Raw genomic sequence first — 57,671 nt, 5'->3', positions numbered from 1 at the left:
TCGCTGCTGGCGTTGCGACTGCCAACGCGGTTGCCGCTGTTGACCCTGCTATCCCGAGCTACACCAAGACCACTGGTGTGTCGGGCAACCTGTCCAGCGTCGGCTCCGATACCCTGGCCAACCTCATGACCCTGTGGGCTGAGAACTACAAAAAAGAATACCCGAACGTAAACATCCAGATTCAGGCTGCCGGTTCGTCGACCGCGCCACCTGCGCTGACTGAAGGCACCGCTAACCTGGGCCCGATGAGCCGCAAGATGAAGGACAACGAGCTGCAGGCCTTCGAAACCAAATATGGCTACAAGCCAACCGCTATCCCGGTTGCCGTGGATGCCCTGGCTGTGTTCGTGCACAAAGACAACCCGATCCAGCACATGACCATGGAGCAAGTCGACGCGATCTTCTCGTCCACTCGTCTGTGCGGCGCTAAAACCGACGTGAAAACCTGGGGTGACCTGGGTGTGACCGGCGACCTGGCGAACAAGCCGGTTCAACTGTTCGGTCGTAACTCGGTATCGGGCACCTATGGCTACTTCAAAGAAGAAGCCTTGTGCAAAGGCGACTACAAGCCAAACGTCAACGAACAACCAGGTTCGGCTTCGGTCGTACAGTCGATCAGTTCTTCGCTGAACGGCGTAGGTTACTCGGGCATCGGCTACAAAACCGCTAGCGTGAAGACGGTAGCTCTGGCCAAGAAAGGCAGCACCGAGTTCGTCGAAGACACCGAAGAAAACGCCCTGAACGGCAAGTACCCGCTGTCGCGTTTCCTCTACGTTTACGTCAACAAAGCCCCGAACAAGCCTCTGGCCCCGTTGGAAGCCGAGTTCGTGAAGCTGATTCTGTCCAAACAGGGTCAGGAAGTTGTAGTGAAAGACGGCTACATCCCACTGCCGGCCAAGGTTGCTGCAAAAGCACTGGCTGACCTGGGTCTGCAAGAAGGCGGCAACGTCGTAAAGAAGTAACACCTTGAGTCCGGGATGATTTCCGGGCTCCAGTGGGAGCGGGTACGCCCGCTCCTACACCCCCAAATTTTTGATCCACTGCCAGTTCCCTCTGGCGGCGGATTTGTTGCGTCACTGCACTGTCATCTTTCTGTCATACAGGATCGCTAGGGTGTGCGCATGAATGATCTGGCCAATTCCACCATGACTACTAATCCTCCCAAGCGAATTGATTTCAATACGCCTGAGCTGCAACGCAAGCGCCGCATCCGCGCGCTCAAAGATCGCCTGACCCGCTGGTACGTCCTCGTGGGCGGCCTTGCCGTTCTCGGCGCGATCACGCTGATCTTCTTCTTCCTCGCCTACATCGTCTTCCCTCTGTTCCAGGGTGCCGACCTGACGACCAAGGACGCCATCACGCCGGCCTGGATGCAAGACGCCGGCAAGCCGTTGATGATCTCACTGGAAGAGCAGAATCAGGTCGTCATGCGGGTTTCCGACAAAGGGCAGGCGCTGTTCTTCGACATCGACAGTGGCGCCGAACTCAAGCGCGTCGATCTGCCGGTTCCGGCGGGTGCCAGCGTCACTTCCATCGGTGAAGACCAGCCCGGTCATCCGCTGGTAGCGATGGGTTTCTCCAACGGCCAGGCCTTGGTGTTCCGTCACACCTATAAAGTCAGCTACCCGGATGGCAAGAAGACGATCACGCCAGCCATCGAGTACCCGTACGGCGAAACCCCGATAGCGCTGAACGAGGCGGGCGGTGCGCTGGAGCATGTCAGCCTCAACGCCACCGACACCACGCTGATGCTTGTCGGCTCGACCGGTGCGCAACTCAATGTTCTATCGCTGACCAGCGAAGAAAACATGATGACCGGCGAAATCACCAACGAGCAGAAGCGCATCGATCTGCCGCAGATGACCGAGCCGGTGAAGAACATCTTCGTCGACCCGCGCCAGCAATGGCTGTACGTGATTAACGGTCGCGCCCAGGCCGACGTATTCAGCCTGCGTGACAAGAGCCTCAACGGTCGTTACAAGCTGCTCGAAAATGGCGATGCCGAGATTACCGCCAGTACTCAATTGGTCGGCGGTATCTCGCTGATCCTGGGTGATTCGAAGGGCGGTCTGGCCCAGTGGTTCATGGCCCGCGACCCGGATGGCGAGCAGCGTCTGAAGCAGATTCGCACCTTCCAGATGGGCACTACGCCAATCATTGAAATCACCGCCGAAGAACGTCGCAAAGGCTTTGTTGCTCTTGACGCTGCAGGCAAGCTCGGCGTGTTCCACAGCACCGCTCACCGCACCTTGCTGGTGGATCAAGTGGTCGATGGCCAAGGCCTTTTCGGTCTGTCGCCACGGGCCAACCGCATCATTGTGGAGCAGGGCGGCAAGCTGCAACCGCTGCTTCTCGACAACCCGCACCCGGAGGTTTCCTGGAGCGCGTTATGGAGCAAGGTCTGGTACGAGAACTACGACGAGCCTAAATACGTCTGGCAATCGACCGCCGCCAACACCGACTTCGAACCCAAGCTGAGTCTGTCGCCGCTGACGTTCGGCACCCTGAAAGCCGCGTTCTACGCCATGCTGCTGGCCGCGCCACTGGCCGTTGCCGCTGCGATCTACACTGCGTATTTCATGGCCCCGGGCATGCGTCGCAAGGTCAAACCGGTGATCGAGCTGATGGAAGCGATGCCGACGGTGATCCTCGGTTTCTTCGCCGGCCTGTTCCTCGCTCCGTATGTGGAAGGACATTTGCCGGGCATCTTCAGCCTGCTGATGCTTCTGCCGATCGGCATTCTGGTGGCCGGTTTCGTCTTCAGCCGCCTGCCTGAGTCCATCCGCCTGAAAGTGCCGGACGGCTGGGAAAGCGCGATTCTGATTCCGGTGATCCTGTTCGTGGGCTGGCTGTCGCTGTACATGAGCCCGTACATGGAAACCTGGTTCTTCGGTGGCGACATGCGCATGTGGATCTCCCACGACCTGGGCATCACCTACGACCAGCGCAACGCTCTGGTGGTCGGTCTGGCCATGGGGTTCGCGGTGATCCCGAACATCTACTCCATCGCCGAAGACGCCGTGTTCAGCGTGCCTCGCGGATTGACCCTCGGTTCTCTGGCCCTCGGTGCCACGCCGTGGCAGACGATGACGCGGGTGGTGATCCTCACCGCCAGCCCGGGCATCTTCTCGGCACTGATGATCGGCATGGGCCGTGCGGTCGGTGAAACCATGATCGTGCTGATGGCCACCGGTAACACGCCGGTCATGGAAATGAACCTGTTCGAAGGTCTGCGAACGCTGGCCGCCAACGTCGCGGTGGAAATGCCCGAATCGGAAGTCGGCGGCAGCCACTACCGCGTGCTATTCCTCTCGGCGCTGGTGCTGCTGTTGTTCACCTTCGTCATGAACACCCTCGCGGAACTGATTCGTCAGCGTCTGCGCAAGAAATACTCGTCGCTTTAAGAAAGGTAGAAGTCTGTGAAACAGAACTCCCTGAACGGATGGTTCAAGAGCGGCGCCCCAGGCGTCTGGATCAGCGGTGGCGCGGTGTCCATCGCGGTCATCATGACGATTGGCCTGCTCGCGGTGATTGCCGTGCGCGGTCTGGGTCATTTTTGGCCGGCGGACTTGATTCACGCCAGCTACGACGTGCCGGGCCAGGCCAATCACCTGGTCATCGGCGAGATCGTGCAGAAAGAAGAAGTGCCGCGCGAGCGCCTGAAAAGCGCTGGCCTGCCAGTGCCCGATCAGGGCCCGGAGTTCATGACCCGCGAGCTGATCAAGGTCGGCAACCGTGACTTGAACGGCAACGACTTCACCTGGATCGTCGGCGAGTGGCTGACCAACCAGAAGACGCCGCCGGAGCTGATGGCCATCGAGCGCCGCGAGTGGGGCAATTTCTACGGCTACCTGGTCAACGTCAAACAGGAAGGCAAGGTTATTGCTGAAGGCGAAGCCGCGTGGCCTGAGTTGCAGGCTCGTGTTGACCGCGTCAACGAGCTCGCCGCACAGCTCAAGACCCTTGAAAAAGTAGACATCGGCGCGATCAACGCCGGCCTCGAACGCATCCGCCTGCACGGTCGCAAGCTGGAACTGGCCGGCACCCTCGACGCCGCCGCACAAGCGGACATGGAATCCGAGCGCGCCGAGCTGAACGCACGTTATCAGGACATCGAAGCACGTCTTGCCGATCTGCACGCCCAGTTCAACCGCGACAGCCTGACGGCCCGCGATGCCAACGGCAAAGAAGTCGTCATCGACATCGGCAAAGTGGTTCATGCCTACCAGCCGAACGCGATGGGCACCTTCACCAAGATCGGTTTCTACTTCAGCAAGATGTGGGAATTCCTCAGCGACGACCCGCGTGAAGCGAACACCGAAGGCGGGATCTTCCCGGCGATTTTCGGCACTGTGATGATGACCCTGATCATGGCGATGGTCGTGACGCCGTTCGGCGTGCTGGCGGCGGTCTACCTGCGTGAGTATGCGAAACAGAACACCATGACTCGTCTGATCCGCATCGCGGTGAACAACCTGGCGGGCGTTCCGGCTATCGTCTACGGCGTGTTCGGTCTGGGCTTCTTCGTCTACGTACTCGGCGGCTCGGTCGACCGGCTGTTCTTCCCTGAAGCACTGCCGGCACCGACCTTCGGTACGCCGGGCCTGCTCTGGGCCTCCCTGACCCTGGCGCTGCTGGCGGTGCCGGTGGTGATCGTGGCCACCGAAGAAGGCCTGGCGCGGATTCCTCGCACCGTGCGTGAAGGCTCGTTGGCCCTCGGCGCGACCAAGGCTGAAACCTTGTGGAAGATCGTGCTGCCAATGGCCAGCCCGGCGATGATGACCGGCATGATCCTCGCCGTGGCTCGCGCCGCCGGTGAAGTGGCGCCGCTGATGCTAGTGGGTGTGGTGAAACTGGCACCGTCGCTGCCACTGGACGGTAACTACCCGTACCTTCACCTTGACCAGAAGATCATGCACTTGGGCTTCCACATTTATGACGTCGGCTTCCAGAGCCCGAACGTCGAAGCTGCGCGGCCGTTGGTGTACGCCACGGCGCTGCTGCTGGTGCTGGTGATCGCCACGCTCAACTTGTCGGCCGTCTATATCCGTAACCACCTGCGCGAGAAGTACAAAGCGCTGGATAGTTAATACCGCCGCTCCCTGTAGGAGCCAGGCTTGCCGGCGAAGGCGATTTCAAGGACGCCTTCGCCGGCAAGCCTGGCTCCTACAGAACGGCAACACCGCTGGCCCATTTTGTGAGGCCAGCGGACAACCGAACCGAATTTGTTAGCACAGGGAGCCTCCCATGCAGCACGAAGCACATACCCACGGCATCAACATGTCGGCCTTGGGCCGCGATAAACAGAGCTTGAGCCTCGAGCAGGAAACCGTCGCCATCGAAGTGCCAGGCCTGAGCCTGTTCTACGGCGACAAACAAGCGCTGTTCGACGTCAGCTTGAACATCCCGAAACAGCGCGTGACCGCCTTCATCGGCCCGTCCGGCTGCGGTAAGTCCACGCTGCTGCGTACGTTCAACCGCATGAACGACCTGGTGGATGACTGCCGTGTCGAAGGCGCGATCAACCTCTACGGCAACAACATCTACCGTAAGGGCGAAGACGTGGCCGAGCTGCGTCGTCGTGTTGGCATGGTGTTCCAGAAGCCCAACCCGTTCCCGAAAACCATCTACGAAAACGTGGTTTACGGCCTGCGCATTCAAGGCATCAACAAGAAGCGCATCCTCGACGAAGCCGTCGAGTGGGCGTTGAAAGGCGCTGCGCTGTGGGACGAAGTCAAAGACCGTCTGCATGAATCGGCACTCGGCCTGTCCGGTGGTCAGCAACAACGTCTGGTGATCGCTCGCACCATCGCCGTGGAGCCAGAAGTGCTGCTGCTCGACGAACCGTGCTCGGCACTCGACCCGATCTCCACGCTGAAAGTCGAAGAGCTGATCTACGAATTGAAATCGAAGTTCACCATCGTCATCGTGACCCACAACATGCAACAGGCCGCACGGGTTTCCGACTACACGGCGTTCATGTACATGGGCAAACTGGTGGAATTCGGCGACACCGACACCCTGTTCACCAATCCGGCTAAGAAGCAGACCGAGGACTACATCACCGGTCGTTACGGCTAGGAAGCTGTTGTTGCTCACTGAACTGACGCTGCGGTCCACCGCACCTTACCGGACGCTCCAAGGACGCCAACATGATTAGTAAAGAAGGCCTTACCCATCACATCTCCGCGCAGTTCAACGCTGAGCTGGAGGAAGTTCGCAGCCACCTCCTGGCCATGGGCGGTCTGGTGGAAAAGCAGGTTAATGACGCGGTGACCGCGCTGATCGAGGCCGACTCCGGCCTGGCCCAGCAGGTTCGTGAGATCGACGACCAGATCAACCAGATGGAACGCAACATCGACGAAGAATGCCTGCGCATTCTGGCCCGCCGTCAGCCGGCTGCATCTGACTTGCGTCTGATCATCAGCATCTCCAAATCGGTGATCGACCTGGAGCGCATCGGTGACGAAGCGACCAAGATCGCCCGCCGCGCCATTCAGTTGTGCGAAGAAGGCGAGGCGCCGCGTGGTTACGTCGAGGTTCGCCACATCGGTGACCAGGTGCGCAACATGGTGCGTGACGCACTGGACGCGTTTGCCCGCTTCGACGCCGACCTGGCGTTGTCGGTGGCCCAGTACGACAAGATCATCGACCGCGAATACAAGACCGCGCTGCGCGAGCTCGCGACCTACATGATGGAAGACCCGCGCTCTATCTCGCGGGTCTTGAGCATCATCTGGGTGCTGCGTTCGCTGGAACGGATCGGCGACCATGCGCGCAATATCTCGGAATTGGTGATTTACCTGGTGCGCGGCACCGACGTGCGTCACCTGGGCCTCAAGCGCATGAAGGAAGAAGTTGAAGGCACAAGTGCCGAAACCGCTAATGTTCCGGGCAAAGCTGACGATAAGTAAGACTGCCCAAGAAAAACGCCCGGTCCTTTGGCCGGGCGTTTTTTTGTGTGGTTTTCGACTTCAAAAGCAGCACCCGCGAACGAAAAGTCCCGGCGTGACTGAAGGTTTTTGGCAATGTGCCATCAGCAAAACGGTATGCTTGCCGGGATTTTTTCGAGGGGTGATGGATGAGCAAGATCAGTGTGTTGGTGGTGGACGATGCGGCGTTCATTCGTGACCTGGTAAAGAAGTGCCTGCGTAACTACTTCCCGGGTATCCGGACAGAAGATGCCATCAACGGCAAAAAGGCTCAGGCCATGCTGGCCAAGGAAGCTTTTGACCTGGTGCTGTGCGACTGGGAAATGCCGGAAATGTCTGGCCTGGAATTGCTGACCTGGTGCCGCGAGCAGGACAACCTCAAGACCATGCCCTTCGTGATGGTGACCAGCCGTGGCGACAAAGAGAACGTGGTCCAGGCGATTCAGGCCGGCGTTTCCGGCTACGTCAGCAAGCCGTTCACCAACGAACAACTGCTGACCAAGGTCAAACAAGCGCTGAACAAGGTCGGTAAGCTCGACGCCTTGATGAACGGTGCACCGACCAAAATGAACTCGGCCTTCGGCAACGATTCCCTGAGCGCATTGACCGGCGGCAAGGCTGCCGTGGTCGCGGCTCCGGCACCGGCGGCTGCACCTTCACGCGGCTTGCTCAGTAGCCCGCCGGTCAAGGCACCGGTCGCTGCTTCCGCACCGGCCAGCGGTCGTGGCCAAGGCCAGTTGCGTTTGCCAAGCGGCATTCAGCAATGCGTGATCAAAGCCTTGAGCATCAAGGAAGCACTGCTGGTGGTGAAACGCACCGACACGCTGCCACAAGTCCTCGACAGCGCCGTGCTCGATCTGGAGCAGGGCGACAACGCTGAAGTCGCGCGCCTCAATGGCTACTTGCACGCCATCGTCGCGTTTGAACCGAAACCCGACAGCGACTGGCTGCAACTGACCTTCCGCTTTGTGGATCAGGATGCGCAGAAGCTCGACTACATCTCCCGCCTGATTGCTCGTGGTACGGCGCAGAAGCATTTCGTACCCGGCGCGTAACGTGTACCGCTGATCGTTCCCACGCTCTGCGTGGGAATGCCTCCCCGGACGCTCCGCGTCCGCTTCGGTGGGACGCAGAGCGTCCCTTGCTGCATTCCCACGCAGAGCGTGGGAACGATCATTTGAAACATCTGCCGACTACCCGGGTCCATTGCAGCTGCTAGGCTCCTCCCCAGGCCTTACTCGACAGAATCTTGCCAATGCTCGCGCGCCTGTTGTTTTTCTGTGGTCTTTTCATGGCCTCCACCTCGGCTGTGGCCATGACTATCTACAAGTCCAAAGACGCCAACGGCGTGGTCTCCTATAGCGACCGCCCCACCAAAGGCTCCCAGGTGTTCGTTTTTCGTGATCGCATGGTTGAGCACCTTGAGCGCCAGGTGTACCTCGAGATCAAGAAGCAGAAGGGCGTGGACAACGTGTACGTGCGCAACGACCTGTATGCGCCGGTCGAGATCGAGCTGAGTTTTGCCGGGCTGAACAATGTCAGTGGCGCGCCGAGCCGACCGATCCGCCGGGTGATGCCGGCGCGCAGCAACATCCGTCTGGCGCTGCTCACGGCGACGAAACCCGGAAAGCCGCTGGCGTACACCCCAAGGTTCGAATATTCCCTGGGCGACCCTTCAGGGACCGCCTTGGCCTATCGGTATCCGCTGCCCTGGCGTGGCGGGCCGTTTCGTTTGAGTCAGGGCGCCAACGGCCAGTACAGCCACTTCGGCGCCAAGAACCGCTACGCCATGGACATCGCCATGCCCGAAGGCACGCCGATCATCGCGGCGCGAGGCGGGGTGGTGGTGAAAACCGAAAATGCTCAGACCGGACGCGGCACCGATCCGTCGGGCAATTTCGTGCGGGTGCTGCACGATGACGGAACCATGGGTGTGTACCTGCACCTCAAGCAAGGTTCAGTCAGCGTTCGCGAGGGGCAACGGGTCGCGGTGGGGAGTGCGCTGGCACTGTCGGGCAATACCGGCAACAGCAGCGGGCCACACTTGCACTTCGTGGTGCAGCGCAATACGGGGTTGGGGCTGGTGTCGATTCCGTATCAGTTCAATCAACCGGTGGGGAGTCTGCCGAACTTTGCGCTCGGCAAACAGTGAAGGTGATGGAGATTAATTGTGGCGAGGGGATTTATCCCCGTTGGACGGCGAAGCCGTCCCAATTCCTCTAAATACGACGGGGTCGCTTCGCGACCCAACGGGGATAAATCCCCTCACCACAAAAGCCCGCCAGCTCCTGATCAATCGAGCATCAACACCTTGGCCAGAATAATCTTCGGCCCTTTCATCTTCTTGATGATGATCCGCAAGCCTTCGACTTCCAGCACTTCTTCCTCTTCCGGCACCCGTTTCAGGGTTTCGTAGACCAGCCCGGCGAGGGTTTCGGCTTCGATGTGGTCCAAGTCGATGCCCAGCAGTCGTTCGACCTTGAACAGCGGCGTATCACCCCGTACCAGCAACTTGCCCGGTTGGTACGCGAGGATGCCGCGCTCAGCCTTGCGGTGTTCGTCCTGAATGTCGCCCACCAGCACCTCAAGTACGTCTTCCATGGTCAGGTAGCCGATGATGTTGCCATCGGCCTCTTCAACCAGGGCGAAGTGCGAGCCGCCCTTGCGGAACTGCTCCAGCAACTGAGACAGCGGCATGTGCCGCGACACACGCTCCAGCGGCCGGGTCAGTTCGGCGAGGTTGAACGACTCGGGGATGTGGTCCAGGGCCGCCAATTCGAGCAGCAGATCCTTGATGTGCAGCAGGCCGACGAACTCCTGGCTTTCGCTGTCGTACACCGGATAACGGCTGAACTTGTGGCGACGGAACATCGCCAGGATTTCCTTGAGCGGCGCGTTGAACTCCAGCGTCACCAGGTCTTCACGGGAGTTCGCCCAGTCGACCACTTCCAGCTCGCCCATTTCCACGGCGGAAGCCAAAACACGCATGCCCTGGTCGCTTGGGTCCTGGCCACGGCTGGAGTGCAGGATCAGTTTCAGTTCTTCACGGCTGTAATGATGCTCGTGATGCGGGCCGGGTTCACCCTGACCGGCGATCCGCAGGATCGTGTTGGCGCTGGCGTTGAGCAGGTAAATCGCCGGGTACATGGCCCAGTAAAACAGGTACAGCGGCACCGCGGTCCAGAGCGACAGCAGCTCGGGTTTGCGGATGGCCCAGGATTTCGGGGCCAACTCGCCGACCACAATGTGCAGGTACGAAATGATGAAGAACGCCGTGAAGAACGACACACCTTTGACCACTTCGGCCGACTCTACGCCAACGGCGCTCAGCACTGGCTCGAGGATGTGCGCGAACGCCGGTTCACCGACCCAGCCAAGGCCCAGGGAGGCGAGGGTGATGCCCAATTGGCACGCCGACAGGTACGCATCGAGCTGACTGTGAACGGTGCGCAGGATGTGTCCGCGCCAGCCGTTTTTTTCAGCGATGGCCTCGACCCGGGTCGAGCGCAATTTGACCATGGCAAATTCCGCCGCAACGAAAAAGCCGTTGAGCAAAACCAGGATCAGAGCAAAAAGAATCATGCCGAAATCGGCGAAGAGTGTCGCGAGGGTCAAGCCAGGGGAAGGGTCCATGATGGAGTTTTGCGGGTTCCGTGTATTCGAAAAGGGGGTCGATGCGGTGCCTGAAGGGCAGGCACAAGTCAGCCAATGTAGCGGCTGACTTGGTGATTGCCTAGTGGCGAGTGCTGGCCGGTATCAGTCGGCGGTGCTGATGACCCGGGTTTTCGTGACTTGGGCCGGCGCAAAATGGCAGGTAAACGTGCTGCCATGCCCCGGCACACTGCTGATTTCCATCCGCGCGCGGTGTCGTAGCAATACGTGTTTGACGATCGCCAGGCCGAGGCCAGTGCCGCCGGTGTTGGAGTTGCGGCTGGAGTCGACGCGGTAGAAACGTTCGGTCAGGCGCGGCAGGTGTTTGCTGTCGATGCCGATCCCGGAGTCCTGCACGCTCAAATGTGCGCCTTGCTCATCGCCCCACCAGCGAATGCGGATATTGCCTTCGGCCGGGGTGTATTTCACCGCGTTGAACACCAGATTGGAAAACGCGCTGCGCAACTCGGCTTCGCTGCCCTTGAGCAGAATCGTCGGATCGGCTTCCAGGGTGATGCGTTGGTTTTTCTGGCCGGACAACTGCTGGGCATCGCCAGTGATCGATTGCAGCAAGCCGTCGATGACCACCGGCTGGTTGTCCGACGGGTAATCGGTGGCTTCCAGTTTGGCCAACAGCAGCAAGTCGTTGAGCAAGGTCTGCATGCGCCCGCCTTGCTGCTGCATTTGCTGCAAGGCACGGGTCCAGCGCGGGTTCACCTCCTCGACGTTGTCGAGCAGGGTTTCCAGGTAGCCGCAGATCACCGTCAGCGGTGTGCGCAATTCGTGGGACACGTTGGCGATGAAGTCTTTGCGCATCTGTTCCAGCTGATGAATGCGCGTCACGTCGCGCACCAGCATCAGGTGTTCGTTGTTGCCGTAGCGGGTGATGTACAGCTGAATGCGTACGCGATCATTGGTCGGCGAAGGAATTTCCAGCGGTTCGGCGTAGCTGTTCTGCTCGAAATATTCCTTGAAGCGCGGATGGCGTACCAGGTTGGCGACCGGCTGACCGCTGTCTTGCGGTGTCTTGAGGCCGAGCAGGGTCTCGGCGGCGCGGTTCCACCATTCCAGGTTGCCGTCGCTGTCGAGCATGATGACGGCGTCTTTCAGCGCGGCGGTGGATTCCTGAACCCGGTCGATCACCGCTTGCAGACGTCCGCGCACACGTTGGTCACGGCGTTGCAGGTGATAGATGCTGTCGAACACCTCACCCCACAGGCCATAGCCGTCGGGGGGGGCTTCGTCGGCTTTGTGCAGCCGCAGCCATTCGTGCAGCCGCAGCAATTGCTTGAGGGTCCAGGCCAGGTAAAGGCCCAGGCCCGCGGCGAGGCTCCAGCCGTAGTAGCCGGTAATCAGGCCGATCACCAAACAGCCGGTCACCAGCAACAACATGTGGCGAATCAGGGTGCCATGCCAGTTTTGGTTCAATTGAACACGCGTCCTTGTCAGCGAGTCTGGCGGTCAGCTCAGGCCTTGGTGGAAAACCGGTAGCCGGTTCCGCGCACGGTTTGTACCAGATTTTCGTAGGCGTCGCCGAGGGCTTTGCGCAGGCGACGGATGTGCACGTCGACGGTGCGCTCTTCGACATACACGTTGCCGCCCCAGACCTGATCCAGCAACTGGCCACGGGTGTAGGCACGCTCCTGGTGAGTCATGAAAAATTGCAGCAGACGGTATTCAGTCGGGCCCATCTCAGCGGGTTTGCCGTCGATGGTCACACGATGGCTGATCGGGTCCAGCAGCAGGCCACCGACTTCGATCGGCGTCTCGCCATCGGTAGGGCCGGCGCGGCGCAGCACGGCCTTCAGGCGCGCCACCAGCTCACGTGGGGAAAAAGGCTTAGTGATGTAGTCATCGGCGCCGACTTCCAGGCCCTGGATCTTGTTGTCCTCTTCGCCCTTGGCGGTGAGCATGATGATCGGGATGTCCCCGGTCAGCTCATCACGCTTGAGGCGTCGGGCCAACTCGATACCGGAGGTGCCGGGTAGCATCCAGTCCAGCAGGATCAGGTCCGGCTTGCGGTCAACGATGATGGCATGGGCCTGCTGGGAGTTCTCAGCCTCCAGGCAGTCATAGCCGGCCATTTCCAACGCAACGGCGATCATTTCGCGAATGGGCGCTTCGTCGTCGACGATCAGAATGCTCCTGCCAACCATGCCTTAATCCTCTTGTCATTTAACTGTCTTGCGCCGCATTAGATAACGGAATTATTGCAGTCGTGTGACAGTATTCTAGTCGCCCGGCGATTGTTGTGATCCTGAACTAAGCTCTAATTCCGAATCCTGACAACCACAAAAGGAAGGTTTCCATGAAGCTATACTCGCAATCCATCAAGGCTCTGATGCTGACCGCGGCCCTGGCGTTGCCATCGATGGCCTTCGCGGCTGAGCCAGCAATGATGAAAGACGGAATGATGGTCGATCATAAGGGTATGACGGTGTACACGTTCGACGAGGATGCTGGCGGCAAGTCAATGTGTAACGATGATTGTGCCAAGAACTGGCCGCCAATGATGGCTCCGGCGGGTGCAAAGGCCGAAGGCAAGTGGAGCGTTATCAAGCGCGATGACGGCACGAGTCAATATGCCTACGACGGTAAACCGCTTTACACGTTCGTGAATGACAAAAAACCCGGTGACATGGTAGGCGACAAAATGAAGAACGTCTGGCACGTCATGCACGAGTCGCAGAAGTAATCAATCAAAGCCTATAGCCGCTACCGAAACATGCGTTCGGCAGCGGTTGGGGCGATCAGCGAGTGGCGTAATCCAGCACAATCCCGACAAAAATCGCCAACCCGGCCCAGTGGTTGTGCAAAAACGCCTTGAAGCAGCGCATCCGGTCCTTGCCGCGGGTGTGCCAAAACTCCCACGCAAAACAGCCCGCTGCCGCCAGCAATCCCAAGTGGAACCAGCCGCCGAGCTCGAATTTCGACCCGGCCAGCAGCAGGCAACCCAGCGCCAGCCCTTGCAGGGTCAGGATGATCACCCGGTCCGCTTCGCCAAACAGAATCGCTGTGGATTTCACGCCTATCTTCAGGTCGTCGTCGCGGTCAGTCATGGCGTAATAGGTGTCGTAGCCCACCGTCCACAGCAGGTTGGCGATCCACAGCAGCCAGGCGGCCGCTGGCAGTTCACCAGTCTCGGCGGTGAATGCCATCGGCATGCCCCAAGAGAACGCCGCGCCCAGCACCACTTGTGGGTAATAGGTGTAGCGCTTCATGAACGGGTAAGTGAAGGCCAGAGCCAAACCACCGAACGACAGCCAGACCGTCGTGGCATTGGTGCACAGCACCAGCAAAAAGCTCACGCCCATCAGCAGCGCGAAGAACACCAGGGCTTCTTTGGAACTGATCTTGCCGCTCACCAATGGCCGCTGTTCGGTGCGCTTCACGTGGCCGTCGACTTTGCGGTCCGCCCAGTCATTAATTACGCAGCCGCCGGCGCGGGTCAGCACCACACCGAGGACGAAAATGACGATGTTGGCCAGTGACGGTGAACCTTTACCGGCAATCCACAGTGCCCATAGCGTCGGCCACAGCAGCAGATAAATGCCGATCGGCTTGTCCATGCGGGTCAGCTGAACGAAATCCCAGGCCCGAGGGTTCAAGCGATTCAGGGACTTGAGCAGGCTCTGGTACATCAGCAATTCTCCGGATGGGCGCGGGTAGCGTTCCACAGGGTCGGCAAGAAAATTTCGGCCACCAGCACGCTCAAGGCGCCACGGTCGAAACGCGAGCGCCGGCCCCACAGTTCAGGTGCCCGGGACTCCATCGGCAGCCACTGTTGAGGATAATGACAAACCTCGATAGCGCGGCGCTGGAACGCTTGATCGCAAAACAGCAATTCGCCCAGGGAACGGCTGCCCAATTCGTCCATGTGCAAACCGTCGCCCTGCAATGCGCTGCGCGCCGCCACGCTGCGTGCAAACACCCAGGCCTCGCCGTGGCCGCGCAGATACACCTCGCGAACCCAGCCCTCGCTGCCTTCGGCCAGATCCAGTGCGGCGCATTCATCGGCGCGCAGGGGCTGCCAGCCTTCGAAGAGTGGCGTGACGCTGAAGCCGTCATTCGACAAACGGATCAGCCGTCGGGTCAGAGAGCCTTCGTCGAACAACCAGTCGAGGGTAGACGTGTCAGGAAGGGGCGTCAGTTGGCTTTCAGGGAGCCAGAACGGGGTCGCGGTGGGGAATTTTGAGTGCGGCACAGTGAGTCATTATTGGCAGCAAATGAGGCGGCGAGCTTACCATGTCAGCCAGCGATTTTGATTGATCCGGGCCGTCGTCGCGCCGAACAGGCTTGCATCTGCCTTGCCCGATCAGTACAAAACGCCCCTGAGCCGGACGGCATCGCTCCACCTATCGACCGTTCGCGCCGGCAATAAGCCTGAATCCTGAGGAAGTACCTGAATGAAAAAGTGGCAATGTGTGGTCTGCGGCCTGATCTATAACGAAGCCGACGGCTGGCCGGACGACGGCATTGCGCCGGGCACGCTGTGGCAAGACGTACCGGAAGACTGGCTGTGCCCGGACTGCGGCGTCGGCAAGATGGATTTCGAAATGATTGAAATCAACTAATAAGAAACCGAGGAGTAAGGAATGAACGCACCTGTCGTGATCGTCGGCACTGGGCTGGCCGGCTACAACCTGGCCCGCGAGTTTCGCAAGCTCGATGGCGAAACCCCGCTGCTGCTGATTACCGCCGATGACGGACGCTCCTACTCCAAGCCGATGCTCTCCACCGGTTTTGGCAAGAACAAAGACGCCGACGGCCTGAGCATGGCCGAGCCGGGCGCCATGGCCGACCAATTGAAGGCTGAAGTGCGCACTCATACGCGTATCAGCGGCATCGATCCGGGCCACAAACGCCTTTGGATCGGTGAGGAAGCGGTGATTTATCGCGACCTGATCCTCGCCTGGGGGGCGGAAACCGTGCGGGTGCCCATCGAAGGCGACGCGGCTGATGCGGTGTTTCCGATCAACGACCTGGAAGATTACGCACGCTTCCGTGCCGCCGCGGCGGGCAAACGCCGGGTGCTGCTGCTCGGTGCCGGCCTGATCGGTTGCGAGTTCGCCAACGACTTGATCCTCGGCGGCTACGAGGTGCAACTGGTTGCACCATGCGAACAGATCATGCCGACCCTGTTGCACCCGGCCGCAGCCGCTGCGGTTCAGGCCGGGCTGGAAAGCATGGGCGCGCGCTTCCACCTTGGGCCGGTACTCAACCGCTTGCAGCGCGTCGCGGACGGCCTGGAAGCGCATCTGTCCGATGGGCAGGTGATTCCGTGCGACGTGGTGGTCTCGGCCATTGGCCTGCGTCCACGTATCGATCTGGCGGCTGCGGCCGGTGTGCAGGTCAATCGCGGCGTGGTGGTCGACCGCCACCTGAAAACCTCCCACGCCAATATCTACGCGCTGGGGGATTGTGCCGAGGTCGATGGGCTGAGCTTGTTGTACGTCATGCCCCTGATGAGCTGTGCGAGAGCGCTGGCACAAACCCTCGCTGGCAACCCTACGGCCGTGAGTTATGGCCCGATGCCGATCACCGTGAAAACCCCGGTCTGTCCGTTGGTGGTTTCGCCGCCACCACGGGGCGCCGAGGGCGTCTGGACCGTCGAAGGGCAGGGCGCGGACATCAAAGTATTGTGTCGCGATACCAGCGGAAAACTGCTCGGTTATGCCCTGACAGGCGCGGCGGTGATGGAAAAACTGGCCCTGAACAAAGAGCTTCCGGCACTGCTGGCGTAAATACCGGTCGTTCTGTCGGAATCACCCCTCTTTTGCCCCTACAAAGGTCGCGCCGAGACTGGCGCGGGTCTTCCGTGCATGCCATTCTCACTCCCGTCTGCCGCAGAGTAGAGCACCTGCGGCGCTTTGGGCGCTGTTCCAGCGAGAACAGCACGGACATAACAACAAAAAACCGTCAAAGGGGCTTCACTAACATGCGTAAACCAGAACTCGCCGCAGCAATTGCTGAAAAAGCAGACCTCACCAAAGAGCAGGCCAACCGCGTTCTCAACGCCGTTCTCGAAGAAATCACCGGCGCTCTGCACCGCAAGGACAGCGTCACGCTGGTGGGTTTCGGTACCTTCCTGCAACGCCATCGCGGTGCCCGCACCGGCAAAAACCCGCAAACCGGTGAGCCCGTCAAAATCAAGGCCAGCAACACCGTTGCGTTCAAGCCAGGCAAATCGTTGAAAGACAGCGTTAATCCGTAATCCGCATCCAAATCTCGCGTAGCAGGGGAGCGGAATAAAGATGGGCACGCCAACCAGGTTGGGTGCCCATTTTTTTATGGGTCGCGAGGTAATGCCGATCAGTCAAGGCAAGACGCGGCCCGAACCGAACGCAGGCCTCGCCAGCTGCTATAGGATGCGTTGCTTCTGAACTACTTAACGGATCAGATAACTCGGTTTTGTTGCTTGGCGAATATCGCTGCCATTTCCGGTTCATCCAGATGATCCAATGCTCGCTCCACCAACAAATGCACCCCATCGGCCAGCCACCATCAAATGCAGGTAGGAAATACCTGTCTGACGGACGCTTGTGCTACTTCAATTTCCAGCGAGCGACTAAACCCGATCACTGACGATCAGTGACAGGAATGAAGGTACCGACCGGCCCCAAGGCGCACAAGCCGGCGGATTCTGGCGCAGCCGTAGGCAACGGCGCAAGGTGTTGTAGCTTGCAGGAAGTAACCTTGAGGTGTTTTAAACAGGCGCTGTCATCGGTTTTAGCTACCGGAAGTTTTTGCACTCCTTACCAGCTTCCATAGGGCATTCCGAATTTGTCGATGCAGGCTCTGGACTCTTCTGTAAGCGGTCGATGTTTGCCCACTTCCCTCTGCTACGAAGACTTGTGCCAAATAGTCCGCACCCGACCGCAGACAGCGACTTAACGGATCCGTCCTACACAAAACATCGATTTGCCTGACTTCACCAATTCGTAGATCCACGCAAAGTCCCGTGTCTTTAATAGACACAGGGATATGTGGATGCACAGTGCTGCCAACCAAGTCATTTTCAGACACGACGCTGATTTTTCCTGCGACATTCAGGTACTCAATCAGCCCGAGCGCATCCCCCCAACGCTCCATACTCAATCGCTGCAATCCCCCGGCGAGCGCATGTCGCTGGCCGCTGATTTGGCCCGCCGCTCGGCCAGCCAACGGGGGCGCCCATGACCCATCTAGCCAACCTCGCCGCAGCTGCGGCATCCAAATCCCCCATTGGCTCTCTGGGTGCCTGCCCCTTGCGCCAAACCCATGTGCAGTTGTTGCCCTTGCGTTATGGACTGGTGGAAAAACCCCTCGATCCGAGTGCCGAACTGAAGCTGCCGTATGCCCTGACGACCCGCCCGCTGGGCATTCGCATGCTGCGCGATGGCTGGTTGTACGTTATCGACAGCGTCACCGGTCACCTGCATGAATACCGCGTACTCAACGGACTGGTCAGTGCCTTGCTGCACAAGGGCGCCAAGGTCGTTGATGATCGGCGTACACCCATCGAAGAGCGTCCGGCGCTGGTGTTTTCAAGACGCAGCACCCTGCATGTGACCTTCGCCGAAGTGCAGTGGACGGCGACCAAATGCATGCAAGTGCTCGACAGCCGCGAGGAACGCGAACACTTCATGCAGGCCGTCGATCTCGGCCCGGTGCATTGCCAAACCGGTGGCGAGCATCTGCTGACGGTCGCGCAAGGCAAGCAGTGGCTGGCAGAGATTGCTACGGTACCGGTCCAGCAGGCCCAAGCCGCCCAAGACCGCGCCGACCTGGAAGCCGAGTCGCCACCGGACGCCGTTCTATTGCCGACGCTGCAGGTCTGCGACGCTCCCGCGCACGAACGTGAACCCTATTTGTGGGAGCAGCCGCGGCGCTTTCGCGAGGCGCACATTGGCGAGTTTCTCGGGCGGGTCCGCCCGGCTTATCAGGACGACACGCTGTTCCTCGTGGTGCAGGACGACCTCGGCGTGCTGCGTGATCTGGCCGAGTATCAAAACACCGCGGTCGGTTGGGTCGACGACTGGAGCAACGCCGACCACAACGAACGCGATTACTTGCTGGCTTGCTACATCGAGTCCTTGAGCCTGCTCAGTCCCGCGGATGTCGGCAACCTGGCCAATGCCAGCGACGACCCGGCGGTCAATGCGCTGCTCGTCGATCTGCAACAGTTGCCCGAACCGGATCGGGAACAGACCCGCAAAGCCTTGCTGGATTACCTGAACAAGGGCGGCAAGGTCGAGCCTGTCGACGTACCACCCTCCCCGGAGCTGGTGCAGATGCGCAAGGAAGCCCAAGCCGAAGTCCAGGAGATGCTCAAGTATCAGGGGGGCAATCCAGACATCACTGCACACAGGCGCGCCATTGACGACGCGGACCGCAGTTACTACACCCGCCAGCACTTTGCGATGGCCCCCACCGACTTCGTTGAGCAGCACCTCAAAACGCTGATTAAGCTCGGCAAGGAGCAAAACAAACGCATTGAGGACGTGATCGCGGGCTCCAATATCACGGGCAAACGCGGGATCAACGATTTCATCGACCGCCCCGCCATGGACGACGCGTTGTTTCAGCACCGCGCAGACCTCGGGCGCTGGAACCGCTTGCTCGAACGCATCACCGCTGACCGTACGATGCTGGTATGTGCCGGGCGTTACCATCGTTCGGCCTGGTACTACGACGCGCACGAGCCGCAGCAATTGGCCGAGGTTTTCGCTGCTGAATACGCCTGTATCAAAGACATCTGCCGCAGCGACCATGCCAGTGAAGAGATGCTGGGTTACCTGGAAAAACACCCGGAGTTGACCCGATCCGCGTTTTACACCTTGCCGCTACGCGTTCGGCCTGAGCTGCTGGTGCAATACAGCGTGCTATCCAATGCTGGGACCGGCCTGTTCAGCAAGCTGCCCGATTGGTTGGAAACCCTGCGAAAAATCGAACAAGCGCACCTGCCGGCCCTCGACGATTTGCCCGAACACACCCGCGCCATGGCCGACGCGGTGCAACACAGCTACAGCCCAGCGTTGAACCTGGGCCTGAGTCGCGCGCTGGAGGGCTTCGATCTGGCGGGTGGAAAAGTCCCCGACCTCGACGAACTGTTCCGCCATCTGCCCAAAGCGCTGCCGGCACGGATCCTCGATGCGGCGAAAAGCACCGGGGTGACCTTTACTGTCGCCAGCCCGGCCGAACACGCGGCGCTGCAAACCGACATCAAGGACGTGCTCAGGGAGCGCGCTTACCAAAAGAGTTTGACCCGTGAGCGCAACCGGCTTACCCACAACAAAAACCTGCCGGGACACAAGACCCAACGGGCGGTTGAGTTGCAGACCGAGATCGATCGGGTGCGTGCGCAATTGACTCAACTCGAAGGCCGACTGGCGGGCGCGCTGAGCCCGATTGCCGAACTGCCGGATCAGTCGGTGCGCACCTACGGTGCCACCCCGGCTCGGGCGGGGGTGACGGTGGTATTTCCACCGGCGCAGCAGCAGGAGGTGAGGAGTTTGCTGAAGAACATTCGGCTGGGGATTCAGAGTGTGCCGAAGGCAGACTTGATCAAGAGCGAAGGGGTTGGGTTGTTGGTGTTTTTGGCGCAGGCGGTGAATTTGGTGGTGGCTTATCGAGAGATGACGAAACAGACGAAAGACAAACAGAAACTAGGACCGTTGATGAATGCAGTAACCGCTACCGGCGCTGCTGGGTTCGCCGCAGCTCAAAGCTTGGCAGACACCGCACTGAAGGCGCGCAGCGATAAGTTAGTCGAGGCTCTTCAACATCACGCCTTGCAGAATGTGCATGTGCAGATGGGAAAAATGCATGTTGGACTGGGTTACTTTACCTATTTATTCGGTTTCGGGGCCTCTGTAATCAGCCTGAATACCCAACAGCAGAATTGGCAGCAAGCGACGCGCAGTGGCAACCGCGCGGCCCAAAGAAGCGCTGCTCTTGGCACAGTGGGTGCTGCCGGCATGACGGCTGTTAATGCCAATGGCCTTAGCCATACCGTGCACGCCACTTTTAAAGTCCTGACTGCAAGGAGTGCCGCGGCACGAACAGCCGCGTGGGCCGCCGCCGGCACACGTCTTTCAACAGTCTTTTTCCGGGTCAACCTGGCCGGCTTCTTGTTTACCGTTTTGGAGTTTGGCGGCACCTGGCTGTTCAACCGCTACAACATCAGCGCCCACGATAAATGGCTCAAAACCACACCATGGAGCCTGGACACCGATGAACGCGGTAACCACACCCTGGATGAGTACCAACGTTACCTCGGCGATTTACTTCACGCCCCTACTGCACAACTTGGCTTGAACAAACATGACTCATTGCTGAAGAACCTGTTTTTGCGCGCCAAACCCAGCGATATCCATCTGGAGCTACCGAGGGTGAAACTAAGCGACTTCCAGCCCCCATTAAGTGGGAAACCCTCCCACCGCTTGGGCATTGGCGCCCATCGGCTTTACCGCCCACTCGACAGCCGCGGTACCGCCCGCGAACGCAAGGATGTGATCAGTAATGAAGTGACGGACAGCCTGGAAGTCGTGCAAGCAGACCCGCTGATTGTATGCCTGCAATATCCGCTGAATCGTAATGCCCCAATGGCGCCCGTGGTCGAGACACTGGAACTGGGGGTATGCGTGCAAGTGTTGAATGCCAAAGGACAGTGGATCTCCCGCACCCACGTCATCCACCTTAATCCTCGTGGCGAAGGGCATTTTCCTTCGCTGCCGCCCAATACAGTTATCGAGCATCCGCCCCTGTTGCTGGTTGAAACCCATTTGCTGGAGTTGGCCGACCATGCCCAACAACCTGGATAGCCCCATGCCGGTACCGCACCTTGAGCAATCGCGCAAAGCCGGAGATGTCGAGCCCTTTCCAAGCGGGAAGATTACCTATCTCGCGCCGCTGCCGCTTCCAACACCGTTGCCGCCTCATGGCCCTCACATCGGGGAATTAAATGAGGTGTACATGGACTTCGGGTTGGGATCGCCAGAGGTGTTCTCATGGCAAGTCATATTAGGCGGACCATTCAGTGGTGCATTTATGATTGCATTTTTGATACCTCTGTTCAGCGGCTTCATGTTTTTTCTGTTCGGCCAAAGCTGGGAGGATATACAAGACATCACAACTCGTATGTTCATAGAGGAGGCGTATGAGCTCGCCCTAGTAACCGGTTTTCTCACCCTATTCATCGGCCTCTGCGTCTGGCTCCACAACCACAACAAACGCGCCGAAATCATCCCCACCCGCTTGAACCGCCAACGCCGCGAAGTCTGTTTCATGCCCGAAGACGCCACCGAACCGGTCTTCGTCCCCTGGGAGTCCCTCTCGGCCTGGGTCATCGAAGCCCAAAGCGCCACCCAATACGGCATCCGCCGCCAATACGGCATGGGCATCGGTTTCCAGCATGGCGAAATCCTCACCAGCGTCGAATTCCCCTGCACCGGCCTGCCCATCGCCATCAGCTACTGGGAAGCGATCCGTGGCTACATGGAATACGAAGTCAACGACCTCAAATCCATCCAGGACTTGCAAGACCTGCAAGGCCCCGACGACCCGCCCCACGAAGGCCTACACACCTTCCACAACGCGCGCGCGCGCATGCATCAGCAAATCCGCGACGGTTCCCGCAATCGAGTCTCGGGTTTTTTCTGGTACCTGTACCACGTCATGACACTGTGGACGATTCCCAACCACCTGACCGAATGGGAAATCCGCCGCCTTCAGAAAATGGCCCCGCACGTCTTGCCCGAGGTGATGCGCCAATGGTCCGAGCCGCTGCCCAAGGAGCAATGGGCCAAGCCGAGCGAAGAACTCGTGCGGATGAGTGAGCTGGTTCGGCAGCTACACAAACGTCAACCTCGCCGGACAATCACCGAGATTTTTGCCGAGGTGTATCGGGGCGACAGCACGGGCAAACGACGCGCATGAAGCGTTCTGACTGGACGAACCGCGTCGCTCACACCGCCGTCATCGCGGGTAAGCCTTGCTCCTACAAATCGGTGCACGTCTTGGTGGACAACGGCCAGTGGATCTCTCGCACCCACGTCATTCACCTCAACCCTCGTGGCGAAGGCCGTTTTCCTTCGCTGCCGCCCAACACAGTCATCGAGCATCCGCCCCTGTTGCTGGTTGAAACCCATTTGCTGGAGTTGGCCGACCATGCCCAACAACCTGGATAGCCCCATGCCGGTACCGCACCTTGAGCAATCGCGCAAAGCCGGAGATGTCGAGCCCTTTCCAAGCGGGAAGATTACCTATCTCGCGCCGCTGCCGCTTCCAACACCGTTGCCGCCTCATGGCCCTCACATCGGGGAATTAAATGAGGTGTACATGGACTTCGGGTTGGGATCGCCAGAGGTGTTCTCATGGCAAGTCATATTAGGCGGACCATTCAGTGGCGCATTTATGATTGCCTTCCTATTCCCTCTATTTACTGGGTTTCTTGGGGTTATTTTTGGTTACGGCAGAGAAGCTATCTGGGACTCAATGACGGCTATATTCCACGAAGGCCATGGGTATGCGGCAGTAACCGGCTTCAGCACCCTATTCATCGGCCTCTGCGTCTGGCTCCACAACCACAACAAACGCGCCGAAATCATCCCCACCCGCTTGAACCGCCAACGCCGCGAAGTCTGTTTCATGCCAGAGGATGCCACCGAACCGGTCTTCGTCCCCTGGGAGTCCCTTTCGGCCTGGGTCATCGAAGCCCAAAGCGCCACCCAGTACGGCATCCGCCGCCAATACGGCATGGGCATCGGTTTCCAGCATGGCGAAATCCTCACCAGCGTCGAATTCCCCTGCACCGGCCTGCCCATCGCCATCAGCTACTGGGAAGCGATCCGTGGCTACATGGAATACGAAGTCAACGACCTCAAATCCATCCAGGACTTGCAAGACCTGCAAGGCCCCGACGACCCGCCTCACGAAGGCCTGCAAACCTTCCGCAACGCCCGCGCACGCATGCACGAGCAAATCCGCGACGGTTCCCGCAACCGGCTCTCGGGTTTTTTCTGGTACCTGTACCACGTCATGACGCTGTGGACGATTCCCAACTACCTGACCGAATGGGAAATCCGCCGCCTTCAGAAAATGGCCCCGCACGTCTTGCCCGAGGTGATGCGCCAATGGTCCGAGCCGTTACCGAAGGAACAATGGGCCACGCCGAGTGAAGAACTGCTGCGCATGAGCGCACAGGTCCGCGCCCTGCACAAACGTCAGCCGCGACGCCCGATCACCGAGATCTTTGCCGAGGTACAGCGTTTAAATCCGACCGACAAACGTCGCGCATGAGGTGTTATTCCAAAGTAATCGGCTCGGACAATTAGCCGACAACAGTGGGAACATTTAATGTCGTTCCAGACTTGTTGCTTGAAATGTCTTCAGTGCCGCTTCGCAAGCGCTTTGGCGGAACCGAAAACCGCCGATTTGAATCAGCGGAGTAGCGAGAACCGGTTACAGCCTCCAATTGCCCGCCTTCACGCACAAAATCATTTACCTCTTTCACCCGGCGACTGCGCAGCCAGGTAATCCACCGGATCAACTCGGTGTGCCCCTGCTGTTCTAGCATCTGCGTAATACGCACTTGCCAGCGCTTGCAGGCTGGTCCGCAAAGTCCTGTACGGCGTTGCAAATCAACCACGCTTTCGCCATTGATCACCCCCTGAGCAAAACCCAGCCAGTGTTCCGGATAACCCAATCGGGACAGCACCGTGCCACGCAGTAAGCTCAACGTGCTTGAGCAGCCAGAACAGTAGAAATTAGGACGCCGCTCATCGACACGCTTCATGTCAAGTGATCCACACCTTGAGCAAACAGCCTGTTGAGTCGTCAGCAAATGCTCTAACCCGCTCAGGAACATCTGGGCCTGGGCCGCAATATGCGGCGGCGGTTCCAGGTCGGTTCGATCTTGTCGCGCAGACCACCAGTGGTACAACGCGGGAAATTCTTTAGCCATTACCGCACGGCAGGGTTTAATCCAGCGCCACGTGGTGCTGGGAGAAATGCCCATCGCTTTGGCAACATTGGGCATAGGCCAGCCCGCTAAGAGGTACTGTCCGTAGGCGGACCACAGGTGCATAAGCCCATACCCCGAAAATGGATTTTTCGACAGGCAGTTAAAGCCTTTATTGCAAACCGCACAGCGGTAAAACGGAAGACGCAGGTTTGGCATGGCCTCCAGTCTGAAGCGTGGATGACCACACTGCGGGCACTCGACCGGTGATTTACTGGGTAGCTCGTGCAGATAACGGATAAATGCATCCGCCTGACTGTGCAGCTCGATGGGCAGGCATCTGTGGTAGTCAGGTGAGATTGCCAAGTGGGCAGCATTGGCCGGTGCGAACATGCGCATATCCTTTTGCTTCTTTAGCTCGTCCTTGAGCTGAGAGAAAAATATCGCGATGCCGGAGCCGCTTGGCCTGAACAAGTCGCAAAGTGCGCGGCACGCTAACAATGTATCTAAAGGATTGATGTAGGAGGGATCTTGCAACCCGGTATGAATTTTCCGCGATACTGAAAGTTCCATTTTGGAACTTTGTTAGAAATACAAATGGCCATCATGATGATGGCACTTTTCTTATTGGATGTTGTCTCTCGTCGATTTATTCATTGATATTGGCAACATTTCGGAATGCTCCTACATTCATAATATTTTATTTTTGGCATGCTTCACGTCCGCCTCAGGGGGCGAATCGGCAATGAATACAAGGTTTATTAAGGTGGCAGCGTCGGATGGCTCTATCTCAATGGTTTCCGGCCGGCTGGTCGAGAGATAAGCAATTAACCCGATCTCAGGGATTCCCCTGCTACATATAGGGCGATCTCCTACAGGAAATAAACACGCATCGTCTTGTTGTTTAATCGGATGCTTGCTAGTGGCCATCATTGTGATTACGATGCGCCCACTTGAAAGAGCACGAACTCAATTGGATGAGACTCATCGCAGCTCTTTGATACTGTCCCGCGCCGCTGCAACTGCAATTGGCGATCGACCGTAATCCTAATTAAAGGCCATGGATGTCCTACTCAAGCAAACTTTCTGCTCATTACCTTGAACTCGCAAAAGCCTCTGTTTCCAAAGAGAATTTCGCGGGCGAGGACGTTCGCTTTTCGAGCGAATATGAAGCACTTGAAAGCGAGCTGGCGAAAGCCTCGTCCATGCACGAAAGCGGTCAGATCGACTGGCTGAAAATCCGTGAAAACAGCGAAAACCTGCTGCGCACCCAGTCCAAGGATTTGCGCGTTGGCGCCTGGCTGACGTGGGCCTTGTACCAGCGTGAATCCTTTCAAGGCCTGTTGGCCGGCCTCGGTTTGTTGCACCACCTGTGCGAAAACCACTGGGCCGAAGTCCATCCGAACAAGGCCCGTACTCGCTCCGCTGCGATCAGCTGGCTGGTGCCGCGCCTCGAGCAGGTGCTGACCGAAAACGTCGCGATCAAAGAGCAGTTGCCGATGTTCCGGCGACTGGTCGAACACCTGGAAGGCCTCGATGCCGCTTGCACCGAGCACCTGGGTGACGACGCGCCGCTGCTGCTGCCGATCTCCCGCCGCCTGAAAAACATGGTGCAACGCGCCGCCGACAACCAGCCGGAACCCGGTGTGGTGGGCGCCGCAGTAGCCCAGGTCAAACAGGCCGCCACGCAACTGTTCACTCCCGGCGCGCCGATCGACAACGAAAAAGAAGCCCACAAGGCCCTGCGCGCCCAGCAGGAAAGCGCTCGTCCGTTGTGTGCCTGGTGGCTCAAGCAGAAAGCCACCGACCTGCGCGCCTTGCGCCTCAATCGCACGTTGCTGTGGTTGCCCATCGACGCGGTGCCTGAGCGCAACGCCGAGCAAATCACCGTGCTGCGCGGCTTGCCCGCCGACAAGCTCAAGGCCTATCAGGACCGTTACGATCAGGCCAAATACGCCGACCTGTTGGTGGAACTGGAGGCGAGCCTGGCGAAGGCGCCGTTCTGGTTCGATGGCCAGCGAATGGTCTGGGAATGCCTTCAGGGCCTGAACGCCGAGATGGCGATGCGCGAAGTGGAAATCCACTTCGCGCTTTTGATTCAGCGTCTGCCCGGCATCGTCGAATTGCGTTTCCACGACGGTGCGCCGTTCGCCGATCCGGCCACCCGCGCCTGGATCAGCGCCAACGTCATGCCGCACCTGCAAAGCGCCAGTGCGCCGCGCAAGGTCGAAGTCGCCGACACCCAGCCGGCCTGGGAAGTGGCGTTGGAAGAAGTCCTGCCGATCCTGCGCAAGGACGGCCTCAAGGCTGCCGTGCAGGTGCTCAAGCAGGGCCTGCAAAGTGCCCACGGCGGACGCGTGCGGTTCTTCTGGCAGTTCGCCCTCGCGCGGCTGTGCTTCATGGCCAAGAAATACGAACTGGCCAAGACCCAACTCGAAACGCTGGACCAAACATTACAGGACTCAGGCCTGAACGCCTGGGAGCCCGATCTTGCGCTGGAAGTGCTGCATTTGCTGCATAGCTGCTGCGAGTTGTTACCGCAGAACCATGCCGTACGTGAACGCAAGGAAGAGATTTATCGCAGGCTGTGCCACCTCGATCTCGAAGTGGTACTCGAATAGGCCCCAGGGCCACAACCGCAAGGAGAAAAGCCATGGCCAAAGAAGGCTCGGTAGCCCCCAAGGAACGCATCAACGTCACTTTCAAACCTGCCACCGGTGGTGCACAGGAAGAGATTGAACTGCCGTTGAAACTACTGGCAATCGGTGACTACACCCACCGCAAGGACGAACGCAAAGTCGAAGATCGCAAGCCGATCAGCATCGACAAGATGACGTTTGACGAAGTGCTGGCCAAGCAAGAGCTGAGCCTGACACTGAGCGTGCCGAACCGTCTTCAGGAAGATGGCGAAGCCGACGAACTGGCCGTGCAATTGCGCGTCAACTCGATGAAGGACTTCAACCCGGCCAGCCTGGTCGAGCAAGTGCCTGAGCTGAAAAAACTGATGGAACTGCGCGACGCGCTGGTGGCCCTCAAAGGCCCGCTGGGTAACGCGCCTGCGTTCCGCAAAGCCATCGAAGGCGTTCTCGCCGACGACGAATCCCGCGGTCGCGTACTGGGTGAGCTGGGCCTGAACGCCGCAGCCCAGGACGCCTGAGTCTCTATCAGCCAAGGAAGCCAACACAATGAGCACTAGCGCAGCACAGCAAAAGAGCAAAGAGAACGGCGAATACAGCATTCTCGACAGCATCATCGCCGAAACCCGCCTGACGCCGGACGACGAAGCCTACGACATCGCCAAGCGCGGTGTATCGGCGTTCATCGAAGAGCTGCTCAAGCCGCAGAACAACGGTGAGCCGGTCAAGAAAGCCATGGTTGACCGCATGATCGCCGAGATCGATGCCAAGCTCAGCCGTCAGATGGACGAAATCCTGCACCACCCTGACTTCCAGTCCCTGGAATCGTCGTGGCGTGGCCTGCAGTTGCTAGTCGATCGCACCAACTTCCGCGAAAACATCAAGATTGAAATCCTCAACGTCTCCAAAGAAGACCTGCTGGACGATTTCGACGATTCGCCGGAAGTGATGCAATCGGGTCTGTACAAGCACATCTACACCGCTGAATACGGCCAGTTCGGTGGTCAGCCTGTGGGCGCGATCATCGCCAACTACTTCATGTCCCCAAGCTCGCCGGACGTGAAACTGATGCAGTACGTGTCCAGCGTTGCCTGCATGTCCCACGCGCCGTTCATCGCTGCGGCCGGCCCGAAATTTTTCGGCCTGGAAAGCTTCACCGGTCTGCCGGACCTGAAGGATCTGAAAGATCACTTCGAAGGCCCGCAATTCGCCAAATGGCAGAGCTTCCGCCAGTCGGAAGACTCCCGTTACGTTGGCCTGACCGTGCCGCGTTTCCTGCTGCGTAACCCGTACGACCCGGAAGAAAACCCGGTCAAATCGTTCGTGTACAAAGAAACCGTCGCCAACAGCCACGAGCACTACCTGTGGGGCAACACCGCCTACGCGTTCGGCACCAAGCTGACCGACAGTTTCGCCAAATTCCGCTGGTGCCCGAACATCATCGGCCCGCAGAGCGGTGGCGCGGTTGAAGACCTGCCGTTGCACCACTTCGAAAGCATGGGCGAAATCGAAACCAAGATTCCTACCGAGGTATTGGTTAGCGACCGTCGTGAATACGAACTGGCCGAGGAAGGCTTCATCTCCCTGACCATGCGCAAAGGCTCCGACAACGCGGCGTTCTTCTCCGCAAGCTCGGTGCAGAAGCCGAAGTTCTTCGGCATTAGCGCAGAAGGCAAGGCGGCAGAGCTGAACTACAAGCTCGGCACCCAACTGCCGTACATGATGATCGTCAACCGCCTGGCTCACTACTTGAAAGTGCTGCAGCGCGAGCAACTCGGTTCGTGGAAAGAACGTACCGACCTCGAGCTGGAACTCAACAAGTGGATCCGCCAGTACGTGGCCGACCAGGAAAACCCGAGCGCCGAAGTCCGTGGCCGTCGTCCACTGCGCGCTGCCCAGATCATCGTCAGCGATGTCGAAGGCGAGCCTGGCTGGTACCGCGTCAGCCTGAACGTGCGCCCGCACTTCAAGTACATGGGTGCCGATTTCACCCTGTCGCTGGTTGGCAAGCTGGACAAAGAGTAAGCGGAGCCTAACTCATGACTGGATACGGCAGCCTTTTCGAACGCCTGGGTGGCGACGCGGACAAACGCGTCGGCTGGAGCCGCGAGGTCTCCGCCATGGCGTCCGTGGCTGCCCATCTGGCCAAGATGCTCAGCACCCGTGCGGGCAGCGTGCAAACGCTGTCCGATTACGGGCTACCCGATCTCAATGACATGCGTCTGAGCCTGCACGACTCTCTGAGTCAGGCCCGTCTGGCCATCGAAAATTTCATCGAAGCCTACGAGCCACGCCTGAGCAATGTGCGTGTCATCTCCCTGCCGCGTGATCACGATCAGCTTCGCCTGTCCTTCAGCATTGAAGGCTTGCTGGAAGTTGATGGTTTCAAGCGTCAGGTCAGTTTCGCCGCGCGCCTGGATGGCAGCGGTCAAGTCAAGGTCAACTAAGGAGATTCGTATGTCCGGCAAACCAGCAGCACGCGTATCCGACCCCACCGCTTGCCCGCTCCCCGGCCACGGCACCAACCCGATCGCCGCCGGTTCCGGCGACGTCTTCTTCGACGGCCTCGCGGCCGCCCGCCAAGGCGATGCCTCGGCGTGTGGTGGTGCGATGTCGGGCGGGTTGGCGACGACGGTTTTGATCAACGGCAAACCGGCTGCGACGGTGGATTCCGTTGGGACCCATGGCAACAAGGTTACGGCCGGGTCCGGGACGGTGATTATCGGGAATTCGCATTCGCCGGTGCCGTTTGTTCCGCCGTTGCCGGTGGACATTCAGTGGCCGTTTAACGAGCACTTTGTGATCAATGATCAGGACACCGGGAAACCGTTGGCTGGGGTTGAGTACACCCTTAAGACAGCCTCGGGAAAGATCATCAACGGTGTGACTGGCGCAGATGGCAAGACTCAAACCGTTTTCTCTGCAACGCCAGAGGCGGTGGAACTGGTCATTGAACCCCAAACCAAGGTCGTGCTTGCTTAAACCCTTGAGTTACAAGGGCAGTTGCTAACGGTCTGAACGGTTATCAAGAAGGATTTTGAAATGGCAGCAACAACAGTGACATCATCGATGACTCCGGCGAGTAATAAAACCGGACAATCTACGGCTGTGCGTCAGTTCAAGATCACTGATATCCCAGACACCATGATCAAAATAAAGTGGCCGGTTGCTGCTGCTTTGATGAAGCATTGGTTCAATGGTAAGCCCTGGCCGACAAAAGACGGCGGTATGGATGATGCAGTGAAGAGGCATGATGTTTTTGCTCCTCAGGAATACATCGAAGAATCCATTGTCAAGATGAGTTGGATCAGCGGGTTTGATCGGGCGAATGCAGCTATTAAGCATTTGAGAGGAACTTGGAACAGTAAACTGGGGCTGGCGCAAATTAAGAAGAATGTGGGGCGAGCGTTTTCCGCTAAAGCACCTGGGTGTTATCCATTGGCGTTCAATGGTGTGGCCAGTGCTGCTGAAAAATTTGGCTATTTTAATAATAAAACAGTTGAGTTCGAACAAGCTGGATCTGATGACGTCAATGAGTTGCGTGGAGCGCTTGCGAATTTCAATCTTCGTGTTATTGCTGAAGGTTTGGTGGTTGTAACGAATAAAAATATTGTCTTTACACCTTCTCGTTTGGGCTTTTATATCGAAGATGCCTATGATTTCAATGACGGTGTTGTTCTTTTTAGTCAGATTCTAGGGTATTGGAATTTTGACAAGTTGATCACTGATCCCGTTGAAGGTGCTTCGGCAAATATGAAGCTGAACTATGAGATGAATACCATTGATTTTAATTCAAAAGCTGAGGCGACTAAAGAGCAAGTTGAGAAGCATAGAGCGGACTCGTTGCGTCGCTATCGGGAACTGGATAGTAAGCATTATATGCTAGTGCAGAATAGCGATTTTCGAGAGTATAGAGAGATTAACAAAAAAGGCGGAGATTTTCGCGTTTATTCGGATGTTCTGTACGAGAGTGTGACAGCAGCTCCCATTGAGATACTTGTGAAATGAAGATTGCAAATAAATACTTCATGTGCGCTGTTGCATTAGTTGTTGGCTTGGTAGTTGCAATTGCGGTCATCGTAAATGGTATTTTGACCCGTGCCCCGGACGTGTCAAAACAAAGCCCGTCTGGGCAGTATTTGATCGAGTCGGTACCCGCCAGTTCGCTTCTAACTCCTCGAGACTCCGTATATTTGCGCTTCACTGATCGTGATCACCCCGATCAGACATACCGTACTCCGCTGTTCTCCGAGTTATCGCTGGATATGCGTGCAGATGAAGACGCAAAAACAGTTGGCGTTATATTTATCGAACTTGATAAGGAGAGTAAAAAATTCACACTAGGACTTTCCAATCCCAAAAGGCACTGGCTGGATTTTTTTATTAGCAATACCCCTTACGAGATAATAGACAATTAATGTTGATTTCAAGTCAAATACCGTCAATGTGGAGTAAGCGATCTCTCGCCGGTCGTACCTGCGCATTATTTTTTCTCTGTGCGTTTTTCGTGCTTGTTTGTTTTTTTTCTGTTTCCTTGAATGATATTTTTAAAAAATAGAGCCAGCAGCTTTGTGATAAGCGAATCGGGGCATTACTTAATCGAGAATGTACCGGTGAGAGGTGCGCTTGTACCATTCGATGATTTGGCGTACCTGCGAATCACCGACAAAAGAGATTCGAACACAGTGTTTCGATCTCCTTTGTATTCGCGCAGCACTGTAGACATGAGTTCTCACGAGGATGATGTGATTGTCGGAGTCGTCTGGATCGATTTTTACAAACGCGATCAGAATTTTGGTATCAGGGCTCTGGACTGGAAAGCACATTGGCTCAACAGTTTTATCAGCAATACCTCATATGAAATTGTTGGGGGTAATTGAGGTGAGTGTCAGAGCGCTGGGAACGAAAAAGGGGACTGTCCCTAATATTCTACAAAGGGAAGTTTTTGCATGAGCGAAATTGAGGGGGTTTCGATGGGGCTGGTTGAGACCGATTGGTTTTTTATTTTAGCCAGTTTCTCTTTGCTCTTGGCATTGATCGGTCTGCGAAGCACAAGCCTCAACTCAAAATTGTACCGAACTCTGACGTTTCTCATGTTGATGATCTTTCCAGTTGTCGAAATATTAGGAATATATCTCCATATTTTGAGTGTGCCAGCTGCATGATAATTGCCGTACTCACATCGGCCACAAGCTCACCCGAATTCAATACCAGGCAGCTAACCAATGTCCTTTAACCACTACTACCAAAGCGAACTCACCGCACTTCGCCAGTTAGGTCGTCGATTCGCCGAGCGTAGCCCGGCGTTGGCGCCTTTCCTGGGTCAGGCCGGGCGGGATCCGGACGTGGAGCGGTTGCTGGAAGGTTTTGCGTTCCTGACCGGGCGCCTGCGCCAGAAGCTCGACGACGAGCTGCCGGAACTCAGCCATTCCCTGATGCATCTGCTGTGGCCGAACTACATGCGGCCGCTGCCGGCGTTCAGCATTCTGCAGTTCGATCCGTTGAAGCGTTCGGGGCCTGCGTTGATGGTCGAGCGCGATACGCCGGTCGAGAGCGTGCCAATCGACGACGTGCGTTGCCGCTTCCGCACCTGCTACCCGACCGAAGTCTTGCCCCTGGACCTGGCCGCGCTGAATTACTCGGTGAAGGGCGACGGTTCGCTGTTGAGCCTGCGTCTGGAGATGAGTGCTGACGGTCACCTCGGTGAGCTGGAGTTGAGCCGTCTGCGTCTGCACTTCGCGGGCGAGCGTTACATCAGCCAGATGCTTTACCTGAGCCTGCTGCGCAATCTGGAAGGCATCGAGCTGATCCCGCTGGACGGCGCCGGCAAGCCCATCAATGGCGTCAACGGCCTGCCGATGGCGTTCAAGATGCCCGGCGACCGTGTGCAGCCGGTGGGTTTTGCTGAAGAAGAAGCGTTGATCCCGTATCCGCTGAACACCTTCCGTGGCTATCGCTACTTGCAGGAATATTTCGCCTTCCAGGACAAATTCCTGTTCGTCGACGTCAACGGTCTGGACATGCTCAAGGCATTGCCGGAAGACACGTTGAAGCAGATGCGCGGTCTCGAATTGCGCTTCGATATTCGCAAGAGCGGCATCATGCGGATGCGTCCGACGCTGGACAACGTGAAGCTCTACTGCACGCCGATCGTCAACCTGTTCAAGCACGACGCCTTGCCGATTCGCCTCGATGGCAAGCAAGACGAATACCTGCTGCTGCCGGCCGAATTCGATCTGCAGAACTGCGGCGTGTTCTCGGTGGAAACCGTGACGGGATGGAAGCCCGGCGGCCTCGGCTATCAGGAATACGTGCCGTTCGAATCCTTCGAGCACGACCCGAGTTTCGACGTGCCCAACAGCCGTCCGCATTACAGCATCCGTCAGCGTTCGTCGCTGTTGCACGACGGCCTCGACACGTACTTGAGCTTCGGCATTCGCCACACCGAAGCCCATGAAACCCTGTCGATCGAGCTGATGTGCACCAACCAGAACCTGCCGCGCAAGCTCAAGCTCGGCGACATCAGCCAGGCCTGCGAAGAGACGCCGGAGTTCCTGAGTTTCCGCAACATCACCCCGGCCACGTCCAGTTTCGCGCCGCCGCTGAACCGCGACTTCCTCTGGAAGCTGATCAGCAACATGTCGCTCAACTACCTGTCGCTAGCCGACGTCAATGCGTTGAAGGTGATTCTGGAAACCTACGACCTGCCGCGCTACTACGACCAACACGCTGAAAAAGTCAGCAAACGCCTGCTGGGCGGGCTCAAGTCAATCAAGCACCAGCACGTCGACCGGTTGCACCGGGGGTTGCCGGTTCGCGGGTTGCGCACCGAGCTGACCATCGACCCGGAAGGGTATATCGGCGAGGGCGACCTGTTCGTTTTCGCCTCGGTTCTTAACGAGTTTTTCGCGCTTTACGCCAGTCTCAATTCGTACCACGAGCTGCGGGTAAAAAGCACACAGGGAGAGGTGTACCAATGGACACCACGTATGGGCCTTCAGCCGCTGCTTTAAGCGGACTGACCCGAGGAATACGCGAGTACTCGCTGTTTCAGGCCGTGCTGCTGGTGGTTGACCGGCTGCGCGAGGCCCACCCGCACCTGAGCCAGGACGATCTGTACGACCAGCTGGAATTCCAGGCCAACCCGAGCCTGGGTTTCCCTGGCAGCGACGTCGATCGCGTGGAGTTTTTCCACGAGCACGGTCAGATGCGCGCGCGCCTGCGTTTCAACTTGATCGGCCTGGTCGGCTCCGGCTCGCCGCTGCCGGCGTTCTACGGTGAACAGGCCCTGGGCGACAGCGAAGACGGCAACCCGACCCGTAACTTCCTCGACCTGTTCCACCATCGCCTGCAACGGCTGATGCTGCCGATCTGGCGCAAGTACCGTTACCGCGCCAGTTTCGAGAGCGGTGCCCTCGACCCGTTCTCGGCGCAACTGTTTGCGCTGATCGGCCTGGGCGGCGAAGAGATCCGCAAGGCCCAGGAACTGAACTGGAAACGCCTGCTGCCGTACCTCGGCCTGCTCAGCTTGCGGGCGCACTCGGCGGCGCTGATCGAAGCGGTGCTGCGTTACTACTTCAAGCACGCCGAACTGACCATCGAGCAGTGCATCGAGCGCCGCGTGGAAATTCTCGAAGAACAGCGCAATCGTTTGGGCCGCGCCAACAGCCTGCTCGGCGAAGACCTGGTGCTGGGCGAACACGTGCGCGACCGCAGCGGCAAATTCCGCATTCATATCCGCGAACTCGACTGGCAACGCTTCCACGAATTCCTGCCGATCGGTTTCGGCTACCAGCCGCTGTGTGCGCTGGTGCGGTTCACCCTGCGTGACCCGCTCGATTACGACATTCGCCTGGTGTTGCGCCAGGAAGAAATCCGCGAACTGCGCATCGGTGAGCAAAACGCCTGTCGCCTGGGATGGACCAGTTGGCTGGGCCGCGAAAAAGCGGACGGCGTGGTGACCCTGGGCAGCAAAATTCATTAAGGACAGATGACCAATGATCAACGTAGACCTGCAACAACTTATCCAGGCGCTGGACGCCGAAACCCGTCGTGATCTGGAAAGTTCTGCCGAGCGTTGCGTCGCCCGTGGCGGCAGCAAGATCCTCGTCGAAGACTTGCTGCTCGGCCTGCTGGAGCGCCCGCAAGGCCTGCTCGCACGCGCGCTGCAAGACGCCGAAGTGGATGCCGGTGAACTGAGCGCCGCCTTGCAATCGCGGGTCGAGCACAGCGCTTCGCGTAACCCGGTGTTCGCCCCGGAACTGGTGCAGTGGCTGCAAGATGCTTTGCTGGTGGCAAACCTTGAACTGGGCCAAAGTCAGGTCGAACAGGCCGCGTTGATCCTCGCGTTGCTGCGCAATCCGATGCGCTATGCCGGCAGCCGCTACCAGTCGTTGCTGGCCAAACTAAATATCGAGCGCCTGAAAGAATTCGCCCTGTCGCAGAAAGAGCAACCGGCCACCGGCAAACCAGCTGTGCCGGGCGAATCGCTGCTGGAGCGCTTCACGCACAACCTGACCCAACAGGCCCGCGACGGCAAACTTGACCCGGTGCTGTGCCGCGATGGCGCGATCCGGCAGATGGTCGACATCCTCGCCCGTCGCCGCAAGAACAACCCGATTGTGGTCGGTGAAGCCGGCGTCGGTAAAACCGCAATCGTCGAAGGCCTGGCCTCGCGCATCGCTGCCGGTGAAGTGCCGCAAGTCTTGAAAGGTGTGGAGCTGCTGTCCCTGGACATGGGCCTGTTGCAGGCCGGCGCCAGCGTCAAAGGTGAATTCGAACGCCGACTTAAAGGCGTGATCGACGAAGTCAAAGCGTCGCCGAAACCGATCATCCTGTTCATCGACGAAGCGCACACGCTGATTGGCGCGGGAGGCAATGCCGGCGGTTCAGACGCGGCCAACCTGCTCAAGCCAGCCCTGGCCCGTGGCGAGTTGCGCACCATCGCCGCCACCACCTGGGCGGAGTACAAAAAATACTTCGAGAAAGACCCGGCCCTGGCCCGTCGCTTCCAGCCGGTGCAACTGCACGAACCGACCGTCAGCGAAGCGGTGACCATCCTTCGTGGGCTGGCTCAGGTCTACGAGAAGAGCCACGGCATCTACCTGCGCGATGACGCGGTGGTGGCGGCGGCTGAATTGTCTGCGCGTTACCTCGCGGGCCGTCAGCTGCCGGACAAAGCCGTCGATGTCCTCGACACCGCCTGCGCTCGCGTACGCATCAGCCTCGCCGCCGCCCCGGAAAGCCTCGAACGCCTGCGTGGCGAACTGGCTGAAGGTGGCCGTCAGCGTCAGGCCCTGCGCCGTGATGCCGAAGCCGGTTTGCTGATCGATCACGAAGCGCTGGACGCTTTGGAAGATCGCCTGGGCGCCGCCGAAGACGAAAGGGTCGCGCTGGAAACCCTGTGGACCGAACAGAAAGAACTCGCCGAACGCCTGCTGGACTTGCGCCAGCAATTGGCCAAGGCCCGCGAAGCGGCTGCCGTAGAGCCGACCATCACGGTCGAAGAAGACGCCGAAGGCACCGTGATCGAAACGCTGCCGGTGGACGAAGCGCAAAGCGTCGAAACTCTGGAAGCCGCACTCAACGAAACTCACAAAGCGCTGACCGAACTTCAGGTCAAAGAACGTCTGGTGAGCTTCGAAGTATGCCCGCGTCTGGTCGCCGAAGTGATCAGCGCCTGGACCGGTGTGCCATTGGCGCAACTGGCCCGCGAACACAATGCCAAGGTCGCCAGCTTCGCCACCGACCTGCGCACCCGCATCCGTGGTCAGGAACAAGCCGTTCATGCCCTGGACCGTTCGATGCGTGCCACCGCTGCCGGCCTCAACAAACCGGATGCTCCAGTGGGCGTGTTCTTGCTGGTCGGCCCGAGCGGTGTCGGCAAGACCGAAACCGCGCTGGCCCTGGCGGACTTGCTGTACGGCGGTGATCGTTTCATCACCACCATCAACATGTCCGAGTTCCAGGAGAAGCACACCGTCTCGCGCCTGATCGGTGCGCCGCCGGGCTACGTTGGTTACGGCGAAGGCGGCATGCTCACCGAAGCCGTGCGTCAGAAACCGTACTCGGTGGTGCTGCTCGATGAAGTCGAGAAAGCCGACCCGGACGTGCTCAACCTGTTCTACCAAATCTTTGACAAAGGTGTGGCCAACGACGGCGAAGGGCGCGAGATCGATTTCCGCAACACGTTGATCCTGATGACCTCTAACCTGGGCAGCGACCGCATCAGCGAACTCTGTGAAAACGGCGCACGCCCATCGGCCGAAGTCCTCGAAGAAACCATTCGCCCGGTCCTCAGCAAGCACTTCAAACCGGCACTGCTGGCGCGGATGCGCGTGGTGCCTTACTACCCGGTGGGCGGCCCAGTGCTGCGCGAGCTGATCGAAATCAAACTCGGTCGTTTGGGCGAGCGACTGAACCGTCGTCAGCTGGATTTCACTTATTCCCAGGACCTCGTCGATCACTTGGCCGAACGTTGCACCCAGAGCGACAGCGGCGCGCGTTTGATCGACCACTTGCTCGACCTGCACGTGCTGCCGCTGGTGGCCGACCGTTTGCTCGACGCGATGGCCACCGGTGAAAGCCTCAAGCGTGTCCATGCGACGCTCGACGGCGGCGCCAGTGTGACTTGCGAGTTCGCCTGAGGTGGGTGTGATGTTCACTCAAGTGCCGCAACCGCTGGTCTATGCCGAAGCCTTGCTGGCGCAGTTTGCCAGCCTGTCGCGCGCGGCAGACGGTGCTGCGCTGCTGGGTGACTTCGTGCGCGGGTTGGCCGAGCTCAGTGGTTGCGAATTGACGCAGCTGTACCTGCTGGACGCGACTCACACCTGCCTGGGGATGAACGCCGAGTGCCTCAACGGCATTCTGCAACCTCGGGAAGCGGCGAGCCTGCCGGCGGATTACAACGGTGAACAACTGCTGCAATTCGCCCTGTGCCAGAACCGCGTGGTGAGCCTCAGCGAGTTGAGCGGCAGCCTGCACGAAACCAGTTTCCTGCCACCGCAGGCCACGCCTTGGCAGTCGTTGCTGTGCGTGCCGCTGGTCAATCAGCAGAAGGCCGTCGAAGGCTTGTTGCTGTGCGCCAGTCGCCGGCACATCGACCTGCAAGGCTTTGCCGAATCCCTCGGGCAGTTGGGCTCGTTTGTACTCGGCCAACTGCATTTGCTGCAGCGTTTGCGTCAGCCGAGCGGTGACGTACGACCGATGAAGGTCAGTGTCCCAAGCGCCAGCGGTTACGGCCTGATCGGCAAGAGCAAGGCCATGCGCGAGACCTACTCGCTAATCAGCAAAGTCCTGCACAGCCCGTACACCGTGCTGCTGCGCGGCGAAACCGGCACCGGCAAGGAAGTGGTCGCACGGGCGATTCACGACTGCGGCCCGCGTCGGTCCCAGGCGTTCATCGTGCAGAACTGCGCGGCATTCCCCGAGAACCTGCTGGAAAGCGAACTGTTCGGCTATCGCAAAGGCGCGTTCACCGGCGCTGACCGCGACCGTGCCGGTCTGTTCGACGCGGCCAATGGCGGCACCTTGTTGCTCGATGAAATCGGCGACATGCCGTTGTCCCTGCAAGCCAAGTTGCTGCGCGTGTTGCAGGAAGGCGAGATTCGGCCGCTGGGTTCCAACGACACCCACAAGATCGACGTACGCATCATCGCCGCGACCCACCGGGATTTGTCGGTGCTGGTCAGCGAAGGCAAATTCCGCGAGGACTTGTACTACCGCCTCGCGCAATTCCCGATCGAGTTGCCGGCCCTGCGTCAGCGCGAAGGCGACATCCTCGATCTCGCCCGGCACTTCGCCGACAAGGCATGCTCGTTCTTGCAACGGGACGCGGTGCGCTGGTCCGATGCGGCGCTGGATCACCTGTCTGGTTATGCCTTCCCCGGCAACGTGCGTGAACTCAAAGGCCTGGTCGAACGGGCGGTGCTGCTGTGCGAGGGCGGCGAGTTGCTGGCCGAACATTTCTCCCTGCGCATGGAAGTCATGCCGGAAGACAACAGCCTGAACCTGCGCGAACGCCTGGAGCAGGTCGAACGCAGCCTGCTGCTCGATTGCCTGCGCAAAAACGACGGCAACCAGACCCTCGCCGCCCGCGAACTCGGGCTGCCACGCCGCACGCTGCTGTACCGCCTCGGGCGTTTGAATATCAACCTGGGTGATTTCGATGGCTGATCTCAGTTGCCGCTTCCCGGTTGGAATGCTACCTGTGGCCAGCGAATTTCCTGTGATGAGGAAGTTTTCTTTAGTGAGCGAGCTTCCTGTGGCGAGGGGATTTATCCCCGTTCGGCTGCGCAGCAGACGCAGTCCGGGAAATGCGGTTTGCCTGAATAAACGGTGCAATCAGCTTTGGGGCCGCTTCGCGACCCAACGGGGTGGTGCGGCATTCCGACAAGTCCCCTCGCCACAGGGGATCACCATTTCCCCGGTGATTGGCTATACGCCCTGGAATAGAGCCTTCCAATCAACCTCATTCGTTTCTAACAGCGCCGCCCAAACGGGTCGGCGCTTTGTGCTTTGTCTACCCATGGAGACCCTCTGATGCCTGTTCGTCACTGGCAAGCCGTCCTGCTGACCCTCGTCGTTCTATGCGGCCTCGGCGGCTGCAGCGGCAATTACAAATTCAACGACAACACCTATCGCCCATTGGGTGATCCGCAGGCGGTCAATCGCGGCAAGTGACCGCAAGGAGTATCACCATGGAACTGGTTTTCGAAATGCTGAACACCAAGCAGTTCGTGCCCACGGATTTGTGCCAGAAGACCTTCAAACAGGCCGGTGGCGTGATTGGCCGGGGCGAGGATTGCGACTGGATCATTCCCGACCGCAAGCGTCATCTGTCCAACCACCACGCGTTGATCAGCTACCGCGAAGGCACGTTTTTCCTGACCGATACCAGCAGCAACGGTATTCAGGACAGCGAAAGCGGCGCGCGACTGCGCAAGGGCGAAGCGATGCGCATCGAGCACGGCAGCGTGTATGTGCTGGGTGATTTCGAGATCCGTGCACGGCTGGTGCGCGACCCGGCGACCTTCGACGTGGAAGTCGGCCGTCCGCAAGCGGCGGGCAGCATCATTCCGGACGATGCGTTCCTCGACCTCGATCCGCTCAACGCCCTCGATCAGCAAGAGCGCGTGTATTCGGAAATCGACGAACTGATCTCCCCGAGCACCACTATCGAGGACACCCGTCAGCGCGCCGACTACGCCCGCATCGACATGGAAAGCCTGATGGTCCCGGAGCTGATCAACGCCCCGGCAGAGCCCGAGCCAGCTCCGGCGCCAAAAGCCGTCGAGCGTCAGAGCGAAGGTTTCTGGGAGCACTTCGGCGCGGCACTGGGCGTGGACCTCAAAGGCCTCGACCACGACGCCCGCGAAGCCTTGGCGCTGAACGCGGCACGCCTGCTCAAGCAGAGCGTCAGCGGTTTGCAGCAGAGCCTGCGCACCCGCAGCGAACTGAAAAACGAATTGCGTCTGGCCCAGACCACCGTGCAAGGCACCCACAAAAACCCATTGAAATTCGCCGTTGATGCCGGTGAAGCGCTGGGCATTTTGTTGCAGCCGAACAAGCCGGGTCAGCTGCCGGCCGAGCAAGCGATCTCTCGTTCGTTCCGCGATTTGCAGGCGCATCAGGTGGCCTTGCTGACCGCCAGCCGCGCCGCCGTTCGCGGCACGCTGGATCACTTCTCGCCAGAGCAGTTGACCTTGCGCTTCGAGCGCGACAACAAGCCGATCATGGCCACGTCCGGCAGCCGCTGGAGAGCGTACGGTCGTTATCACCAGGCCCTGCGCCAGGACGATGACTGGAGCGAGCGCCTGTTGGCCCGCGACTTTGCCCAGGCCTACGAAGAACAGATTCGCCTGATTTCCACCCTTCACACCGACCACCAAGGATGATGCGCATGTCTCGCTGCTCGACCGCTTTTTTCAAGACGCTGACAGCGTTCGCGGCCCTGGTGCTGCTGGCCGGCTGCTCGTCGCTGTCGCCGTATTCCCACGTCACCAAGCTCAACCTGAAGCTCACCGCCAGCGATCAGCTGAACCCGGACCTCAACGGGCGTCCGTCGCCGATCGTCGTGCGTCTGTTCGAGCTCAAGCACCCGGTGACCTTCGAGAACGCTGACTTCTTCAGCCTGTACGAGCGCGCCAAGGAATCCCTGGCCCCGGACCTGGTGGCCAGCGAAGAACTCGAACTGCGCCCGGGCGAAACCGTGGAAATGAAACTCAGCGTGGAGGAGGGCAGTCGCTACGTCGGCATTCTCGCCGCCTACCGTGACCTGCCCGAAACCAAATGGCGTTACACGGTGCAAGTTACCCCGGTGGAAGTCACCGACGCGGACCTGATCCTCGATCAGGCCGGCATTCGCAACAGCAACGAAACGCTCGCCAAGGCGGATGACTGAACATGAATTCCCATAAAGTCATTTGGCAGGAAGGCATGCTGCTGCGTCCGCAGCACTTCCAGCATAACGATCGCTATTACGACCACCAGATGAAGACCCGCACCCAGTTGCTGGGCAGCTACACCTGGGGCTTCCTGAACCTGGACATCGACTTGCAGTTCCTCAACATGGGCAAACTGGTGATCAGCCAGGCCTCGGGGATTCTGCCGGACGGCAGCCTGTTCGAACTCGGCGGCAACACTGAGCCGCTGGCCCTCGACGTGCCGCCGAACACCGGCAACACGCCAATTTACCTGGCACTGCCTCTGGTTACCGGCAACCACATCGAGGCCCGTCGCCCGGAGCAATCCGACGTGCTGGCGCGCTACACCGCGTACGAAGCGGAAGTGGCTGACTCCAACGCCGGCGACGATTCCGCCAGCCAGGTCAGCTGCGGCCGCCCGGACTTCAAACTGTTGCTCGGCGAGCAGCAGAGCGACCAGGCCTACGTGAAACTGAAGATCTGCGAAGTGCTCGACACCACGCCCGACGGCGTGATCAGCCTCGACCCGGATTTCGTGCCGACCTACATTCAGGCGCATTCGTCCAGTTACCTGCTGTCGTGCTTGAAAGAAGTGATCAGCATGCTCGGCCACCGTGGCGACACCATCGCCGAGCGGATTCGCTCCAACGGCAAAGTCGGTGGCGCGGAAGTCGGCGACTTCATGATGCTGCAACTGATCAACCGCACCGAATTGCTGCTGCGTCACTACCTCGGCCTGGAGCAGGTTCACCCAGAAGAGTTGTACCGCACGCTGCTGACCATGCTTGGCGACCTGGCGACGTTCTCCAGCGACAGCAAACGCCCGCGTCTGGACAGCCGTTATCAGCACAGCGACCAGGGCGCAAGCTTCCGCAAACTGATGGAAGCGATTCGTCAGGTGCTGTCGATGGTGCTCGAACAGCACGCCATCGAACTGGTCCTGCAAGCGCGTCAGTACGGGATCATCGTCTCGCCGTTGCACGACCACAAACTACTGGGCTCGGCCTCGTTCGTGCTCGCAGCCAGTGCCAACTGCGATTCCGAAGAACTGCGCCATCGCTTGCCGGCGCACCTCAAGGTCGGCCCGGTGGAGCGCATCCGCCAACTGGTCAACCTGCATCTGCCGGGCATCAAGGTCAAACCGTTGCCGGTGGCGCCGCGGCAGATCGCGTTCCACTCCAACAAAACCTATTTCATTCTCGAACTCAGTTCCGAAGACCTGGCACAACTCGAGCGCTCCGGCGGTTTCGCGTTCCACGTGTCCGGCGAATTCGCCGAGCTTGAACTGAAATTCTGGGCCATCAGGAACTGACCGACATGATCAAGGACATGGAACATAACCAGGACGACAAAACCGTCCTGCTCGACCGCCAGGGCCACGGCCCTGCTTCGAGCCCGCTGACAGATTTCGCCGCACCGCCGCGTTTTGAACAGCTCGAAGAACGGATGATTTACGCCGCACGCTTGCGCCCGGCGGAATCCTTCAACATCAGCCTCAATTCGCTGGTGGCCGCTGCGTCCGATCTGTTGTCGGAAGTGGTGCGGCTCAAGCACAGCGATACCCGCGAAGACATGTACGCGCTCAACGAGCGACTGACCGCCGGGCTGAAACTGTTTGAAGTGCGGGCGCTGCACAACGGCGCCGAAAGCAGCCAGGTGATGGCCGCGCGTTACGTGCTCTGCACCGTGGTCGATGAAGCCGTCGTGACCACGCCGTGGGGCAACGAAAGCGAGTGGTCGCAGATGAGCCTGCTCAGCAGCTTCCACAACGAAACCTTCGGTGGCGAGAAGTTCTTCCAGCTGCTGGATCGTCTGTCGAAAAACCCGGTCAAGCACCTGCCGATGCTGGAGCTGATGTACCTGTGCCTGTCGCTGGGCTTCGAAGGCAAGTACCGGGTTCAAGCCCGCGGCATGCTCGAGCTCGAAGGCATCCGCGACGCCTTGTATCGCCAGATTCGTCAGTTGCGCGGCGACGTGCCTCGCGAGCTTTCGCCGCACTGGGAAGGCTTGAACGATCAGCGCCGCAGCCTGGTGCGCATCGTGCCGGCGTGGATGGTGGTGCTGTTCACCGTGGTCTGCCTGGTGGTGATGTATTCGGGTTTCGCCTGGGTCTTGGGCGAGCAACGCGAAACCGTTCTGCAACCTTTTCAGCAGCTAGATCCGGCCGCGGTCCAGCCGCCGTCGCAGCCGTAAACAGGGACGTGTGATGAAAAAGTTTTTCAAGAAAGTCGGCGCATTCTTGCGCAAGACCTGGGTCTGGACCTTGCTGGTGGTGCTGTTTGTCGCGCTGCTGGTGTGGTTCGCCGGGCCGCTGCTGGCCGTTGATGACTACAAGTTCTGGGAAGGTTCGACCTCCCGCCTGATGACCATCAGTGTGCTGTTCCTGATCTGGGGCCTGACCATGGTCTTCGTCAGCTGGCGCGCTGGCGTACGCAAGAAAGCCATCGAAGACACTGAAGACGGCCAGGATCGTATCCGCCGTGAAGAGCTGATCGACGAAGAGCAGAAAGAGCTTCGCGTGCGCTTCAAGGATGCGTTGAAAACCCTGAAGACCTCGAGCCTGTATCGCGGTCGCAGCGAACGCTGGCGCAGTGACTTGCCGTGGTACTTGCTGATCGGCCCGCAGGGCAGCGGCAAGACCAGCCTGCTGGACTTTTCGGGCCTTGAGTTTCCGATCAACAAGATCGACCGCAAGCTGACCCGCGACACCCTCGGCACCCGTCATTGCGACTGGTATTTTGCCGACCACGGCGTGCTGATCGACACTGCCGGGCGTTACCTGACCCAGCCGGATGCCGAAGTCGATGGCAGCGCCTGGAGCACCTTGCTCGACTTGCTGCGCAAGCGTCGTCGCAACCGCCCGTTGAACGGCGTGCTGGTGACCATCCCGGTTGAATTGCTGCTGGGCAACACCGAGCAAGACCTCGACACCCTGGCTCGCCAGGTGCGTGCGCGTCTGCAAGATGTGCATCAAAAACTGCACGTCGATGTGCCGGTTTATCTGGTGCTGAGCAAGGCTGACAAGCTGCTCGGTTTCGACGAGTTCTTCGATCAACTGACCCGCGAAGAAAGCGATCAGGTGCTCGGCACCAGCTTTCGCAAAGAGCAGAGCGGCACCGACGTCGCCGTCCTGCGCGCCGAGTTCGAAGAGCTGCTGCGTCGCCTGAACAGCCAAGTGATCATGCGCATGCACCAGGAGCGCGACACCCAGCGCCGTGGCCGCATCCTCGACTTCCCGCATCAACTGGGACAGATCGGCGAGCGCCTGTGCCTGTTCGTGGACATGGCGTTCACCGGCAACCGCTACCAGCGTGTCAGCCAGTTGCGCGGTTTCTACCTGACCAGCGCACCGCACCTGACTCAAGAGATGGACCAGACCACCGCCAACATTGGTGCCAATCTGGGCATGAACGCCGGCATGCTGCCGACCTTGCGCAGCGGGCGTTCGCGCTTCATTCACCACTTGCTCAGTCGCGTGATCTTCCCGGAAGCCGATCTGGCCGGTCTGGACAAGCGCGAACGCAGCCGCATCCATTGGGGCCAGCGCGCCTTGTACGTCGGCGCTTTGGCGGCACTGGCGCTGTTCGGCATGCTGTGGGCGGGCGGTTTCTCCGCCAACTACGAGCGTCTGGAAAACCTGCGCAACCTGGCCACCAACTGGACGCAGCAACGCTCGGCCCTGACCGCGCGTGATGATTCCATGGCGGTGCTCAAGACCCTCGACACCAGCTACGCGGCGACTCAAGTCTTCCCGAAAAAAGGTGACGTGTCGTACCACGAACGTGGCGGCCTGTACCAGGGCGAAGAGGTCAATCCGGTGGTCAAGGACGCATACGAGCGTGAGCTCGAAGCGCAACTGCTGCCGAAGGTCGCAACGCTGCTGGAAGGACAGATCCGCGCCAACATGAAGGACCGCGAACGCCTGCTCAACAGCCTGCGCGCGTACCTGATGCTGAACATGAAGGATCGTCGCGATGCGGCGTGGCTCAAGGATTGGGTCGCCACTGACTGGTCCCAGCGTTACGCCGGCAACACCGCGGTGCAGAACGGTTTGAACACGCACTTCGAGCGCTTGCTCAAGCAGCCATTTATCTACCCGCTGAACGATCAACTGGTGGCGCAGGCGCGTCAGGTGCTGCGCAGCGAGTCGCTGGCCAACGTGGTTTACCGCATGCTGCGCGAGCAGGCCCGCAACCTGCCGGAATACCGTTTGAGCCAACACATGGGCCCACAGGCTTCGTTGTTTGTCGGCACCGATTACGTGATCCCAGGCTTCTACACCCAACAGGGCTATCAGCAGTATTTCTCGGTCCAGGGCAGTGCGCTGGTCACCGACATCCTGCGTGACAACTGGGTGCTGGGCGAGGGCGCGGGCATCAGCGGCATGGACTTGCGTCGCCTGATGGTCGAACTGGAGCAACTGTACTTCCGCGACTACGCCAACTTCTGGAGTGAAGCGGTCGGCCAGGTTGCCTTGCCACCGATCAACGATGCGGGCGAGGGTGCCGAGCAACTGGCGGGCCTGACTTCCGCCAATTCCCCGGTGCTGCAACTGCTGGTCGAAGTGCGCGAGAACACCCGTTTCCCGGCAGAAGCCGAACCGGTTGACCAAGCGGCTGATGCTGCTGGAGCGCTGGCAGACCAGAAAGGCAAGTTGGGCAAGCTGGGCAAACTGGCGTCTGCCGCAGCGGACCAGGCCTCGAACATGGCCGCGACCAAGAACCTGCCAGACACCGCGAAGAAATCCCTGCAACGTCGTTTCGAGCCGCTGCACCGTCTGCTGGATGACAACAACGGCCCGGCCGCTGATTTGACCCCGGCACTCGCGGCGCTCAATGACCTGCAACTGCAACTGGCGAGCCTGGCGCGTGCCAGTTCCCCGGATCAGGCCGCGTTCGAAATGGCCAAGACCCGAATGAGCGGCCAGCGTGATGCGCTGAGCGCCCTGCGCAATGCCTCCAACCGTCTGCCACGTCCGGTCAGCGTGTGGTTCAACGTCTTGGCCGAAGACACCTGGCGTCTGGTGCTGAACGATTCCTACCAGTACCTGAACCAGCGTTATCAGAGCGAGTTGTACAGCTTCTACGGCAAGGCGATCAACAAGCGTTACCCGTTCAGCGCCCACAGCACCAGCGACGTCGCGATCAGCGACTTCCGCGAGTTCTTCAAGGCGCAGGGCATCAACGATCGCTTCTTCGAGACCTACATGCGTCCGTTCGTCAGTGGCGATCCAGGCAACTACCGCCTGCGCACCATTGACGGTCACAGCATGCCGATCTCCAAGGTCTACCTCGACCAGATGGCCGCCGCCCAAGTGATCCGCCAGAGCTTCTTCTCGATCAACCCGGCCGAGCCGCAAGTGCAGTTCAAACTGGAGCCGTACACCCTCGACCCGGCCGTCAGCCGTTCCGAGTTCAAGTTTGGCGACAAAACAATCGAATACCGTCACGGCCCGATCGTGCCGGTGTCGTTCAAATGGCCGACCGATGCTGAAGACGGTCGCACCAGCCTGGTCCTCGACAAAATGGCCGGCCGCCCGATCGGTATCGAAAAGAACACCGGTCCTTGGTCGCTGTTCCGTCTGTTCGACCTGATGCAGACCGAGTACCTGAGCGGTCGCGACGTGCTGGTGCTGAAAGCTGACGTAGGCGGCCTGCGCGCCAATTACCTGCTCAGCAGCCAGCGCACGCCGAACCCGTTCGACATGGGCGTGCTGCGCACCTTCCGTATGCCGGTGCAGCTCTGATGCTGGTAGCCAGTCCCTGGCGCAGCGCTGCGCGTACCGATCCGGGCAAGGTTCGGGCGCGCAACGAAGATGCTTTTCTCGACTGTCCACAGCAGGGGCTGTGGGTGGTCGCGGACGGCATGGGCGGTCATCAGGGTGGCGACATCGCCAGCCAGTTGATCGTCGCCAGCCTGGCGGAATTGCCGGTGCAGGACGGCTTCGACGAACGACTTAAGGGTATTCGCCAGTGCCTGCACTGGTTGAATCGCCGCTTGGGTCAGGAGTTGACCGTCACCGCCGGGCGCCACGACAGCATCATGGGCAGCACCGTGGTGGCGCTGCTGGTGGAGGGCAATCGCGCGGCCTGCATCTGGGCCGGCGACAGCCGTTGCTACCTGTGGCGTGGCCAGCGTTTGTATCAGCTGTCCAAGGACCATTCGCTGCAACAGCAACTGATCGACGAGCAAAACATGAGCATCGAAGACGCCCGTGCGCATCCGTCGGCCCATGCCCTGACCCGTGCGGTCGGGGCCGCCGATGTGCTGACGCTGGACGTGCTCGAACTCGAGGTTTACCCCGGCGATACGTTTCTGTTGTGCAGCGACGGTTTGTACCAAGGGCTCAGCAGCGATGCCTTGGGCAATGCCCTGAGCCTGACCGCGCCGCACGTTGCGTTGGAGCGTCTGTTCGACGGCGCCCTGCGTGGCTCGGCCCGGGACAACCTGACTGCCGTGGTGATCCGACAATGACCCAACTCATGCCGCCGCTCGACGACCTGCTGGTGACCGACGAAGAGGCCAGTAACCTGACTTACTTTGCGTTTGCCCCGTCTCTAAACGGAAAGCCGCATAAAGCAGAACCCGCGCTGGCGCCGACCAAGGCCAGCGTCGGCGAAATGCCCGACGTGCTCGCAGGCCGTTACCGCATCGAGCGTCTGCTCGGTGCCGGCGGCATGGGCGCGGTTTACCGCGCACGGGACTTGCTGAGCGAACAGTTCGGCGATCCCGACCCTTACATCGCGCTGAAAATCCTCAGCGAAGAATTTGCCGAATCGCCGGATGCCAGCGCCTTGCTCTACAGCGAGTTCGCCCTGACCCGACGACTGCGCCACGACAACGTGCTGCGACCGCACACCTTTGAAGTGGACACCGACTGCCAGCGCGCCTTCATCACCATGGAACTCATGCGTGGGCTGACCCTGGACAAACTGCTCTGCGAGCGGCCCCTGGGCCTGCCGTGGAAAGAATTGCGCGACATCGCGCTGCCGCTGCTCGATGCGCTGGCTTACGCCCACGCTCGCGGCGTGCTGCACGGTGACATGAAGCCGAGCAACGTGATGCTCAGCGAAGAAGGCGTGCGCCTGTTCGACTTCGGCCTAGGTCAAGCCGAAGAGGGCATCCTTCCCGGCCTGCCACACCTGAGCCGCGACCGCTTCAACGCCTGGACCCCGGGCTACGCCGCCGCGGAACTGCTCGAAGGCCAACCGCTGTCGGCCAGCGCCGATGTGTATGGCGTGGCCTGCGTGCTCTACGAACTGGCGGGCGGCAAACACCCGTTCCGCCGCTTGTCGTCGATTGAGGCCCGCGACGCGCACCTCGACCGCGAACTGCACGCACCCCCGAATCTACCGAAACACTGCTGGCCAGCCCTGCGAACGGCGCTGGCTTTCGATGCGGCCAAGCGCACCATCACCGCCGCCCAACTGCGTGACGCCTTGGGCGCCACTTCGTCTTTGCTGCAACGCCTGCGACTGCGGGCGTAACGGATGACTACCGAACAGGGAGCAAGCAATGTTCAACCCGTCTAACGAAACCCACTTCAGCCTCACCGTCGAAGACTACGTGGGCGACCTGCAAGTGCTGTCGTTCACCGGCACCGAAGGCATCAGCCAGCCGTATCGCTTCGACCTCGAACTGGTCAGCGAAAACCCCGATCTGGACCTGGAAAAACTCCTGCACAAACAGGCGTTCCTGGCGTTCGATCCGCAAGGCTCCGGCATCCACGGTCAGATCTACCGCGTCGCCCAAGGTGACGCCGGCAAACGCCTGACCCGCTACAAAGTCTCCCTGGTGCCGCAACTGCAATACCTGCATCACCGCACCAACCAGCGCATCTACCAGCAGATGTCCGCGCCGAAAATCATCGCGCTGATCCTCGACGAGCACGGCATCAAAGGCAACGCGTACAGCTTCCAGCTCAGCCAGCCCTGCCCGGACCGCGACTACTGCGTGCAGTACGACGAAACCGACCTGCACTTCGTCCAGCGCCTGTGCGAAGAGGAAGGCATTCACTACCACTTCCAGCACAGCGAGAAAGGTCACCTGCTGGTCTTCGGTGACGACCAAACCGTATTCCCGAAACTCGGCCAGCCAACGGCGTACGTGCAAGGCAGCGGCATGGTCGCCGACGAACCGGTGATCAAAGGCTTCAAACTGCGCCTCGAAACCCGCACCGGCCGCGTCACCCGCCGCGACTACGACTTCGAAAAACCACGCCTGCAACTCGAAGCCGCGTACAAACCCGACGGCGAAAGCACCGAACCGGATCTGGAAGATTACGACTACCCCGGCCGCTTCCTCGACCGCGCGCGCGGCAAATTCCTCAGCCAACGCGCCCTCGAACGCCACCGCGCCGACTACCAACAAGCCGAAGGCCACGGCGACCAGACCAAACTGATCAGCGGCCACTTCCTGGAAATGTCCGACCACCCGCGCACCGAGTGGAACGACCTCTGGCTGCTCACCGAAATCGTCCACGAAGGCAAACAACCGCAAGTCCTCGAAGAGTCCGTGACCAGCGACACCACCGACAACAAAGACGACTTCCACCAGGGCTACCGCAACCGCTTCCTCGCCACCCCGTGGACCGTGTTCTACCGCCCAGCGCTGCAACACCCCAAACCCCGCGTCCTCGGCAGCCAGACCGCCATGGTCACCGGGCCTAAAGGCGAAGAGATTCACTGCGACCAATACGGCCGCATCAAAGTGCAATTCCACTGGGACCGCGAAGGATTGGCGGATGACAAAACCAGCTGCTGGATGCGCGTGTCTTCGAGTTGGGCAGGGGATCGGTATGGCGCCATCGTTATCCCGCGCATCGGCATGGAAGTGCTCGTCACTTTCCTCGAAGGCGACCCCGACCAACCGCTGGTGACCGGTTGCCTGTACCACAAGGAAAACCAGGTTCCCTACGAACTGCCGGCCAATAAAACCCGCACCGTGTTCAAAACCCTCAGCTCCCCCGGAGGCGGTGGGTTTAATGAACTGCGGATTGAAGACAAGAAGGGAGCCGAGCAGATCTTCATTCATGCCCAGCGGGATTGGGATGAAAACATTGAGCATGATCAGAAGATTCGCGTGGGTAACGAACGCCACGACACGGTGGTGAAGAACTCCTACACCGAGCTCAAGGCTGAAGAGCATCGCACCACGATTGCCGACCGCAAGGTTGAAACGCGGCTGGATGATCACCTGACGATTGGGCAGAACCAACATGTGAAGCTGGGGACTGCGCAGCTGACGAGTGTTGGGAAAGAGATTCATCTGAAGGCTGGGGCGAAGATTGTTATTGAGGCTGGCACCGAACTCACCATTTTGGGGGGCGGGAGCTTTATCAAGCTGGATGCCGGTGGGGTGACGGTTGTTGGGCCGGTGGTGAAGATTAATGCGGGTGGTTCGGCAGGGAATGGGACAGGGATTGGGATAAAGCCGCCGGTGCTGCCGGGGGCGGCGGATAAGGATAAGGCGGGGAGTTTGATGGATCAGGCGTTGGGGAATGCGGTGCCGGAGAAAACCACCACTCGACCGATGCGAATGATGAAGTTCTCGGGTTGACCTCCAACGGATCACACAGGATTAGGTAATAGGAAAAATGACGGAACCAGTCAAAGTTAAAAAATGGTCTTATCCCCTCAAGATAGGAAACGCCAGCGGGGCAGACCCACAGCAGTACTACGCTGCTCTGGCCAAAGCAAAGGATGGTTATTACCCCCTCGGTGGTAACGGTCTCTGGCACGGTGGAGTGCATTTTGACGAAGCTTCGGGATTGATTTCGGCACATAGCGAAGTGCGCTGTATCGCCGATGGGCAGGTGATCGCCTATCGCATTGATGAAACCTATCTACCGACCGTATACAGCGACCGTACTGCTGTTGCCTCATCAGGATTCGTGCTGGTCAAGCATCTACTCGAGGTTCCCGCTCCTCCAGCACCCCCTGCTACCCCGGGTGGATCTCCTGCGCCTGCCTCGGCGGGTGGGCCTCTATTGACGTTCTACAGCCTTTATATGCACCTGTTGGACATGGCTGGATATAGAGAAAAGCCGACCTTGGAACGCCCGTCTTACTGGGCCGGTGGCACCTATCAGATCAAGGCAAATGTAAATGACCCTGTTCAAGGGTTGAATGTGCGTGCTGCGCCTAGTGGTAGCGAAGGGTACAGCCAGGTTTTGACTACATTGCCGCGCGGCACCACCGTTACGACAGGGGAGACGAGTGCAGATGGCAAATGGGTAAAAATTGTTAGCGTAATGCCAGACGCGGAACAAGCGGCTGCGATAAACGGCTGGATATTTAAAGGTCAAATGACGAGTCAAGGTGCGGACCAATACCTGATTGGCGAACAGGCGAACGATACTCCTGTGAGCCAAGCCAAAGGTTTGAGAGTACGTAGTACTGCGGCCACCAACGGTCCCGTCATCTCGGTGTTGCCTGCAGGCACTCAAGTCCAGATCAGTCATGAAGGGGGATCTGGCAACTACCGAAAACTAATTAAAGTAGTGAGTGGGACGCCAATCCCCGCTCTCACCGCTGACGCAACTGGAAATGTGCCAGGTTATGTATGGCTTCCTTCGCTTGAAACAAAAACTGAGCCGAAGGAGGTGGGGAAGGTTGTTCTACTCGATGAACCAGTTCACATCAAAGCCGGAGCATTGGTGGGCCACGCAGGCCATTTTCAAGAACACGATGAAAGTACCGCTCGTAACGTGGTTCACGTAGAGGTTTTCACGTGCGATGACATTGAGACGTTCGTTACTCAAAGTCGCAGCCAAGCCGCTGCGTTACCAGCAGACCAAAAAAGTCTGATGAAGATTTACAAGGATACGAAGCTTATTACGCACCGCGCCGACATCAGTGCGACTAACCCACCAAAGGTGAACGATGGCGGTGTAGTGATCGGATACGATCTGATCATTCCCATTGGCGTGTTAGAAGCCTTACCGGCTTCAAAAAAAATCAAGCATTCTGTCACTATTCCAAGTACGAGCTCTAATCCCGCAACCTCTAGCACTACTCGTTGGTGGCATCTCGAAGGATTGCTAGGCGACCCGCAAGGTAATCCTATTAGCGGGTGGTTGGGCGAGAAGGACTTGATGACCACTCGCCACAATCCGTGGGAATGGGACGGGTTTAAATTCATTGAAGAAACAGGTAGCAACGCCGAGCATCTCTCTTCATATTTGCATGATCGTGATCTACTCACTGAAGAAGAAAAGGCTACTTTCGTTCCGAAAGCCAGTAATTCAACTAAAGGGCCGGTAAAGGAAGGGCTGTACGACATCATTGACACTGATAAGAACGATAAACTTACTACTACAGAAATCTCGGCAGCACTGGCTAAGCCTTGGTTTGCGCAATCTATATCCCAGCTGATCACCAAGTATGAAAGCGAATGGTTCTATGACGCTACGAAATGGGATGCCCTCGACGAATTGATGGGGCATGCGACTGATAGACCAAATTTGAACTGGGTTGCGCAAAAGCAGCGAATCAAGGACCTGTCTTGGTGGAAAGAGGTTGCTGCAAGGGAGGCTCTAAGTCCGGATGGTAAGGTTTGGCATATTCATTCAATCGGTCTCATAGGAAACTTTGACCAGAAAAAACAATGCACCTGCAATGCTGTAGCCAAAGTAACTCGATGGGGTACTCATTATGGTCCTGTAGTTTGGGGCGAAGTTAAACTAGGGGATGTGCCTCAATGGGCAGCTTTAGAAGCCGCAGGTAAAGTAACAGCGTTTGAGAAGAAAGTTATTGCTGTTATGTGTGAAAATGAGGGCAAGATCAATACAGTTCAGTCTTATGATAGTGAGATAATATCTGCAGGCGCGATGCAGAAAACTGTTAACCCTCAGGGTGCCGGTGAACTCCCAATCCAAGTGAAAGTTTTCAAGGAGCTCTATCCCGATGAGTTTGTTGAGCTTTTTGAAAATCAAGGTTGGTATTTGGACTTAAGTTCTGATAGTCCGAAGATGTATTATAAGAATTCTGAGTTTGCAAACGGTGAAAAACTTGAACGAGCCGAATTAAAGGCTAAGCTTAGGGTTGGCTGCGGGGAGTCAACTTTTGGTAACGTTATTCAATGTAAGCCTGTGTCTGCTTTGGCCTGTGCCGTAGGGTCTCCTTCATATGTTGAACTTCAAATATCAGATTTTATAAAGCGACTGAGAGAACTTCAGTCAAAAAAACCGAATACATATGATTTCACGGTTGGTCAATTATTTTTGTCGACTCTTGGGCAGGCTACAGTTTTGGATGAACACGTTAACCGACCTGGTAACGTAGCCGAAAATTTGAAAAAAGCTCTAGACAAGTTTTTCTCGGAAAATCCTACTGTTAGTAAAAATGTAACTGCATGGGGAAACAATCATGCTAGTTACGAGCGTGAGATTACTGATATTTACGGGCCAGGTCGCAACGGAATGACAACTCCAGGGGTTCGGTACACCAAATTAAAGGCGGCAGTAAATGTTTAATAAATGCTATGTGGTCCCATGTTTGGTGCTTTTGCTCACTGGCACGAGTTATGCCGATACAGCACCGTTAAAAATTGTTGGTTTTCAAGGCCGTTCTTTAAGCTTTAAAAATTATGAAGAAAAGTATGGGGGGTGGAATGATGTGCAATATCAAGGCGCCAAAGATGGGTTCAGCATATACTCGATCCAAACTAAATTGGCGGGCTCTGAGGATGGCGTTGTTGCAAGTTCAGATGTGGGTCTTATCTCTGGCGATAAAAAATATGTGATAGTGCAGCGAACAAATGCCGGAGAAGTAGTCGATGGGGAAGGGAATGCAATAATTTCCTCTCAGGCATACTGCGATATGGTTTCGCTGGAAACTGGCTGTGTCGAAAATCTGGGTTCAGTTCAGCAGTGTGACGGCGCATGGCTGGGCAACAAATGGAAAAGTGCGGAAGGAGGGATTTTCGAATTTTCTAAGGGGGGGATTTCTCCGAAACAGCTAATCTCTGACGTGGTTGGCGTGCCTGAGAATGAGTCGCGCGCTAGTGCATTAAGAGATTCTATTTTCATGGGTATTCCCTCCTATATGGCGTGCTATCCACCTGATAAAAACATATCTGAATATAATGACATTGCTTTCTACTTCGCACAGGGCGACGAGCACCTTTTGGCAATGCAGATTTATAATCGCTTGTTGGCTATTGCGGCGGATAGAGTGCCATTGAAACTTAATGTTGCTGACTCTCTCTGGGCACTTGGAAAACATGATGAGGCGAAGCCATACTATGCTGGATATCGCGATGCGATGAGAAGGAAAGGTATAGCAGATAAAGTTCCTCGGCGAGTTGAGGAGCGTTTAAATTAGTAAAGGTGGTGTTATTTTATATACAGCCTCTCGGGAGGCTGCTCCTTTGATGAAGGTGTAGCTACAGGGAAAAGGGGGGGGAATTTATTTTATTGAACTCGCCATTTTGCGGTGAGGTCGTCGATAAATAAATCGGCCACCTTTATATTAAGTATGAAAAGATTTTTACCGCTGCTGATAAGTCTATTTACCTCTGTGGCCTACAGTGACGTCACCACCGAGACTTTGTGCTTCGAACTCTCCCAATCCAGTCCTGTAAAGTTAGAATTAAGAACCTATTACGAATCAGCCAGCAAATGGTCAGGTGGTTTCGTAAAGTATGCCAAGTCGAACACCCCTATTTCCATAGTGTTGACGGATTCCCAAGACGAAATACTCGACCCGCAGGCGCCCTGGCAGCACACCGCGATATGGTCTGAAGTCCTGGGTGGCAAGGTCACGGGAACCTATGAGTTGGTGACTCAGGGCGCTCAGATAGTCTCGATGTCCTACACGAAGAAATCTAACGGCAAAGCGTACAGCTTCACGATTAATACCAGTATCGACTCTTCTTTGGAAACCGGGTGTACGTGGGAGTAGGACGAGCACATGCGATTCAAGTATCTAGCCATATCATTGCTCGGTCTGCTGTGGACGGCACCGGTATTTGCCGAAAAAATCACTTTCAGCCCAACCAAAAACGTCGAAGCGACGCTCGTGCTGGAAGGTGCCATGTTAACGGTCGCTGTTAAAAGCGATGCCCATAACGAATCTCGGACAATCGCTTTTCAAGCTGAAAACGACCTGCATGTGCAAATAGACGATTTCAATTTCGACGGTGCAAAAGATTTTGTGGTCTGGCAGATCGATGACGGAATGGGCACCTACACCATTCACAGGATCTTTGTTTACCACCCCGATGCAGTTTTTTTCAAGGAGCTGACTCCAGCTTGTGGCGACGATTTCGCCAATTTGCGCGTAGAGCGCGACAAGAAAACTCTGCTCAGCACCTACTGGGAAATGAATGAGCCAAAGCTCTGTGTCACCAATTTTTCCCCAGATTAGGTTGCTTTCATTTGAATAGATCAAGGATAGAAGACAGTGAAACGCTTTTTTTTAGGAGCTCTTTGTACATTGACATGCCAGGCCGTTCTACCGGTTTCACTCGCACTTGCTCAGGATGAGTGCACCGGGAACACCACAAGTCAACAAGTTGATAAGTGCTCTGACGTATCGAAGGTTGCTGCTGATTCACAGTTGAATACGAGTTATCACCAGCTGATGGCTCGACTCGAAACGCAGTATCGAGCCGATCCGGATACGGGGAAGGGGTATACAGCGAAGGTCAAAGAAGCACAGCGTGCGTGGATAAAATTGCGCGATGCGAATTGCCCGCTTGAAGCATTTGAGATTAAGCCGGGTACTTCTGCCTACGTGACGACCGTGAACAACTGCATCGCAAGAATGAGCCGCGAGCGTTCAGTTTTTCTGGACAACATTGCGCCCGACATCGTGAGTGGTTCGGCTGCGGGGCGCGAGTCAGATATCTCGTGTCCATCTGGGAATTTTGCTCAATTTCTACCTGCGTTCTCCGCTAATGCTGAGTCGCAAAGGCGCCTCACTGCGCTGGCAGTGAAGATGCTGGTGTTAAAACGTACAGAAGATCCGGGCCGATTCGAACCGTCCATTACTGCGGTAACAGGCTCCAGTTTGGCGTTTCCGTTGATGGCCGCGATGGAAGGAAAAACTGAAGGGGTTGAGATCGAAACAGTCGATGTCGCTCACATGAACGTTGTGGATAAACGGGCCGGTAACAGCAACATCAAGATTTTTAACTTTGCTAAAAAGTCGTGCTGGTCGCTGGTGGGGATTGAGGATTGGTCGATCAGCGAGAAGGAGCTTGTCGCATCCGGTAAACCTGGAATGAACCGTGCTGAGAACCTTTGTTTTCAACGTGCTGAGGGTTTGGGTGGGTTAGGGTTTCTTGAGCAATACCGTCTGACTAAGGAGTTGATTGAAGCGTCTCTGGAAAACTATGTTTGTGCTGCCGAGTCGGGTGATCCACAGGCGAGTTTGTCAGCGGCAAGATTGAGTCTTTCGCAGATGGCTCCTCAGTTAGAAACCAGCAAGGTTGAGGCGTTGTTTAAAGCGGCAGCGACGACACTGCCGGACGGGGCGCTGGGTTATGCCACCTATTACTGTAACGGTAACTCCACCGACTATGACGGCCCTTGCTTGCATCCCGAGCAGGCGGAAAGAGAAGTTTTTCGTGCGGTTTCCATGGGTTCCGCAGATGCGATGAACTATCTGGGTTTTTCTTTTGAGAGTGGCCAGTTGGGAACGAAGGATATGTCCCGGGCGTTGGCCTGTTATCAGCTGTCAGCGGACAAAGGTAGCCCGCAGGGTAGCGACGGTGTGAAGCGCTTGGTTTCGCAAGGCTCAGACATAAAGGCCAGCCACTGCCTGTGAATTTCGCTGTGCAGATATAAACGTTGAAGAAGGGGGGCGCGAAGCCCCCGTTCTCTATTCGCGAAGTTGCTACACCTTCCCCCGATGCTCCGCCGGATTCGGCGAATCAATGTGATCCAGCGCTCGCTCCACCAACAACCGAACTCCATCCGCCAATCTGCTAAGCGCTAAAGCTAAGGAGCGTCGTTGTAGTGGTCAACTAATCCCGGACACGACGTTAAGTTTTTCTTCGGCCCGAGCTGGCGCCAGCCCACCGTTGAATTGATGGGGCCGAATCCAGTTGTACCGATGCATCAAGAAATGGCTGATATCGC

Annotated in this window: 46 protein-coding genes (1 of these 46 running past the window's edge); 40 read left to right on the top strand and 6 right to left on the bottom strand. The window is 58.2% G+C overall.

All coding sequences use genetic code 11. The features are described 5' to 3' along the window. From EYC95_RS23895 to EYC95_RS23865, 7 genes are all read left to right on the top strand, one after another. Positions 1-962: the 3' portion of a phosphate ABC transporter substrate-binding protein PstS gene (locus EYC95_RS23895; protein ID WP_131062509.1), read on the top strand. The gene continues 37 nt to the left of window position 1, outside the view; only the last 962 of its 999 coding nucleotides appear in the window; its start codon lies beyond the left edge, outside the window; it ends in the stop codon at positions 960-962. A gap of 408 nt (positions 963-1,370) precedes the next feature. Continuing rightward, entirely contained in the window at positions 1,371-3,404 is a 2,034-nt protein-coding gene (locus tag EYC95_RS23890) for an ABC transporter permease subunit (RefSeq protein ID WP_178083851.1), read from the top strand. A gap of 15 nt (positions 3,405-3,419) precedes the next feature. Next, positions 3,420-5,090: a phosphate ABC transporter permease PstA gene (pstA, locus tag EYC95_RS23885; RefSeq protein ID WP_131062507.1), complete on the top strand. Its 1,671-nt coding sequence runs from the start codon at positions 3,420-3,422 to the stop codon at positions 5,088-5,090. A 157-nt stretch (positions 5,091-5,247) separates the two neighbouring features. Continuing rightward, positions 5,248-6,081 (top strand): phosphate ABC transporter ATP-binding protein PstB, encoded by an 834-nt coding sequence (gene pstB / locus EYC95_RS23880; RefSeq protein ID WP_131062506.1) that lies wholly within the window; start codon positions 5,248-5,250, stop codon positions 6,079-6,081. Positions 6,082-6,152: 71 nt separating this feature from the next. Then, on the top strand, positions 6,153-6,914 hold the full coding sequence (gene phoU, locus EYC95_RS23875) for a phosphate signaling complex protein PhoU (protein WP_007896483.1): 762 nt from the start codon (positions 6,153-6,155) through the stop codon (positions 6,912-6,914). Between the two features lie 167 nt (positions 6,915-7,081). After that, positions 7,082-7,987, top strand: a complete 906-nt coding sequence (locus EYC95_RS23870; protein WP_131062505.1) for a response regulator — start codon at positions 7,082-7,084, stop codon at positions 7,985-7,987. 200 nt (positions 7,988-8,187) lie between these two features. After that, positions 8,188-9,084: a peptidoglycan DD-metalloendopeptidase family protein gene (locus tag EYC95_RS23865; RefSeq protein ID WP_131062504.1), complete on the top strand. Its 897-nt coding sequence runs from the start codon at positions 8,188-8,190 to the stop codon at positions 9,082-9,084. 140 nt (positions 9,085-9,224) lie between these two features. Here EYC95_RS23865 and EYC95_RS23860 read toward each other — a convergent pair whose 3' ends face one another. The 3 genes from EYC95_RS23860 to phoB form a co-directional block, all read right to left on the bottom strand. Further along, entirely contained in the window at positions 9,225-10,565 is a 1,341-nt protein-coding gene (locus EYC95_RS23860; RefSeq protein ID WP_131062503.1) for a hemolysin family protein, read from the bottom strand. Between the two features lie 123 nt (positions 10,566-10,688). Then, complete coding sequence (gene phoR, locus EYC95_RS23855) at positions 10,689-11,975, bottom strand: phosphate regulon sensor histidine kinase PhoR (protein WP_256656996.1); 1,287 nt, start codon at positions 11,973-11,975, stop codon at positions 10,689-10,691. 74 nt (positions 11,976-12,049) lie between these two features. Continuing rightward, positions 12,050-12,739, bottom strand: a complete 690-nt coding sequence (phoB, locus tag EYC95_RS23850; protein ID WP_008150066.1) for a phosphate regulon transcriptional regulator PhoB — start codon at positions 12,737-12,739, stop codon at positions 12,050-12,052. Positions 12,740-12,891: 152 nt separating this feature from the next. Here phoB and EYC95_RS23845 point away from each other — a divergent pair, with 152 nt between their 5' ends. Then, positions 12,892-13,278 (top strand): hypothetical protein, encoded by a 387-nt coding sequence (locus EYC95_RS23845; protein WP_131062501.1) that lies wholly within the window; start codon positions 12,892-12,894, stop codon positions 13,276-13,278. Between the two features lie 55 nt (positions 13,279-13,333). Here the strand turns inward: EYC95_RS23845 and ubiA are convergent, their stop codons facing one another. Together ubiA and EYC95_RS23835 are read right to left on the bottom strand one after the other, a co-directional pair. After that, positions 13,334-14,224 carry a 4-hydroxybenzoate octaprenyltransferase gene (gene ubiA / locus EYC95_RS23840; protein ID WP_131062500.1) on the bottom strand — a complete coding sequence of 297 codons (891 nt, stop codon included), beginning with the start codon at positions 14,222-14,224 and terminating at the stop codon, positions 13,334-13,336. Further along, positions 14,224-14,787 carry a chorismate lyase gene (locus tag EYC95_RS23835; protein ID WP_131062499.1) on the bottom strand — a complete coding sequence of 188 codons (564 nt, stop codon included), beginning with the start codon at positions 14,785-14,787 and terminating at the stop codon, positions 14,224-14,226. Before EYC95_RS23835 ends, ubiA begins: the two co-directional genes overlap by 1 nt. A gap of 202 nt (positions 14,788-14,989) precedes the next feature. On the opposite strand from EYC95_RS23835, the gene EYC95_RS23830 reads away from it, so the two are divergent. The 7 genes from EYC95_RS23830 to EYC95_RS23795 all read left to right on the top strand — a co-directional run bounded on the left by EYC95_RS23830 (position 14,990) and on the right by EYC95_RS23795 (position 23,864). Continuing rightward, a complete protein-coding gene (locus EYC95_RS23830; RefSeq protein ID WP_007954349.1) occupies positions 14,990-15,157 on the top strand; it encodes a rubredoxin in 168 nt (55 codons plus the stop codon). A gap of 21 nt (positions 15,158-15,178) precedes the next feature. Beyond that, positions 15,179-16,327 (top strand): NAD(P)/FAD-dependent oxidoreductase, encoded by a 1,149-nt coding sequence (locus EYC95_RS23825; RefSeq protein WP_131062498.1) that lies wholly within the window; start codon positions 15,179-15,181, stop codon positions 16,325-16,327. A 194-nt stretch (positions 16,328-16,521) separates the two neighbouring features. Continuing rightward, positions 16,522-16,797, top strand: a complete 276-nt coding sequence (locus tag EYC95_RS23820) for an HU family DNA-binding protein (RefSeq protein ID WP_003213368.1) — start codon at positions 16,522-16,524, stop codon at positions 16,795-16,797. Between the two features lie 961 nt (positions 16,798-17,758). After that, positions 17,759-21,388 (top strand): toxin VasX, encoded by a 3,630-nt coding sequence (locus tag EYC95_RS23810; protein ID WP_131062497.1) that lies wholly within the window; start codon positions 17,759-17,761, stop codon positions 21,386-21,388. Then, positions 21,369-22,502, top strand: a complete 1,134-nt coding sequence (locus EYC95_RS23805; protein WP_131062496.1) for a hypothetical protein — start codon at positions 21,369-21,371, stop codon at positions 22,500-22,502. Before EYC95_RS23810 ends, EYC95_RS23805 begins: the two co-directional genes overlap by 20 nt. Next, positions 22,499-22,753: a hypothetical protein gene (locus tag EYC95_RS23800; RefSeq protein ID WP_131062495.1), complete on the top strand. Its 255-nt coding sequence runs from the start codon at positions 22,499-22,501 to the stop codon at positions 22,751-22,753. Before EYC95_RS23805 ends, EYC95_RS23800 begins: the two co-directional genes overlap by 4 nt. Before the next feature lie 307 nt (positions 22,754-23,060). Beyond that, on the top strand, positions 23,061-23,864 hold the full coding sequence (locus EYC95_RS23795) for a hypothetical protein (protein WP_256656995.1): 804 nt from the start codon (positions 23,061-23,063) through the stop codon (positions 23,862-23,864). A gap of 31 nt (positions 23,865-23,895) precedes the next feature. Here EYC95_RS23795 and EYC95_RS23790 read toward each other — a convergent pair whose 3' ends face one another. Beyond that, the gene (locus tag EYC95_RS23790) at positions 23,896-25,098 is read right to left on the bottom strand and encodes a hypothetical protein (RefSeq protein ID WP_131062493.1); all 1,203 of its coding nucleotides are present in this window, start codon (positions 25,096-25,098) and stop codon (positions 23,896-23,898) included. Positions 25,099-25,589: 491 nt separating this feature from the next. Here EYC95_RS23790 and tssA point away from each other — a divergent pair, with 491 nt between their 5' ends. The 25 genes from tssA to EYC95_RS23655 all read left to right on the top strand — a co-directional run bounded on the left by tssA (position 25,590) and on the right by EYC95_RS23655 (position 57,357). Continuing rightward, positions 25,590-27,146 (top strand): type VI secretion system protein TssA, encoded by a 1,557-nt coding sequence (tssA, locus tag EYC95_RS23785; RefSeq protein WP_131062492.1) that lies wholly within the window; start codon positions 25,590-25,592, stop codon positions 27,144-27,146. Between the two features lie 32 nt (positions 27,147-27,178). Further along, entirely contained in the window at positions 27,179-27,682 is a 504-nt protein-coding gene (tssB, locus tag EYC95_RS23780; RefSeq protein WP_019650069.1) for a type VI secretion system contractile sheath small subunit, read from the top strand. Between the two features lie 28 nt (positions 27,683-27,710). Next, on the top strand, positions 27,711-29,186 hold the full coding sequence (gene tssC, locus EYC95_RS23775; RefSeq protein WP_109626782.1) for a type VI secretion system contractile sheath large subunit: 1,476 nt from the start codon (positions 27,711-27,713) through the stop codon (positions 29,184-29,186). 14 nt (positions 29,187-29,200) lie between these two features. Next, complete coding sequence (gene tssE, locus EYC95_RS23770; RefSeq protein WP_008150080.1) at positions 29,201-29,608, top strand: type VI secretion system baseplate subunit TssE; 408 nt, start codon at positions 29,201-29,203, stop codon at positions 29,606-29,608. A gap of 10 nt (positions 29,609-29,618) precedes the next feature. Next, positions 29,619-30,143 carry a PAAR domain-containing protein gene (locus EYC95_RS23765; RefSeq protein ID WP_131062491.1) on the top strand — a complete coding sequence of 175 codons (525 nt, stop codon included), beginning with the start codon at positions 29,619-29,621 and terminating at the stop codon, positions 30,141-30,143. Between the two features lie 60 nt (positions 30,144-30,203). Then, positions 30,204-31,169, top strand: coding sequence for a DUF6402 family protein (locus EYC95_RS23760; protein ID WP_131062490.1), 966 nt, complete (start codon positions 30,204-30,206; stop codon positions 31,167-31,169). Beyond that, positions 31,166-31,579, top strand: a complete 414-nt coding sequence (locus tag EYC95_RS23755; protein ID WP_131062489.1) for a hypothetical protein — start codon at positions 31,166-31,168, stop codon at positions 31,577-31,579. The genes EYC95_RS23760 and EYC95_RS23755 overlap by 4 nt, the downstream gene beginning before the upstream one ends. Positions 31,580-32,110: 531 nt before the next feature. Next, positions 32,111-32,326 (top strand): hypothetical protein, encoded by a 216-nt coding sequence (locus EYC95_RS23745; protein WP_256656994.1) that lies wholly within the window; start codon positions 32,111-32,113, stop codon positions 32,324-32,326. A 60-nt stretch (positions 32,327-32,386) separates the two neighbouring features. Next, positions 32,387-34,174 (top strand): type VI secretion system baseplate subunit TssF, encoded by a 1,788-nt coding sequence (gene tssF / locus EYC95_RS23740; RefSeq protein WP_131062488.1) that lies wholly within the window; start codon positions 32,387-32,389, stop codon positions 34,172-34,174. Further along, positions 34,138-35,145, top strand: coding sequence for a type VI secretion system baseplate subunit TssG (tssG, locus tag EYC95_RS23735; protein WP_131062487.1), 1,008 nt, complete (start codon positions 34,138-34,140; stop codon positions 35,143-35,145). Before tssF ends, tssG begins: the two co-directional genes overlap by 37 nt. 13 nt (positions 35,146-35,158) lie before the next feature. Beyond that, positions 35,159-37,807 carry a type VI secretion system ATPase TssH gene (gene tssH, locus EYC95_RS23730; RefSeq protein ID WP_131062486.1) on the top strand — a complete coding sequence of 883 codons (2,649 nt, stop codon included), beginning with the start codon at positions 35,159-35,161 and terminating at the stop codon, positions 37,805-37,807. A 10-nt stretch (positions 37,808-37,817) separates the two neighbouring features. Then, positions 37,818-39,335, top strand: a complete 1,518-nt coding sequence (locus EYC95_RS23725; protein WP_131062485.1) for a sigma-54-dependent Fis family transcriptional regulator — start codon at positions 37,818-37,820, stop codon at positions 39,333-39,335. Between the two features lie 366 nt (positions 39,336-39,701). After that, on the top strand, positions 39,702-39,842 hold the full coding sequence (locus EYC95_RS23720; protein WP_092276060.1) for a type VI secretion protein: 141 nt from the start codon (positions 39,702-39,704) through the stop codon (positions 39,840-39,842). 17 nt (positions 39,843-39,859) lie between these two features. Further along, positions 39,860-41,056 (top strand): type VI secretion system-associated FHA domain protein TagH, encoded by a 1,197-nt coding sequence (gene tagH / locus EYC95_RS23715; protein ID WP_131062484.1) that lies wholly within the window; start codon positions 39,860-39,862, stop codon positions 41,054-41,056. Between the two features lie 5 nt (positions 41,057-41,061). Beyond that, positions 41,062-41,562: a type VI secretion system lipoprotein TssJ gene (gene tssJ / locus EYC95_RS23710; RefSeq protein ID WP_131062483.1), complete on the top strand. Its 501-nt coding sequence runs from the start codon at positions 41,062-41,064 to the stop codon at positions 41,560-41,562. Between the two features lie 2 nt (positions 41,563-41,564). Continuing rightward, on the top strand, positions 41,565-42,896 hold the full coding sequence (gene tssK, locus EYC95_RS23705; protein WP_131062482.1) for a type VI secretion system baseplate subunit TssK: 1,332 nt from the start codon (positions 41,565-41,567) through the stop codon (positions 42,894-42,896). 5 nt (positions 42,897-42,901) lie between these two features. Continuing rightward, complete coding sequence (gene icmH / locus EYC95_RS23700) at positions 42,902-43,777, top strand: type IVB secretion system protein IcmH/DotU (RefSeq protein WP_131062481.1); 876 nt, start codon at positions 42,902-42,904, stop codon at positions 43,775-43,777. A 13-nt stretch (positions 43,778-43,790) separates the two neighbouring features. Next, on the top strand, positions 43,791-47,330 hold the full coding sequence (tssM, locus tag EYC95_RS23695) for a type VI secretion system membrane subunit TssM (RefSeq protein WP_131062480.1): 3,540 nt from the start codon (positions 43,791-43,793) through the stop codon (positions 47,328-47,330). Further along, positions 47,330-48,058 (top strand): PP2C family serine/threonine-protein phosphatase, encoded by a 729-nt coding sequence (locus EYC95_RS23690; RefSeq protein WP_131062479.1) that lies wholly within the window; start codon positions 47,330-47,332, stop codon positions 48,056-48,058. The genes tssM and EYC95_RS23690 overlap by 1 nt, the downstream gene beginning before the upstream one ends. Further along, positions 48,055-49,071 (top strand): serine/threonine-protein kinase, encoded by a 1,017-nt coding sequence (locus tag EYC95_RS23685; RefSeq protein WP_165557500.1) that lies wholly within the window; start codon positions 48,055-48,057, stop codon positions 49,069-49,071. Before EYC95_RS23690 ends, EYC95_RS23685 begins: the two co-directional genes overlap by 4 nt. 28 nt (positions 49,072-49,099) lie before the next feature. Next, positions 49,100-51,142, top strand: a complete 2,043-nt coding sequence (locus tag EYC95_RS23680; protein ID WP_131062478.1) for a type VI secretion system tip protein VgrG — start codon at positions 49,100-49,102, stop codon at positions 51,140-51,142. A gap of 37 nt (positions 51,143-51,179) precedes the next feature. Beyond that, the gene (locus EYC95_RS30740; protein WP_256656993.1) at positions 51,180-54,059 is read left to right on the top strand and encodes an SH3 domain-containing protein; all 2,880 of its coding nucleotides are present in this window, start codon (positions 51,180-51,182) and stop codon (positions 54,057-54,059) included. Further along, positions 54,052-54,909: a type IV pilus biogenesis/stability protein PilW gene (locus tag EYC95_RS23670; protein WP_131062477.1), complete on the top strand. Its 858-nt coding sequence runs from the start codon at positions 54,052-54,054 to the stop codon at positions 54,907-54,909. Before EYC95_RS30740 ends, EYC95_RS23670 begins: the two co-directional genes overlap by 8 nt. Before the next feature lie 588 nt (positions 54,910-55,497). Further along, positions 55,498-55,953 (top strand): hypothetical protein, encoded by a 456-nt coding sequence (locus EYC95_RS23660; RefSeq protein ID WP_131062475.1) that lies wholly within the window; start codon positions 55,498-55,500, stop codon positions 55,951-55,953. A gap of 36 nt (positions 55,954-55,989) precedes the next feature. After that, on the top strand, positions 55,990-57,357 hold the full coding sequence (locus EYC95_RS23655) for a lysozyme inhibitor LprI family protein (protein WP_131062474.1): 1,368 nt from the start codon (positions 55,990-55,992) through the stop codon (positions 57,355-57,357). Positions 57,358-57,671 lie beyond the last annotated feature (314 nt).

Origin of the sequence: Pseudomonas sp. BGI-2, assembly GCF_004310295.1 — a bacterium.
GTDB lineage: Bacteria > Pseudomonadota > Gammaproteobacteria > Pseudomonadales > Pseudomonadaceae > Aquipseudomonas.
This window is presented reverse-complemented; position numbering and strand designations above follow the sequence as displayed.

What these genes read in the sequence shown, in the direction of transcription:
- EYC95_RS23890 (WP_178083851.1), top strand. Translation starts at nt 1,371, where the DNA reads ATGCAAGACGCCGGCAAGCCGTTGATGATCTCACTGGAAGAGCAGAAT.
- pstB (WP_131062506.1), top strand. Translation starts at nt 5,248, where the DNA reads ATGCAGCACGAAGCACATACCCACGGCATCAACATGTCGGCCTTGGGC.
- phoU (WP_007896483.1), top strand. Translation starts at nt 6,153, where the DNA reads ATGATTAGTAAAGAAGGCCTTACCCATCACATCTCCGCGCAGTTCAAC.
- EYC95_RS23870 (WP_131062505.1), top strand. Translation starts at nt 7,082, where the DNA reads ATGAGCAAGATCAGTGTGTTGGTGGTGGACGATGCGGCGTTCATTCGT.
- EYC95_RS23865 (WP_131062504.1), top strand. Translation starts at nt 8,188, where the DNA reads ATGCTCGCGCGCCTGTTGTTTTTCTGTGGTCTTTTCATGGCCTCCACC.
- EYC95_RS23860 (WP_131062503.1), bottom strand. Translation starts at nt 10,565, where the DNA reads ATGGACCCTTCCCCTGGCTTGACCCTCGCGACACTCTTCGCCGATTTC.
- phoR (WP_256656996.1), bottom strand. Translation starts at nt 11,975, where the DNA reads ATGTTGTTGCTGGTGACCGGCTGTTTGGTGATCGGCCTGATTACCGGC.
- phoB (WP_008150066.1), bottom strand. Translation starts at nt 12,739, where the DNA reads ATGGTTGGCAGGAGCATTCTGATCGTCGACGACGAAGCGCCCATTCGC.
- EYC95_RS23845 (WP_131062501.1), top strand. Translation starts at nt 12,892, where the DNA reads ATGAAGCTATACTCGCAATCCATCAAGGCTCTGATGCTGACCGCGGCC.
- ubiA (WP_131062500.1), bottom strand. Translation starts at nt 14,224, where the DNA reads ATGTACCAGAGCCTGCTCAAGTCCCTGAATCGCTTGAACCCTCGGGCC.
- EYC95_RS23830 (WP_007954349.1), top strand. Translation starts at nt 14,990, where the DNA reads ATGAAAAAGTGGCAATGTGTGGTCTGCGGCCTGATCTATAACGAAGCC.
- EYC95_RS23825 (WP_131062498.1), top strand. Translation starts at nt 15,179, where the DNA reads ATGAACGCACCTGTCGTGATCGTCGGCACTGGGCTGGCCGGCTACAAC.
- EYC95_RS23820 (WP_003213368.1), top strand. Translation starts at nt 16,522, where the DNA reads ATGCGTAAACCAGAACTCGCCGCAGCAATTGCTGAAAAAGCAGACCTC.
- EYC95_RS23810 (WP_131062497.1), top strand. Translation starts at nt 17,759, where the DNA reads ATGACCCATCTAGCCAACCTCGCCGCAGCTGCGGCATCCAAATCCCCC.
- EYC95_RS23805 (WP_131062496.1), top strand. Translation starts at nt 21,369, where the DNA reads ATGCCCAACAACCTGGATAGCCCCATGCCGGTACCGCACCTTGAGCAA.
- EYC95_RS23800 (WP_131062495.1), top strand. Translation starts at nt 22,499, where the DNA reads ATGAAGCGTTCTGACTGGACGAACCGCGTCGCTCACACCGCCGTCATC.
- EYC95_RS23795 (WP_256656995.1), top strand. Translation starts at nt 23,061, where the DNA reads ATGACGGCTATATTCCACGAAGGCCATGGGTATGCGGCAGTAACCGGC.
- EYC95_RS23790 (WP_131062493.1), bottom strand. Translation starts at nt 25,098, where the DNA reads ATGGAACTTTCAGTATCGCGGAAAATTCATACCGGGTTGCAAGATCCC.
- tssA (WP_131062492.1), top strand. Translation starts at nt 25,590, where the DNA reads ATGTCCTACTCAAGCAAACTTTCTGCTCATTACCTTGAACTCGCAAAA.
- tssB (WP_019650069.1), top strand. Translation starts at nt 27,179, where the DNA reads ATGGCCAAAGAAGGCTCGGTAGCCCCCAAGGAACGCATCAACGTCACT.
- tssC (WP_109626782.1), top strand. Translation starts at nt 27,711, where the DNA reads ATGAGCACTAGCGCAGCACAGCAAAAGAGCAAAGAGAACGGCGAATAC.
- tssE (WP_008150080.1), top strand. Translation starts at nt 29,201, where the DNA reads ATGACTGGATACGGCAGCCTTTTCGAACGCCTGGGTGGCGACGCGGAC.
- EYC95_RS23765 (WP_131062491.1), top strand. Translation starts at nt 29,619, where the DNA reads ATGTCCGGCAAACCAGCAGCACGCGTATCCGACCCCACCGCTTGCCCG.
- EYC95_RS23760 (WP_131062490.1), top strand. Translation starts at nt 30,204, where the DNA reads ATGGCAGCAACAACAGTGACATCATCGATGACTCCGGCGAGTAATAAA.
- EYC95_RS23755 (WP_131062489.1), top strand. Translation starts at nt 31,166, where the DNA reads ATGAAGATTGCAAATAAATACTTCATGTGCGCTGTTGCATTAGTTGTT.
- EYC95_RS23745 (WP_256656994.1), top strand. Translation starts at nt 32,111, where the DNA reads ATGAGCGAAATTGAGGGGGTTTCGATGGGGCTGGTTGAGACCGATTGG.
- tssF (WP_131062488.1), top strand. Translation starts at nt 32,387, where the DNA reads ATGTCCTTTAACCACTACTACCAAAGCGAACTCACCGCACTTCGCCAG.
- tssG (WP_131062487.1), top strand. Translation starts at nt 34,138, where the DNA reads ATGGACACCACGTATGGGCCTTCAGCCGCTGCTTTAAGCGGACTGACC.
- tssH (WP_131062486.1), top strand. Translation starts at nt 35,159, where the DNA reads ATGATCAACGTAGACCTGCAACAACTTATCCAGGCGCTGGACGCCGAA.
- EYC95_RS23725 (WP_131062485.1), top strand. Translation starts at nt 37,818, where the DNA reads ATGTTCACTCAAGTGCCGCAACCGCTGGTCTATGCCGAAGCCTTGCTG.
- EYC95_RS23720 (WP_092276060.1), top strand. Translation starts at nt 39,702, where the DNA reads ATGCCTGTTCGTCACTGGCAAGCCGTCCTGCTGACCCTCGTCGTTCTA.
- tagH (WP_131062484.1), top strand. Translation starts at nt 39,860, where the DNA reads ATGGAACTGGTTTTCGAAATGCTGAACACCAAGCAGTTCGTGCCCACG.
- tssJ (WP_131062483.1), top strand. Translation starts at nt 41,062, where the DNA reads ATGTCTCGCTGCTCGACCGCTTTTTTCAAGACGCTGACAGCGTTCGCG.
- tssK (WP_131062482.1), top strand. Translation starts at nt 41,565, where the DNA reads ATGAATTCCCATAAAGTCATTTGGCAGGAAGGCATGCTGCTGCGTCCG.
- icmH (WP_131062481.1), top strand. Translation starts at nt 42,902, where the DNA reads ATGATCAAGGACATGGAACATAACCAGGACGACAAAACCGTCCTGCTC.
- tssM (WP_131062480.1), top strand. Translation starts at nt 43,791, where the DNA reads ATGAAAAAGTTTTTCAAGAAAGTCGGCGCATTCTTGCGCAAGACCTGG.
- EYC95_RS23690 (WP_131062479.1), top strand. Translation starts at nt 47,330, where the DNA reads ATGCTGGTAGCCAGTCCCTGGCGCAGCGCTGCGCGTACCGATCCGGGC.
- EYC95_RS23685 (WP_165557500.1), top strand. Translation starts at nt 48,055, where the DNA reads ATGACCCAACTCATGCCGCCGCTCGACGACCTGCTGGTGACCGACGAA.
- EYC95_RS23680 (WP_131062478.1), top strand. Translation starts at nt 49,100, where the DNA reads ATGTTCAACCCGTCTAACGAAACCCACTTCAGCCTCACCGTCGAAGAC.
- EYC95_RS30740 (WP_256656993.1), top strand. Translation starts at nt 51,180, where the DNA reads ATGACGGAACCAGTCAAAGTTAAAAAATGGTCTTATCCCCTCAAGATA.
- EYC95_RS23670 (WP_131062477.1), top strand. Translation starts at nt 54,052, where the DNA reads ATGTTTAATAAATGCTATGTGGTCCCATGTTTGGTGCTTTTGCTCACT.
- EYC95_RS23660 (WP_131062475.1), top strand. Translation starts at nt 55,498, where the DNA reads ATGCGATTCAAGTATCTAGCCATATCATTGCTCGGTCTGCTGTGGACG.